36 protein-coding genes, 1 tRNA gene and 2 pseudogenes are annotated in these 43610 nt (G+C 42.3%); 22 read left to right on the top strand and 17 right to left on the bottom strand.

The window, feature by feature from the left end:
- On the bottom strand, nt 1-2272 hold a 2272-nt coding region (locus I8752_RS24100), incomplete at its 3' end, for a DUF4347 domain-containing protein (protein WP_214434774.1).
- A gap of 364 nt (nt 2273-2636) precedes the next feature.
- Nucleotides 2637-3521, bottom strand: a complete 885-nt coding sequence (locus I8752_RS24095; RefSeq protein ID WP_214434787.1) for a TetR/AcrR family transcriptional regulator — start codon at nt 3519-3521, stop codon at nt 2637-2639.
- Nucleotides 3522-3689: 168 nt separating this feature from the next.
- Here I8752_RS24095 and I8752_RS24090 point away from each other — a divergent pair, with 168 nt between their 5' ends.
- Genes I8752_RS24090 through I8752_RS24080 form a run of 3 tightly spaced genes read left to right on the top strand, consistent with a single transcriptional unit; the run spans nt 3690 to nt 6912 of the window.
- Nucleotides 3690-4988 carry an ABC exporter membrane fusion protein gene (locus tag I8752_RS24090; RefSeq protein WP_404827119.1) on the top strand — a complete coding sequence of 433 codons (1299 nt, stop codon included), beginning with the start codon at nt 3690-3692 and terminating at the stop codon, nt 4986-4988.
- A complete protein-coding gene (gene devC, locus I8752_RS24085) occupies nt 4988-6163 on the top strand; it encodes an ABC transporter permease DevC (RefSeq protein WP_214434773.1) in 1176 nt (391 codons plus the stop codon). Before I8752_RS24090 ends, devC begins: the two co-directional genes overlap by 1 nt.
- Nucleotides 6164-6192: 29 nt before the next feature.
- Nucleotides 6193-6912 carry a DevA family ABC transporter ATP-binding protein gene (locus I8752_RS24080; protein WP_214434772.1) on the top strand — a complete coding sequence of 240 codons (720 nt, stop codon included), beginning with the start codon at nt 6193-6195 and terminating at the stop codon, nt 6910-6912.
- 386 nt (nt 6913-7298) lie between these two features.
- Here the strand turns inward: I8752_RS24080 and I8752_RS24075 are convergent, their stop codons facing one another.
- Entirely contained in the window at nt 7299-7673 is a 375-nt protein-coding gene (locus tag I8752_RS24075) for a hypothetical protein (RefSeq protein ID WP_214434771.1), read from the bottom strand.
- Between the two features lie 717 nt (nt 7674-8390).
- On the opposite strand from I8752_RS24075, the gene I8752_RS24070 reads away from it, so the two are divergent.
- The 3 genes from I8752_RS24070 (at nt 8391) to I8752_RS24060 (ending at nt 11672) form a co-directional block, all read left to right on the top strand.
- A complete protein-coding gene (locus tag I8752_RS24070; RefSeq protein ID WP_214434770.1) occupies nt 8391-9674 on the top strand; it encodes a type IV pilus twitching motility protein PilT in 1284 nt (427 codons plus the stop codon).
- A 159-nt stretch (nt 9675-9833) separates the two neighbouring features.
- Complete coding sequence (locus I8752_RS24065; protein WP_214434769.1) at nt 9834-10592, top strand: circadian clock KaiB family protein; 759 nt, start codon at nt 9834-9836, stop codon at nt 10590-10592.
- A 102-nt stretch (nt 10593-10694) separates the two neighbouring features.
- Complete coding sequence (locus I8752_RS24060; RefSeq protein WP_214434768.1) at nt 10695-11672, top strand: aldo/keto reductase; 978 nt, start codon at nt 10695-10697, stop codon at nt 11670-11672.
- 46 nt (nt 11673-11718) lie between these two features.
- Here the strand turns inward: I8752_RS24060 and I8752_RS24055 are convergent, their stop codons facing one another.
- Both I8752_RS24055 and I8752_RS38155 read right to left on the bottom strand, forming a co-directional pair.
- Nucleotides 11719-12672 carry a hypothetical protein gene (locus I8752_RS24055; RefSeq protein WP_214434767.1) on the bottom strand — a complete coding sequence of 318 codons (954 nt, stop codon included), beginning with the start codon at nt 12670-12672 and terminating at the stop codon, nt 11719-11721.
- Nucleotides 12669-12800 carry a hypothetical protein gene (locus I8752_RS38155; RefSeq protein WP_263986012.1) on the bottom strand — a complete coding sequence of 44 codons (132 nt, stop codon included), beginning with the start codon at nt 12798-12800 and terminating at the stop codon, nt 12669-12671. Before I8752_RS38155 ends, I8752_RS24055 begins: the two co-directional genes overlap by 4 nt.
- 108 nt (nt 12801-12908) lie before the next feature.
- On the opposite strand from I8752_RS38155, the gene I8752_RS24050 reads away from it, so the two are divergent.
- Nucleotides 12909-12980, top strand: a tRNA-Cys gene (locus tag I8752_RS24050).
- 141 nt (nt 12981-13121) lie between these two features.
- Here the strand turns inward: I8752_RS24050 and I8752_RS39130 are convergent.
- From I8752_RS39130 to I8752_RS24010, 9 genes and pseudogenes are all read right to left on the bottom strand, one after another.
- On the bottom strand, nt 13122-13727 hold the full coding sequence (locus I8752_RS39130) for an HPP family protein (RefSeq protein WP_214434766.1): 606 nt from the start codon (nt 13725-13727) through the stop codon (nt 13122-13124).
- An 849-nt stretch (nt 13728-14576) separates the two neighbouring features.
- A pseudogene (locus I8752_RS37565) lies at nt 14577-14720 on the bottom strand (hybrid sensor histidine kinase/response regulator); the annotation flags it as partial.
- A pseudogene (locus tag I8752_RS24040) lies at nt 14720-16933 on the bottom strand (CHASE2 domain-containing protein); the annotation flags it as partial. The pseudogenes I8752_RS24040 and I8752_RS37565, both read right to left, overlap by 1 nt.
- A 103-nt stretch (nt 16934-17036) precedes the next feature.
- Nucleotides 17037-17924, bottom strand: coding sequence for a DUF928 domain-containing protein (locus I8752_RS24035; RefSeq protein ID WP_214434765.1), 888 nt, complete (start codon nt 17922-17924; stop codon nt 17037-17039).
- A 191-nt stretch (nt 17925-18115) separates the two neighbouring features.
- Nucleotides 18116-20671: a CHAT domain-containing protein gene (locus I8752_RS24030; RefSeq protein WP_214434764.1), complete on the bottom strand. Its 2556-nt coding sequence runs from the start codon at nt 20669-20671 to the stop codon at nt 18116-18118.
- A 345-nt stretch (nt 20672-21016) separates the two neighbouring features.
- Complete coding sequence (locus I8752_RS24025) at nt 21017-23713, bottom strand: beta strand repeat-containing protein (protein ID WP_214434763.1); 2697 nt, start codon at nt 23711-23713, stop codon at nt 21017-21019.
- A 270-nt stretch (nt 23714-23983) separates the two neighbouring features.
- Nucleotides 23984-24172, bottom strand: a complete 189-nt coding sequence (locus I8752_RS24020; RefSeq protein ID WP_214434762.1) for a hypothetical protein — start codon at nt 24170-24172, stop codon at nt 23984-23986.
- 102 nt (nt 24173-24274) lie between these two features.
- Complete coding sequence (locus I8752_RS24015; protein ID WP_225895867.1) at nt 24275-24631, bottom strand: DUF3593 domain-containing protein; 357 nt, start codon at nt 24629-24631, stop codon at nt 24275-24277.
- The gene (locus tag I8752_RS24010) at nt 24628-24975 is read right to left on the bottom strand and encodes a DUF2499 domain-containing protein (RefSeq protein ID WP_214434761.1); all 348 of its coding nucleotides are present in this window, start codon (nt 24973-24975) and stop codon (nt 24628-24630) included. The genes I8752_RS24015 and I8752_RS24010 overlap by 4 nt, the downstream gene beginning before the upstream one ends.
- A gap of 184 nt (nt 24976-25159) precedes the next feature.
- On the opposite strand from I8752_RS24010, the gene csaB reads away from it, so the two are divergent.
- Both csaB and I8752_RS24000 read left to right on the top strand, forming a co-directional pair.
- On the top strand, nt 25160-26197 hold the full coding sequence (gene csaB / locus I8752_RS24005) for a polysaccharide pyruvyl transferase CsaB (protein ID WP_214434784.1): 1038 nt from the start codon (nt 25160-25162) through the stop codon (nt 26195-26197).
- A 46-nt stretch (nt 26198-26243) separates the two neighbouring features.
- On the top strand, nt 26244-26696 hold the full coding sequence (locus tag I8752_RS24000; protein WP_214434760.1) for a retroviral-like aspartic protease family protein: 453 nt from the start codon (nt 26244-26246) through the stop codon (nt 26694-26696).
- Between the two features lie 23 nt (nt 26697-26719).
- On the opposite strand, the gene pgeF is transcribed toward I8752_RS24000, so the two are convergent.
- Nucleotides 26720-27526 carry a peptidoglycan editing factor PgeF gene (gene pgeF / locus I8752_RS23995; RefSeq protein WP_214434759.1) on the bottom strand — a complete coding sequence of 269 codons (807 nt, stop codon included), beginning with the start codon at nt 27524-27526 and terminating at the stop codon, nt 26720-26722.
- 70 nt (nt 27527-27596) lie between these two features.
- Between pgeF and I8752_RS23990 the strand changes: the two genes are divergently transcribed.
- From I8752_RS23990 to I8752_RS23980, 3 genes are all read left to right on the top strand, one after another.
- Nucleotides 27597-28409 carry a biotin--[acetyl-CoA-carboxylase] ligase gene (locus I8752_RS23990; protein ID WP_214434758.1) on the top strand — a complete coding sequence of 271 codons (813 nt, stop codon included), beginning with the start codon at nt 27597-27599 and terminating at the stop codon, nt 28407-28409.
- Between the two features lie 9 nt (nt 28410-28418).
- Entirely contained in the window at nt 28419-28574 is a 156-nt protein-coding gene (locus tag I8752_RS23985; RefSeq protein WP_214434757.1) for a hypothetical protein, read from the top strand.
- Between the two features lie 97 nt (nt 28575-28671).
- Nucleotides 28672-30336 carry a M23 family metallopeptidase gene (locus I8752_RS23980; protein ID WP_214434756.1) on the top strand — a complete coding sequence of 555 codons (1665 nt, stop codon included), beginning with the start codon at nt 28672-28674 and terminating at the stop codon, nt 30334-30336.
- Between the two features lie 98 nt (nt 30337-30434).
- Here I8752_RS23980 and I8752_RS23975 read toward each other — a convergent pair whose 3' ends face one another.
- Entirely contained in the window at nt 30435-31115 is a 681-nt protein-coding gene (locus I8752_RS23975) for a riboflavin synthase (RefSeq protein WP_214434755.1), read from the bottom strand.
- Nucleotides 31116-31452: 337 nt separating this feature from the next.
- Here I8752_RS23975 and I8752_RS23970 point away from each other — a divergent pair, with 337 nt between their 5' ends.
- From I8752_RS23970 to I8752_RS23950, 5 genes are all read left to right on the top strand, one after another.
- Entirely contained in the window at nt 31453-31950 is a 498-nt protein-coding gene (locus I8752_RS23970) for a bifunctional nuclease family protein (RefSeq protein WP_214434754.1), read from the top strand.
- Nucleotides 31951-32135: 185 nt separating this feature from the next.
- Nucleotides 32136-33266: an aldo/keto reductase gene (locus I8752_RS23965; protein WP_214434753.1), complete on the top strand. Its 1131-nt coding sequence runs from the start codon at nt 32136-32138 to the stop codon at nt 33264-33266.
- A 31-nt stretch (nt 33267-33297) separates the two neighbouring features.
- Nucleotides 33298-33906: a Uma2 family endonuclease gene (locus I8752_RS23960; protein ID WP_214434752.1), complete on the top strand. Its 609-nt coding sequence runs from the start codon at nt 33298-33300 to the stop codon at nt 33904-33906.
- A 149-nt stretch (nt 33907-34055) separates the two neighbouring features.
- Complete coding sequence (locus tag I8752_RS23955) at nt 34056-35168, top strand: AAA family ATPase (RefSeq protein ID WP_214434751.1); 1113 nt, start codon at nt 34056-34058, stop codon at nt 35166-35168.
- On the top strand, nt 35159-36001 hold the full coding sequence (locus tag I8752_RS23950; protein ID WP_214434750.1) for a hypothetical protein: 843 nt from the start codon (nt 35159-35161) through the stop codon (nt 35999-36001). The genes I8752_RS23955 and I8752_RS23950 overlap by 10 nt, the downstream gene beginning before the upstream one ends.
- 276 nt (nt 36002-36277) lie before the next feature.
- Here I8752_RS23950 and I8752_RS23945 read toward each other — a convergent pair whose 3' ends face one another.
- Complete coding sequence (locus I8752_RS23945) at nt 36278-37648, bottom strand: DUF2252 domain-containing protein (RefSeq protein WP_214434749.1); 1371 nt, start codon at nt 37646-37648, stop codon at nt 36278-36280.
- 321 nt (nt 37649-37969) lie between these two features.
- Between I8752_RS23945 and I8752_RS23940 the strand changes: the two genes are divergently transcribed.
- The 5 genes from I8752_RS23940 to I8752_RS23920 all read left to right on the top strand — a co-directional run.
- Nucleotides 37970-39094 (top strand): phosphotransferase enzyme family protein, encoded by a 1125-nt coding sequence (locus I8752_RS23940; protein ID WP_214434748.1) that lies wholly within the window; start codon nt 37970-37972, stop codon nt 39092-39094.
- A complete protein-coding gene (locus I8752_RS23935) occupies nt 39091-39624 on the top strand; it encodes a DOMON-like domain-containing protein (protein WP_214434747.1) in 534 nt (177 codons plus the stop codon). The genes I8752_RS23940 and I8752_RS23935 overlap by 4 nt, the downstream gene beginning before the upstream one ends.
- Before the next feature lie 735 nt (nt 39625-40359).
- Complete coding sequence (locus I8752_RS23930) at nt 40360-41814, top strand: AAA-like domain-containing protein (protein WP_214434746.1); 1455 nt, start codon at nt 40360-40362, stop codon at nt 41812-41814.
- A gap of 42 nt (nt 41815-41856) precedes the next feature.
- Nucleotides 41857-43413 (top strand): AAA-like domain-containing protein, encoded by a 1557-nt coding sequence (locus I8752_RS23925; protein WP_214434745.1) that lies wholly within the window; start codon nt 41857-41859, stop codon nt 43411-43413.
- 65 nt (nt 43414-43478) lie between these two features.
- The coding region (locus I8752_RS23920) for a DUF4277 domain-containing protein (RefSeq protein WP_214434783.1) at nt 43479-43610 on the top strand (132 nt) is incomplete at its 3' end.

Below are 43610 nucleotides of genomic sequence, written 5' to 3'. Positions count from 1 at the left end.
TCGCCTGGGCTAAAGAAGTATCCTTGACAGTGACTTTAAGATTTAAGCTACCCACGTTATCATTCGTGGGAGTACCGCTGAAAGTTTGAGTATTCGCATCAAAGCTTAACCAACTTGGTAGAGGGTCGCCATTTTCTAAGGTGGCTGTGTAGGTGAGAGTGTCTCCAGCATCGACATCTTTGAAACTGCCTGCTGGAATTGTGAAGCTGAAAACTGCGTCTTCTGTGGCGTTTTGGTCTGCAAGCGCTTGAACTAACTCTGGTGGGTCGTTGACGTTGTTAACGGTGAGGGTAAATACATCGCTAACTGTGGCAAGAAAAATATCTTTAACGGTAACTTTAATACTCAGGCTACCCACGTTATCATTCGTGGGAGTACCACTAAAGGTTTTAGTATTAGCATTAAAGGTCAACCAACTCGGCAAGGGGTCGCCATTGTCTAGGATGGCTGTGTAGGTGAGAGTATCGCCATCCGCATCTGTGAAACTGCCTGCTGGAATCGTAAAATTGAAAACTGCATCTTCTGTGGCGTTTTGGTCTGCGATCGCTTGAGCTAGCACCGGATTTGTGTTAAAAGTGTAGCGTGCCACAGCAAAGTTATTGGCGCTGACTCCCGCGACTATTATCTTACCGTCGGCTTGTTGAGTGAGAGCGTAGGCGATATCAGTACCCCCGATATCAGTAGTTATTTTGCCAGTGGTATTGAAATTAGTGTCGAGAGTGCCATCGCTGTTATAACGCACCACAGCAAAGTTATTGGCACTCGAACCTGCTAACAAAATCTTGCCATCAGGTTGCACGCTAACGCTGTAGGCGGTGTCACTAGTGCCCGAACCAATATCAGTAATCACCTGACCGCTACTACCAAAGCTGGTGTCGAGACTGCCATCGCTGTTGTAACGTACTAAAGCAAAGTCACTAGTGCGCTTTCCTGCTAGGATAAACTTGCCATCAGCTTGCATAACCATGCTATAGGCTACATCAGTACCGCCTAAATTAGTAGTTACCTTGCCGCTACTACCAAAGCTGTTGTCGAGAGTGCCATCGCTGTTATAACGCACCACTGCAAAGTTATTGGCACTCGAACCTGCTAGCAAAATCTTGCCATCAGTTTGTAGGGTAATACTGTAGGCAGTGTCCGAAGTGGCATTACCAATATCAGTAGTTACCTTGCCGCCACTACCAAAGCTGTTGTCGAGAGTTCCATCGCTGTTGTAACGCACCACAGCAAAGTTACCTGCACTCACTCCCGCTACCAGAATCTTACCATCAGTTTGTAGGGTGATACTGTAGGCAGTGTCCGAAGTGGCATTACCAATATCAGTAGTTACCTGCCCATCAGTATCAAAGCTGGTGTCGAGACTGCCATTGCTGTTGTAACGTACCAAAGCAAAGTCATTACCGCGCTTTCCCGCCACCAGAATTTTGCCATCAGCTTGCACGGCCATGCTATAGGCTATATCAGTACTGCCTAAGTTAGTAGTTACCTTGCCATCAGTATCAAAGCTGGTGTCGAGAGTGCCATCGCTGTTGTAACGCACTACAGCAAAGTTATTATTACTGACCCCCGCTACCAGAATTTTGCCATCATTTTGGATTACAACACTTCTACCAATATCAGTACTACCGAAATCAGTGATGACTTTGCCACCATTACCAAAAGTGTTATCGAGAACTACTAAAGATAGAACTGAAGCGTAGGCTGCTATTGCTTCTTGCCCAAACGCCAAACGAGGAATAATAGCCCCCGTACAAATCTCTAATTCCCAATTACCACCTAATGCAGCACTCCCGGTCAAGTCCTCAGATGCTGCTACTATTGCACCTGTCAATTCACTCAGACAGCGGATAAATTTGATCCCTTGTTCTGTTTTCGCTACTTTGCAACCATATAACAATAGTTGTGCATCTTCACTCAAAGCATCTGACCAACCCATAAGTTGTTCTGCATAGCGATTGAGCGTTTCATCACTCAGTTGACAGTTTCCCAGGTAGATGCACCCAGGTGTACCGTGAGAAACTATATGCAGACTGTTGATTCCCTGATGAGACTCCAGCACTTGGCTGATTTGCTCGATACCATCCCGGTTGGCATCTAAGACAACAACAAAGGTATTTGGTAAAACCCCTCTTACCAAACTTTGGTAGTCTTCAACCTGTGAGTCAATAAAAACTAGGCGAGTAGGATGTAAATCTGGAGTTGCGCGATCGCTAGTGCTGAATGATATTTTGTCTAGTGTAGAGTTTTTATTAATACCAATTTGCTGTCTCATACCTGTTCGGATAGTAGATACCTGATATTGAGCTAATACGACAATCTATGCGACTAATTTAGATGCATTCAAATTTAATCTATGCATAAAATAAATCACCATCATCAGTAAATTCACTAAATTAATAGTCAATTCAGAACCGATCGAGAAGGGTATGAGGTATAGGGTGTGCAGTGTAGTGGAAGAGATAAATTCTTGTCTGTGGCTAACCTTTTTATTCGAGTTCCCTAATTTCCCAAATCAACCATGTATATACATACATGATTCATCAGGACTATCTATCAAAATAGGGTGTAGAGTGAATTTCTCCCTTGTCCTTTTTTCGTACATAGCGGTGAAAATTGTTTATTCGGACTGCCTGCTGTTAACTCTCTGACTCCCGGTCGTCTAAAGAACCTTTACGAGCAAAAATTTCAATCATCTCACTTCGGGTGAGATTATTTTCATTTGCTAATTCTGCGAGTTTTTCCCAAGCTGTATCTGTTAATCTAATAGACCTGAGATGCTTAGGCTCAAAACCATAATCTGTTTGAAACTTACCTGAAGCAGTACGCTTGCGTCTGGATGATTTCTGTCTTGTCCCTGAATATTTATCTGCAATTACATTCTTGGGGATTTGATTACTAGTTATCAAGTTAATTAGGTTGTCAATCAGGCGATCGCGTTCCATTGGTAGAATTTCTTGACAATGCAACATTTCCTGAAGAATTACAAAATGCACTAAAGTACCAAGAAAAATCCGCGCAGCTACCTCCGGATCGGGCAGTTGCAGTTCTGGATGCACCGCAAAATATTGGCTGAGAAGTTCCAAAATCGGCTTGTCTACGTTGCGAACAAAGACTTGTGCTAGTAAAGGAAAACGTCCAGATTCTCCGATAATCAGTCTTACCAAGCTCAACAATTCTTGTTTGCGATCGATTCGCTCTATAATATTTGTGGCTAAACGGCGTAGAACTATATGAGGTTCCCCTTGCAATAATTGTGAATCTTGGGGGCTAAATGCTTCTCGATAATTTTCCTGTGCTAGTCGCTCAACTAGAGCAATAAATAATCCTTCTTTATCTTGAAAGTAATTGTAGACCGTTGTTTTAGACACACCTGCTGCTGCTGTTACCTTATCCATTGTTGTGGCAGCGTAGCCATGTACTAAAAACTCTTGCATTGCACCAGCAAAGATCGCATTGACTTTCTCTACTGATAGCAAACGATCTACGTTATTGTTTTGTGTCTCTCTCCTCTTGTTGCTCATGGGTACTGGGGATTGGGTACTGATTTTATCCTCGCTCATTTTCCTATCTCCAGTCTCCTTAAATTTTACCGAGGACTATTGACATTTTTGTAATGTACAGTTTAGTTTAATTGCAGTACAGTTAAACTAAGTAGTTTATCTAACGTACTACAAGAAAGGGGGCTGAAAGTGCCTGATGTAGGAGAAAGAGATTCCGCATCCTTCAAGCCTAGTGTTCGCCAGCTGATTATGCTGACATTAGCTACAGGATTTGCGATCGCAGGAATAATCAGATTGTGGCAAGTGCAATCGCAGTCTTCTCTTGCGGCTCAAACTGTGCCAACAAGTATACCTCAACTGAAAACGGTAACAGCGTTGGGCAGGCTAGAGCCAAAAGGAAAAGTAATTAAACTTTCGGCTCCTGCATCCAGTCAAGGAAGTCGGGTAGAAACACTTTTCGTCAGAGAGGGTTTTCAAGTAAAGACTGGGCAGGCGATCGCAATTTTGGATAACCGAACCCGCCTAGAAGCGGCTTACCAAGAAGCCCAAGAAGCGGTGAAAGTAGCACAGGTCAATCTCGCAAAAGTGCAAGCGGGTGCAAAAGTAGGTGAGATAGACGCGCAAAAAGCCGAGATTGCCCGCGTTGCAGCACAGATATTAGGGGACCAAACCGGGCAAAAGGAAACAGTCGATCGCTTAGAGGCGCAGTGGCAAAACGAGAAGGTAGCGCAACAGGCAACAATTAATCGACTAAAAGCAGAACTCAACAATGCCCAAGTAGAATTTCAACGCTATCAGCAGCTTTATGCTAACGGTGCAGTTTCTCAGTCTGCATTTGACAGCAAGCGTTTGAGTGTAGACACCATAACGCAGCAATTGAGCGAAGCCATAGCAAACCTGAATCGCATTGATAGCACTGGACGCAAGCAAATTAGCGAAGCCCAGACAGTTTTAGCCAGAATTAACGCTACTGGAAACAAGCAAATTAGTGCGGCCAAAGCTACCTTAAACCAAATCGCTGAAGTACGTCCGGTAGACGTAGAAGCAGCCAAAGTAGAAGTGAACCGTGCCATAGCAGCCGCAAAACAGGCAAAGGCAAACCTAGAGCAAGCATATGTGCGATCGCCCCAAGACGGTGTAATCTTGGACATTCATACACGTTCTGGGGAAATGGTGTCCGATGAGGGCATCGTTGAAATTGGTCAAACTAACCACATGTATGCAGTTGTAGAAGTTTACCAAAGCGATGTTCGCAAAGTACGTCCCGGACAGCTAGTGCGGATTTCTAGCAATTCTCTACCAAATGAATTGTATGGACAAGTAGATTGGATTGGTTGGAAAGTACAGCGGCAAAATATTATTAACGCTGACCCCAGTGAAAATATAGATTCCAGAGTTGTAGAAGTTTACGTGCGGTTAGGAGAAGCATCAAGCCAGAAAGCCGCCAGATTTACTAATTTACAAGTTAAGGCGGCGATCGGACTGTAATGAAATTGATTCAAGAACTACAACGGCGGACACCGCTAGGATGGCTGCAACTCAGTCATCACAAAAGTCGCCTATTGGTGGCTTTATCAGGCATTGCCTTTGCCGATTTGTTGATGTTTATGCAGTTGGGCTTTCAGAATGCACTGTATGACAGCAATACCCGCCTAAATAGCGTGTTGCTTGCAGACATAGTTTTAATGAGTACCCAAAGCCGTAACACCCAAAATTTATCTACCTTTTCGCGGCGGCGACTGCTTCAGGCTGCTGATATACCTGGTGTAAAATCAACATCAGCCATGTATATCGGTTTATTCACTTGGAAGAATCCCCAAACACATCGAAAGACTACACTGCAAGCAATTGGGTTTAATCCTGAAGAACCTGCCTTAAATTTACCAGAAGTAAACGCTCAATTAGATAAAATTAAGCTGCCTGACACTTTTATCTTTGACCGCGCTACCAGAGGTGAATACAAAGAAGCTATAAAGCAAATTGAAACAGGTAATCCTGTTACTACAGAAGTAGATAAACGTACCATCACTATTGATGGCTTATTTAAATTAGGAGCATCCTTTGCGGCAGACGGTACATTAATTTCCAGCGATGATAACTTTTTACGAATTTTTCCCAGACAATTAGCAGGAAGTATCAACCTGGGTTTGATTTATACTAAACCCGGCTATGACTCAAAACAAGTTGCACAGCTATTAAAATACTACCTCCCAAAAGAGGATGTGAGAGTGCTAACTCGTGAGGAATTTATCAATTTCGAGGTGGATTACTGGAAACAAGAAAGCCCCATCGGTTTTATTTTTACTTTAGGTGTATCAATGGGATTTCTTGTCGGCGTAATTATTGTCTATCAAGTTCTTTCTACTGATGTGAATGCCCATATTAAGGAATATGCCACCTTCAAGGCAATGGGATATCGCAATTTATACTTACTGGGTGTGGTTTTTGAAGAAGCAATTATCTTAGCTATGCTGGGCTTTATCCCAGGATTTGCAGTACCTTTAGGACTTTACCACTTGACTCGCAATGCCACAGATTTGCCGATATACATGACGGTAGCTAGAGCATTGACAGTTTTATTGTTAACAATCATTATGTGTAGTCTTTCTGGGGCGATCGCAACTCGTAAACTACAATCTGCTGACCCCGCTGATATGTTTTAACAATTAAAAATTCAAGCAAATGATTAGCTATGCAAACTATCAATTTTGCTGACCCTGTTATCTTTATTGAAAATCTTGACCATTACTTTGGTAAAGCTCAACTCCGCAAGCAAGTTTTATTTAATGTCAACCTGAAAATTAATGCAGGTGAAATTATTATTATGACAGGGCCTTCTGGTTCTGGTAAAACTACGCTGTTGACTTTAGTAGGAGGGTTGCGTTCTACCCAGTCTGGCAGTTTGCAAGTATTGGGTAGAGAACTTTGTGGTGCTAGTGCTAAACAACTCACCCAGGCTAGACGCAATAACGGTTATATCTTCCAAGCGCATAACTTGCACGGTAGCCTAACAGCAATCCAGAACGTGCGAATGGGTTTGGAACTGCAACCAAAAATTTCGCCACAAGAAATGCTGACGCGATCGCAACAAATGCTAGAAGCTGTAGGATTAGGAAATCGCCTCAATTACTACCCAGATAACTTGTCAGGAGGACAAAAACAACGAGTAGCGATCGCTCGTGCGTTGGTAAGCCAACCTAAAATTGTTTTAGCAGATGAACCCACAGCCGCACTCGATAAACAATCTGGGCGCGATGTCGTCGAATTAATGCAGAAATTAGCGAAAGAGCAAGGCTGTACAATTTTACTCGTCACCCACGACAACCGCATTTTAGATATTGCCGACCGGATTGTTTACATGGAAGATGGTCATCTTGTCAGGGATGGTGTAGGTGCTATGGCTGTTGAGTAGTAATACCAATTCGTAATTCGTAATTCGTAATTCGTAATTAAGAATGTCCTATTTAGTCTAGGTCTCTGGGTTTCGATCCACATGATTATTTTTGGTAAATAGTATTAAGTATTCAAAAGTAATTTGCCAATCTAATTGCTGCCAGTAAATTTTTACTCTAATAATTAAAGTATTAAAGATTTGTATTTAGCTTTTCGTTTCAGTTAAAGGAGAAAACTTTAAATTTATAGCGGTCGCCAGTAGTGTTAGGACATCAACAGACGATCAAACCTAGACCAAAAAGACTTTTCACCCAGTCACCAGTCCCCAGCTATACTTTCTCCAAGCATGAAAAAACCCGGCTTAACCGGGCAGATGCGCTGTTTGTCGTATTTAGCGATGATGAACTATAGTTTGATGTCACAAGTTAAAGGGCAAGCAGCATAAACTGTCGTCTGCGCTTGATCTTCTTCTCCATGCAGCCAGTTTAGCCATTTGACATCACTGGGATGTATGCCCTTAGCTGTCAAAACACCAGCCGCGATCGCAACTGCCATGACATTAAACATAATCAAAGCACCTGCCACAAGCAAAACCGCACTCACAGGCATTACAGATTGCAGCACAATCGACAACAAACATCCAACTGTAGCCATCAACACGACTAATGGAAAACCGACAACCAACAAGCATACTGCCAACGTGAAAGTCCAGATTAAAAAGCTTTTGACCATCATCAAGGAGTAGGTCTTTCCTAGATTAGAGCTCTGAGCCGAAACCATGACTTTTCCTCCTAAAATTACACAGCAAAATTTGACTTCAGTTATATTTCGCTTGTAGCGAGCAAACTGAATTGTTTCAGTGAAATTCAGTATATAAAAACCTATTAGGAAAATGAGCATTTAGTTACTAAAGTTTACAGTTAATTTTTTGTAATTATGAATGTTAAGTCGAATTCACAGTTCTGAAGAAAACTAGTTTCTCTTATCTACCTTAAGGAATAGAAGCCAAAGTGCATTAGCTGCTAGCAAGCGATTTACACTCTTGATTTAGAGTAGGCTTAACATTTCTTATAAAAATCAGCTTTAATTCTCATAATTCATAGATGAGGTTAAATAAACGATCTGCTATTGATTTGGCTGTTTATTTGCTAGCACATTGTCCCAATGCTCGGAAGAATTTTCTCATTTAACAAAATAAAGTATTAATAATAGAATTCATTGTTATAAAAATTACTTTTAAATCTAAACATAAATACTGAAGCTAACGAAGTGATGTAGTGTGCTAAACAAGTTTATGTGGGTAATTTTTTTTTCAGTCTAATTAAACTTAGGATTTTAAAAAAAAAAATATACAAGTAGGAATCATTAAACGCAACAAACCGTTACTTTGAATTTTTGAGCGGACGGACGGTCATAATTCTGCTTTATAGCACTCTAGAGGTTACTAATAGAGACTTCTTACCGATCGAATTTATGAAGGTCAAATTTTAAAGATATATGACAGAATCACAGCAGCCATCGAATTCTAATGTTGCTCCGCGGAATGTGCCTCCAATGCCACCACCGCCACCATCGTTAGCTACGCAGCGCCAGTCTACACAAACCTTAGATATGGCATCAGTAAATAGAAATATCAGCCAACCGCCACCTCCTGGTGCAGCTCATCGTCCAGGTACTCCACCACCAATGCCTAGTTCTGTTCTAGGCAAAAATAGTACTTCAAGACTATCTTTAGCGCAGCTAATCAAGGAAGCTTTCGATCAAGGATACTCTGATATTCACCTGGGTGTAGGTGAAGTACCTCGCTTCCGCAACCGAGGAGAAATTCAATCAACTGAGTATCCAGAAACCGATAAAGAGAGTTTCATGAGTTGGTTGCGGGAGGTAATGACAGAAGCAGAAATTCAGCGGTTTGAAGAACACCTGGAATTTGACGGAGCAACTCAATATGATTTTGCTCGCGTGCGGATTAATGTTTTTGGTTCCCTTAAAGGGCCAGCAATGGTGCTGCGGTTGATTCCGTTAAAAATCTTAACTATGGAGCAGTTGAGATTACCGCCTGTTTTTCGGGATATTTGTCATCACCACAAAGGTTTAATTTTGGTTACCGGGCCGACTGGTTCTGGTAAGTCCACAACAATGGCAGCGATGATTGACTACATCAATAAAGAGATGGCCAAGCATATCATCACCATTGAAGACCCAGTTGAATTTGTCCATCAAAGCCGTAAGTCCCTCGTCAAACAACGGGAAGTAGGAATGCACACCCGGAAATTCGACAATGCTTTGAAAGCAGCTTTACGGGAAGATCCAGATTTGATTCTAGTGGGGGAAATGCGGGATAAAGAAACAGTCAACACCGCCCTAAAAGCTGCCCAGACCGGTCACTTGGTAATGGGAACCCTGCATACCAATAGCGCTGTGAAAACCATTGAACGGATACTCAATCTCTACTCTGGTGAAGAACAGGATGCAATGCGGGTAGCCATTTCCGAATCTTTAGTAGCAGTCATTGCTCAAGGTTTATGTCGCACTACAGATGGCAAGAGAGCTGCGTTCCACGATGTCTTGATTAACACCGAAGCCATTAAAGAATGGATCAAAGACGGTAAATATGATGAAATTAGCGAACTGATGAAACAAGCCAGTTTTGATGGCATGATTACCATGAATCAGTCACTACTCAACCTCTACCAAGATGGACGTATTACAGAAGAAACAGCTTTAGAAATGTCACCAACTCCTAACGAAATGGCACAGTTTCTCCGAGGACGAGTTTAGGTACAGTAAAAGGTAAAAAGTGCTGAGTGCTGAGTGCTGAGTTAGGAGTTAGAAGTGAAGAGTTAGGAGTCATTCTCCTTGTCTTTTCTGCTCCCTTGCTCTCTCATACCTCTGCTTCCTGCTCTTTTTACCTTTAAGTTCCTTAGCCCTTTTACTGAGTTGACTACAGACAAACTATCTAGACCCCAGTTGTTTAAAGGCATTGCCTTATTTACACCAGGAGGGGATTTAATTTACTGCATCGACCCTAACAAACAAGGTCGATGGCATTTACATTTATGCACTGCTTTACAGGAAATTTTAGATTTACCAGAACCGCCTCACTTTTTAGTACCTTGTTACACGGCGACAATTGACCACTGGTTAGATCCGCACAGCCGACAAGTGCGAACTTTTGCAGAAGCTTATCCAGCAGTCATTCGACATCAAGCTGTACTTAACGCTATTTTTGGCACAGACTTGGTTTGGCAAACAGCTCCTTGGCAAGAGGGATTATGCGATCGCATGGTATTGTCAACTTATCGCTCTTCATTTCCCCAACTTTGGGAAGATCGCGATTTGATCGTCAATTTAGACGTTTCCCAATCAACACCAAAGTACCGTCCACCAGTCATTGCAGCACGAAAAGTACAGCTAAAAAATCAATGCTACGTGCTGCGGCTATTTGTAGCAGGACATAGTGCCAACACCGAACGCATCCTCCAGAATTTGCACGAATTGTTAGAGCGATCGCTAGGGTATCCTTACACTATGAAAGTTGTTGATGTTTTAACTAATCCAGAGCAAGCAGAAATTGACCAAGTAACTGCAACTCCCACTCTTGTCAAGGTTTGGCCTCACCCAATTCGCCGCATTGTAGGAAATTTGGATAATGCAGAAAAAATTTTACAGATGTTGGGTGCTACAGAAAAAATATGAAAAAGACTGCGAATTGTAGATTTTGTAAGGGTTTGCTCGTGGATTGTCTGATAATAAATTTTGAGAAAGCTTCTGTAATCAAGACATCTACACTGAGTAAAGATGCAAACTAGCCAAATCTACCTTTCAACTATGGGTTGCGGGACTTGGGCATGGGGAAACCAACTGCTCTGGGGATATAACGAAAGTATGAATGACCAGTTGCAAGAGGTTTTCAACCTTTGTGTGAGTAACGGCGTAACATTATTTGATACAGGCGATTCTTACGGTACTGGCAGATTGAATGGGCAAAGCGAGCTACTTTTGGGACGATTCTCTCAGGAATATCAGGGTTTAGGTAAAGAGAATATTTGCATTGCCACCAAGCTTGCTGCTTACCCTTGGAGATGGTCGCGCCAATCAATGATACGAGCCTGCAAGGCATCTGCTCAACGCTTGGGAAGAAACGTAGATTTGGCACAAATGCACTGGTCTACAGCAAACTATGCTCCTTGGCAAGAAGAAGGGCTTTTGGATGGTCTTGCCGACCTTTACGAGCAAGGGCTAGTTAAGGGAGTAGGACTATCTAATTACGGGCCGAAACGGCTGCAATACGTGCATCAAAAGTTTGCTGGGCGAGGAGTTCCAATTACTACGCTGCAAGTTCAGTATTCTTTATTGTCTACATATCCTGTCACTCAATTAGAGCTGAAAGACGTTTGCGATGCGATGGAAATCAAACTAATTGCTTATAGTCCTTTAGCATTGGGACTTTTGACCGGAAAATTCTCTGAGAAAGGCCCTTTTCCTAAAGGTATTAGAAGTTTATTGTTTAGGCAGTTATTGCCAGGAGTGCGATCGCTTTTAGCATGTTTAAAAGAGGTGGCAGAATCCAGAAACAAAACGATGTCACAAGTTGCAATTAACTGGTGCATCTGTAAAGGAACCATACCCATCCCCGGAGCAAAAAATCTAGAACAGGCACGGGAGAATATTGGTGCTTTGGGTTGGCAGTTGAACGCTAGCGAGATTGCAGAGTTAGATAAAGCAGCTGCGAATACAGATAAAAAAATGGTACAAAATATCTTTCAAACTAAGTGATATAGCAGTGCTATTTTTAGCAAGTTATTTCGTCTAGTTGAGATTATTAACTTAGAAATGTTTGAAGCACCTTGGCAATAGCAGCGCGATCGCTATTTTTCTGAGACTCAAATAACCTCTCTGCTTCTTGTAAATGGGCAATTGCTTCTTTTTTATCAGACATAGGCCAGGAATTATAATGCCGCAAAAAAATACCTAGATTTTGATGAGCTTCGCCATCATCAGGGCACTCGTTTAAATAGTTTTGTAAACGTTCTATCTCACTTTCTAGATATTGCTGAGTTTCTTGTTCGGGTTGTCGGCGCTCGTAAATTTTTTGAGCGTAAGTTGGAGGAGAATTTTTTGAATTTACTGCAAAATAGGGAACATCTAGAAAATGTGCGATCGTTTTGGCAATATTTACAGCACTCTGATATTGAGTATCTGTTTTCAGACGAATGCGCCAGTACACGAATGCCAAAATTAACTCAGGATAATAACCTATTCCTCCTTCATCACCACTAAAAGCTTCGATTTCAACACCTAAAATGAGATGGCTTGGAATTTCCACAGATTTTATTTTTGACCTTCTTAATCTATTATATTTATCTATAAAAAGAAAATTTTTTGATTTGTCGAGAGTGTAAGTAGTAACTTCTGAAAGGGCAATAGTGGCCCATAATCCCGGAACAACAAATAAACATCCCATTCCTATAGATACAATTTCCAAATATTTGCTGTCTTTAAGTGTTACCGCAATTGCACCAATCATCAAAAGACTAGACGGGATATAAAATATGACAAATACTAATGCCCACCAAAACGGATCTTGAGAACACAGAATGAGTTTATCCTGAGTTTGTTCTATAATATTCATGTTCGAGATATTATGCTTAAAAAGCCTAATTTCAGCCAATAAATAACTTTCTCCCATTGCCGGAAATTGTATCGATCCTGTTTGAGCAAATGTTCGGAAGCGATCGCAGGCTTTATGTAATTCATGAGAGATTTTACCACTCACAAGTGAATCATTTGTTTCGCTTGCTGTTCGGCATTAAGGAGAATTTGATTTGCCGAATTGGATGCAATCAGCACTAAGGTTTTTAGACGTTGCTCAATAAAGGTATGAATAAATTCTAGTCGATCCACTATACCTGGCTTATGAGTCCTGTGCTATTATTGTTAAGTTGCGATTTAATGGCAATTCAACCAGATGCAGATGACATTCTAAGGCGATCTGAGAGAAGCCAAAGGTAAGGCGACATAGCCAAGTGGTAAGGCAGAGGTCTGCAAAACCTTTATCCCCCGGTTCAAATCCGGGTGTCGCCTTTTAAGAATATCAAGATTATAGGGCTTGAAAGCCCTTTTTGTTTAGCGTTAAAGGTTTGATTTTCAAAGCCTTCAACAATTTTTGGGGTTATTTTGGGTAGTTTGGGGAAAGAACTGGGGTAAAGTGGAACGTTAAAAATCTTACAGCCAGTGCTTGGGATAAGTCCTCTCTTGTGCCAGATTGTTAAAGACCACAGCACAAAACACCAAAATAATAGAACCCTCTAGAGCAGGTGTTAACAGAAATTGCCAAGAAGCTTTTGTCATCATTACGACTAAGGCAACTGCTCCTGAAGGTGGGTGTACAGTTCTAGTAAGCTGCATCATCCCAATAGCTGTTGCTACTGCTATTCCCATCGTCCAAGGTGACGAACCGAAAAGATGTAAAACAATTAGGCTGACTAAGGCCGCTACGAGATTACCACCAATCACATTACGGGGTTGAGCCAAAGGACTGTCTGGTACACCAAATATCAATACACTGGTAGCACCAAACGGAGCCATAAGCAGAGGAGAATTTGTTTTCACAGATAGGTAAGCCGTTGCTGCTATTGCGAAGAAACTACCAAGCCAACTCCAAAAAATATGTCTGTGATGAGGTTTTTCTACAGGACATGTTAGAGGACATGACCGCCAGGTTCCACTTATCTTAAACCAGTAATTCTTCCATTTTAAGTGAAGGTTTTTGTAATTCAATAATTTTAAATAGGGATAATTAGTTGGCTTGTTTGAGAAATTTCCTTTCATAAACTTCACAATAAGAAATAAGCGGTCACTTAAAAAATTAGCTATAAAATTTTGTTGTAGCTACTTATCAACACAGTAATTAAGAAAGATAAGCTATCTCAAGTTCGTTAGCAAAAATGGTATTTCAAATCCAAATTTCTTCATCCCCTCAAGATAACAACGCGCATAATATTACTTTTTCAGATTGTAGCTAAGGCATTGACTCGATTATTTATTCAAAACTTTAAGAGCAAGATTTGCATAGACCTAATTAATGGAAGTTAACAAGTTTAATAGAATATTGCCTAATGTCATGAATCTTTAACATTTTAACATTAAAGTATCTTTGAAATTTTTTAATAAAGCGTATATTGCGTATAAAAAATTATCAGACATATAATATTTACTTATAACTTGCCTAAGTTAGTTCCATACAAAGATATCGTTACTGACTCAAAGATGCTGGCAGAGTTAATAGTCGATAGAGAAACTGAACATCAGCTAAAGCGGATTTAATTTTCAGAAATACTCATAGTGGTTGTTGAGCACTGACTGTTAACTGTCAACAGTCAGTGCTCAACAGTCAACTTTGGTCAATACTTCTTCTCCATCCGGTGTGGTTTCCAGCAACTAATTCCTGCTGTACCCAGGGCTAGCGGTTGCATTGCCTGGGCTTGAGCCTGCCAGTTGGGCGGATGGAGCGATCGCCGTCTGCTAACACATTGGTCTGTGCAACATTGGATATAGTCTCGATCGGTTGAATGTTCTTTGCCTAGGCTGCTTCATGAAATGTTGCGATCGCAAGAAGTTGAAATCCGAAAAACTGATGCTCAAACTCTAAATCGGTAGGATTAGTTGTAGTTGAGTTTATTGTAACTTCTGTAAAAATTGGCTTAATTCTGCGGTGCGTTATTGTACGCGCTGTTCCAATATTCGGGTGAGATGAAAGATTTTGAGGTATAGCTTTAATCGGGCAATCACCTCTTCTTGTTTGAAAGGTTTGGTGATATAGTCAGGAAATTGGTGAACATAGAACGATGGTTTTCATCATCATCAACTATGAGAACTTGCGGCCCGTTGCTCTGAATTCCAGTGATTTTCTGCTGATGAGGTGCGTAGGCGTAATCCGTCGCCAACATCGCTTCTACATTCCAGTCATCAGAAAGCGGTACTGTTAAATCTAACCAAAACAAACTTCCTTCCCCTAGGTGACTCTGCACCTGAATTTGGCTTTCCATCAACATCGCTATTCTTTGGCTAATAGCCAATCCCAAACCAGTACCTTCAGCTCGCTGCCCTGCGTGACATACTTGCTCAAAGGGCAAAAAGATTTTCTCTAGCTGTTCGGGCGACATGCCAATACCCGTATCTTCTATCTGGAAGCGAATCTTAGCGATCGGGGATTGGTTACGATCTCTGTTGTCCTCAGTCTCTAGTATCTCTACTTTAAAAGTTACACTACCACTATCTGTAAATTTAACAGCGTTGCCGAGCAAGTTAATCAGTACTTGCCGCAACCGTTTTTCATCTACTTGAATAGCAGATGGTAGGCGATCGCTAATTAAAACATTAAATGCAATTCCTTTTTGTTCGGCTCGGATACCACAAATCTCAGTCACCCCATGTAAAAAGGTGGACAGATGCACATCTGTTGTAATTAATTCCAATTTCCGAGCTTCAATCTTCGAGAGGTCAAGAATATCATCGATCAGCATCAACAGATGCGACCCACATTGATGAATAATACTAACTCCTTCCAAGTTTTTAGCCGTCATATTTGGCGATACTTCTAACACCTGAGCAAAACCAAGGATGCCATTGAGTGGTGTGCGGAGTTCGTGGCTCATATTTGCCAGAAACTCGCTTTTGGCTTGGTTGGCAGCATCGGCAGCTTCCTTTGCCTCTAGCAGTTCGTGAGTTCGTTCTTCAACTTTGATTTCCAGAGTTTTGGAATAATCCAATAGTTGAGCGTTGGCAATTTCCAGTTGGCGATTGGTTTCTTCCAGCTTCTGGTGTTGATAAGCATTCTTGGTGGCGATCGCGCTACCGATAAACGCGGCTAGGGCTGGTGTGAGCGGAATGAGAACGCCATTCAAAAATATCCCGTAAGTACTGCCTATACAAACCCCGCTGATAGCCACACTCGCCCAAAGAATGTGACCGCCAGGGATTTGTCGCCTAGTACTCACGCTGGCTAAACACCAAGTTCCCACAGAACCGATAACAGACCAAACAACAATCCACAACGAGGCAGAGATGCCAGAAATGCCATAGAGGCTTTTTCCTGTTTTTGCTTCTTGTACCAGTTGGTGGGCAATATTAGCATGAACAACAACGCCAGGTGTAGGTTTTTGGGCAGATATCCAAGAAGAACTAAAAGGAGTGCTGAAGAAATCATTGGTACTGGCGGCGACTGAGCCAATAAATACGATGCGATCGCGCAACAAGTTTTGGGAAATTCGTCCTGCTAAGACATCACGCATAGGAACTGTGCGAAATGCAGTTTCCGAACCATGCCAATTGAGTAGAATTTGATAGCCTCCTAAATCGGCATCGGTATAACCTGCTTCGTGATTTTTTAGTGGTACATAGATTTGCTTGCCCAATCGGAATTTTTGCTGCTTGGGGTCAATGCTTTCTAAAGCAATCCCTTCCGTTTCCAGGTACTTGAGCGCTACAAGGGTTGCCAGTCCAGCCTTGAGAGTGTTTTGCTCCTTGGCATCTTCCGCTGTGAGGAGAGCGCGACGGATACTGCGATCGCCATCCAACACCAAATCTGCTAATCCTACTTGACCATTTTTTTTCAATTCTGGTGGGGGATTGATGCGTTCGCCAGTGATTTTCTCAACTCCGAATAAATTGGGAGTACTGCGAAAGATTTTTACGAGTTGCTCGTGTCCGCTTCCTTCTGGTAAATCTCGATAGAGATCCAGTCCGATGGCGCGGGGTTGCTGCGCTCGGATTTTTTCGATTAATTGTGCTAGTGCCCAGTCTGGAACTGGCCATTTACGTACTGCTTGAATATCGCGCTCATCAATTGTCACGATCGCAATTTCGTCAGCAATTGTGTGTGGCGATCGCTGACGAACCCATTCATCACGAATTTTCCACTCAGGTAAATTGAAAAGTCCCAATGATTGCCCGACAATCACTGTCAGGGTCACACTGGGAGTAATAATCAAAATGCTACGAGTGTGTTGGATAAAACTCTGAAATCTGCGCCACATATTTGTGCCATACAGTTCATCGATCTCGGTCAATCTTGATAGAGTATTGGGGATTGGGTATTAGGAAGAAATTTCCCAGTTCCCAGTCCCTAGTCCCCAATCCCTAATTAGCAGATGCTACTAAGGGAACTTTAACAATCTCATTCAAGCTCACTGATGAGAGCAGTTCTTCCCATTGTTTAGCAATGGCATTGGTAGGTTGATCGGTATATACCGCTGCCAGTGTGGCTACACAGTCATACCAAACCCCGTTTTTACCCAAAGCAGTCGCCCTTTGAAGTGCATCTTTGTGTTGCATTGCTGTTGCCAGTTCTCCACTGGGTTGAATGCGCTGAATCCAACCATCGACGTAAGGCGTACTGGGGCTGAGTTGCCCATCTATTTTGAGTGCCAAAAACCATTGATAGTTTTTCCCGACAGCTAAAGCAGGTGCCTTGGCTGGCAACTTGACTGCAATCACCCCATGTTTGCCGATAACTGGAATTGTCATTTGGTATTGCATTTTGCCAGCTTCATCTTTAAGGCTGAACATGGCTTCTTCTGCATTGGAAGCAGGAAGATATACTAAAATTGTTGGGCGTTCGGATACTGTTGTGCCGTAAAAGCTTTGGGGTAAAAGTGCGATTAGCGCTGCTGGGCCTGCTGTTGCAGGTGATGCATTTAAGTAGTAAGTACCAACGCGAGGAGCTCCCCCACTTGCCTGTTGAAGAGCACCTTTACCTGCACTAAGGGTAAACAAGTTGCCGCGGGAACCTCCCCCACTTGCTTGACTGGGAGTAGGATTTTTGGGTGGTGGAGTAAATGTCACACCATAAGCACTGTTCCATGCATTACTAGCAAGCAATGCAATGACACTCAATAGACTTCTTGCAGAAGTCGGGAAAAGGGCAAGGGGAAAGGGGGAAAGGTTTGTTATTTTCCTTTTAACCACCTCTTGCAAAAGTTCTTTTTGCAAGAGGTCTAATGTACTAACCAAATGTTGACGTTTCATGATTCACCCGATCTACGATTATTAATATGTGATAGAAGATACGTTTACTGTGAGTGTGACAATAAGCTTCTGTAATAAATCCAAATACTGGTAAAGTCTGGGAATGTCTATTAAAAGTATAGACTAGTACTAATTTAATTTCTGTAAAAATACAATGTAAGTAATTTATTTAATACCGTAATATTACTGAATTAAAGCCAGTTTCCGACTAAGACGAAAGCAGACCAAAAGAACGGATCGCGGTAATCAGTTTGGCGAATCAAGTGAATTTGTGCTTGCCGCAGTGCTTCAGCTTTGGTGATTCTGGGTTGTCGCAGTTGGTCGTAGAAGCGAATCATAAGCATTGCAGCTGCCTTATCTTTAACGGGCCACAGAGTAGCGATAGTTGAGCGAGCACCAGATTTCACAGCTAAACCTGCTAGTCCCAAAACGGCGCGATCGTCGCCTGCTGCTGTATCGCAAGCACTCAGTACTAACAACTCGATCGCCCTTGAGGAATTACTACCCCGATTTTCCAAAAGTTCGGACAAATCTTTCACGCTGACTCGTTCATCCCAGGCGAGTAAAAAAGTATCTTCGAGGCGGGAACTAAACTGTCCGTGGGTGGCTAAGTGGATAACATCAGCGTTGCTAGATTTGACGCGCTCCGCGAGAGCAAGACTTGTAAATTTCTGGTTGAGCAATATCGAAGACGGTACTGTTTGAGAGATTTGCTTGACTTCTGATTCCACAGCAGGCAAAGCACTAAAGCCAGCACGAGATTGACTGATGCCAGCAACGATCGCTTCAATCTTATTTTGCTGGAGCGATCGCGCAGCCATTAACTGCAATCCTGGGGAAAGGGCCACGGCATACTTTTCGATCAGATATTGCTGACCGTCATCCAAAGCTGCAACGGGAATGTTCCGCAACCGACCATCCAACACAAACACCAGTGTCTTGGTATCTTTGAATGCTTTATCCGCTTCCGCCGGACGAATCAGCCAATCATAAATCTGTTGCGAAAATCGCTCCCTGTCTTGGGAATCTGCGACAGGGTTGAGGGCAACCAGCAGATTATCCAAAGTTTGCTCGATTTCTGCTTGAGATTTGTGAGTGACATAGTAACGCAGTGGTTGTCCGGTTTTGGAGAGAATCACTGCTAAACGATCTGGCAAGATAATAGGATAAACGATGGTTGCAGTCGGATCGACTCGATCGATTTGCTGAGTTTTATCTAAACAAGCTTCTCGAAAAAAGTTATCGAGTTCGGCGATTTGCAGTGATTCAATCAATTCGCGGGCTTGCACCAGTGCTGCTTGACTTGGTTGATTATCCAGTAGCAAACCTACCAATTCTCGGTAGACAGGCTCCACACTTTCGCGGAAAGAAAACTGCACATCGGTGTCAATCGCCACCAAATCCCCCCGCAATGCCTTTAAAGCTTTGACCGCTTCAGTATAGGCGCTAATCGCTTGTGAGCGATCGCCTTGTTGTTTATATAACTGTCCCACCTGCCAAGCAGATTGAGCGATAATATCGTCCGCTTGGAGTTGACGGGCAATATCGAGAGATTTCTGAGCTAATTCCTTCGCCTCAGACCATTGTTGCGTGCGACGATAGAGTTGTGCCCACTGATGCAATGCATAAGCTTCGGCTTGAGCATCCTGAATTTGTTGTGCAGATTCAACTGTAGCTGCTAAAAGTTGGGCTTGGTCTTTGAGCGGTAGAATTTGGTCGAGGTTTTTCAACTGATTTAGGGTGGCAACAAAATCGATCGCTGCGTAGAGAGAAGTGTGACTCGCAGGCAATTCTTGCAGTTGTTGTAGCAATTGCGGTGCAAGTGGGGCAGCGAGTTCGGGCTTGTCATAGTCAAGGAAAAGTTTGAACTGAGCTAAACGCGCTTGCAATATATCGCCTGGGTTGGTGGCTATTTTTTCTGCTCGTTGAAAGTCATTTAACGCCGCATTTGGATCTTGTAAATTAACGGCAGTTTTTCCCAAGGCCAACAGGACAGAACTTAACTGCGGTTTGGCTGCTATTTTGTTAGCGATCGCTAAACTTTGTTCTAACACCTCTTGACTCTTACTGAAGTCACCAATCATTTGCAGGGCCGAACCAAGCGATCGCAACCCACTGACTTTGATTTCCGAATCGGGCATTGCTGAGAGTTTTTGAGTCAGCACCTCTAATTGCTGTTTCGAGCGGCGGTAAAATCCCAAACTTTGTAAAGCTTGTGCTTGGTTGATTTGACTGCCCAGGCTGCCCATTGTGTCGCCTGCTTGCTCGTAAAATTTTTGCGCTTGTTGCCAACTTGAGAGCGCAGTTTCAGCTTTGCCGATATGCAATTGCAAATTTGCTTGAGTATTGAGTGCCTGTGCCCAGAGAATCGCATCCGCGTGGGATGTTTGCAACAGTTTTAGACTTTGCTCGATAGATTGGTGGGCTGCTTGCCATTGATTGAGTTCTTGTTGTGCCAGCGAAAGGTAACTTAAACTTAGAGCTTCATTGAGGCGATCGCTTTGGGTACGGTACTGCTGGGCTGCTGTTTGCCAAACTGTCACGGCTTCTGCAAAGCGTCCCGCTTGGTAGAGATTTCGTCCCCGTTCCAGCCAGTTGTTCGGTTGGGAAGCTGATAGTGCTGCATTTTGAGTAGTTGTTGATATTTGCACAGATGCTCTTACAGGTGTAATAGTCACTGCCAAACACAAGCTCAAAATACCAAAGCTGATATACAGCCAATGACATTGTTTGATTGGGAAAGTCAAGTCGCTTCGCTCCAATTAAAAATTAAAAATTAAAAATTAAAAATTTAAAACAATTAGTCTCCGATTGAACTCACCACTAAATTAAATACCGCCAAATCAAAGATTGTGGCGGAGGCTTGTACCCAGAATTGATTAATTCAAAATAATTTCCATTCTTCCTAAGTGAATTTTGCATTTTGAATTCAAAAAAGGTCATATTAAGTCCCGTTAGTTACTATTTCCACATCTGTGCAAAACTTTTTTTATCTGTTATAGCCGTAGTCAGATAGGTTAGGACAGTACAACAACTGGGTTTTTACTCAGCACTCAGCACTCAGCACTCAGCACTTTCCTATACCTCGTGAATTAACTCCTAGGAATAGCAGCACAAGTTAACGGTTGCTGCACGTGGGCGGGAGATTGAGCCGCAATTAATTCAACTTTGCCGTCAGCGTTGCGATGCCAACTTGTAGCTTCAACAATAACCTCTGGGGATGCAGGCGCTTGGGCTGTGACATTGCGAATTTTGCGATAAGCAGACAAGTCGCGTACATCATTCCAAGCGCGATCGCTCATTACTTGCTGATTAGGATTTGGTGGTACACCACCTCTTCCCGTTGCCACAAAGCGACTGCCTTCACTGCCCGCACAGCCTGTAGCAATTTGCTGAGATCGATTGGTCACATTTGCTGGCAGTTCCACTAAACCAGAATTTGGTTCGAGGTTGATAGTATTAATTTGAACCGTGCCACTGACACCAAACTGAGAATTGGCAGTGATGTCACTTTTAGAAGTAAGTTGGTTGCGGAACTCTAATCCTAAAAGACCTTGAGTCACAATCTGGATGTTACCACCACTTCCCAGTACGGCATTAGCGGCAATGTCGCTGTTTTCCTGAGGAACAGCGGCGATAAATTTAGCATTGATATTAATATTGCCCCCTGTGGAAGTCCCACGGGCATTGGTGGTGATGTTGCTGCCGTGCCGCAGCAGCAGGACATTACTCGCTTGTAACCGGATATTACCCCGACTGCCTCCATTTGCTTCTGCTTTCAAAGTCGCCCCATTGTCGAGGAAGATATTGCTAGCGATAATGTTGATGTTGCCTGCATTCCCTGTCCCAGAATTGCTGACGGTAATTTCTGCCCCATCGCGGACGCGCAAAGTGTTAGTTGTGATATTTACAGACCTAGCAGTAAAGGCATTCGCAGAGGATGCAGCGATGGTGCTGGGTAGCTGCCGACCATCGGGTAATGGTTGGGAAAAGCCCTGTACATTAATGTTATTGACCCGTAGGTTAACACTGCCAGCAGATCCTTGCCCTAGGCTGGATGAGGAAATTTGTCCGCCATTAAAAACACGCAAGCGATCGGCATTTACAGTTATATTCCCACCCTGGCCGATCGCATCCTGAGCTACAGCAACAGTAATGCCACTAAAGGTCTTGCTCAAACTATCAAGCACCGGATCGCCGACTGCTACCTTTGTCGCCCGAATATTGATATTTCCAGCCTTGCCACTGCCTGCCAGCGCGCTAGAGATACTCCCACCATTAGAAAGCAACAGCTGTCCGCTATCGATAGCAATGTTACCACCTTGACCTTCTGCCAAAGGTTGAATCGAACTGCTGATTCCACCAGATACGCCACTAGGTGTAACTCCAGCAATTTTGAGACTCTCACTAGCCCGAATCGAAATATCCCCGGATTTTCCAGTGACCATAGATTCAAAACCAGGAAAGTTGAAGCCAAGCAGATCGGAAGTGATGCGACCACCATCAAGCAGACGAACGCGTTGAGCGTCAATGCTTATATTTCCACTTTCATTCCTTTTTCCACCAGTAATTACAGTAGTAATAGAACTAGGCTGAAAAGAACTAACTGGAAATGGATTGTATCCGCTCACTTCCACATCCGAAGCTTGCACGGTAATATTTCCGCTTCTAGCGTCGTTGACAGGAATAGGCATAAAAGTTTTGAAGTCGAAGCCAAAGTTAATGATGGACTGAAGCCAACCTCCGTTTGCTATGCGTAAACGTTGGGTTTCGATAGTGATGTCTCCCGCTTTAGCCCCATTCCCAAATGCGCTAGTGAATATTCCGGGAGTAGAATAATTTTCTGGAGCAGATATTCCTAATAGATTTACAAATTCTGTTGTTTGGACGGTAATAGGTTGCCCCTGTCCGAACGGCCCAGTACCAATAGATATTCCGGAACCTTCCTGAAGTGTTAAACCTTGTCCCCGAATGTTAATTGCTCCGCCATTCACCCCAGCACCAGTAAAAATCCCAGTGGTATCGATGAGGGAAGATTGCCGCAGCGTAATCGTGCCCCATTCAGCAGTAGAAGTGGGGCTAGTCAGTTGCAATCCAGTTTGATTGTTTAACCCGACCTCAGCATTTCGTACCGCCCACAGTTCTACTCGCCCCTCTGGAATGCTTAGTGTTGCCCCCTGTATATCAATGTCGCTACCCACCAAAGCCAAAGTTTGCGTTTGAAACAATTGCGACGGTCGAAAAAAGAAGTTGAGTGCAGGCGTTCCCTGAGAGCGAATAGTTCCGGCATTAGCTCCCATTTGCAGCCCCACGGGTACACTCATAGTCAATAAAGGAGGTGGTGTAGCATCGGTAGCATTAAACTTAAATTCATCAGCAAATTTGATGCTCTGGGCTGTTGTACCAACAAAGAAGCCACCTATATTCAGGCTGGCATTCGGCCCAAAAAGGATACCATTGGGATTAAGCAGAAACAAACTTACGGGATTACTGCTACCCGTTGTCCGAATCATGCCATCTATATTGGAAACGCTACCGCCAGTAACTCGGCTGAAGATGGTAGAAATGTTAGGAGTGTTGACTAAATCGAAGGTAGCTGAACCGCCAGTAGGCACAGAAAATTTTTGAAAGCTATGAAACAGGTTGCTACCTGCGGTACTACCGTTAGTGATGGTGAAGTTATTGCCAGTTTGGGAGACGGTGGTGTTAAGAGTACCGTCGGGAGTAACTTGGGCATTAGCAAAGCTACTCAACAGCAATATCTCTCCAAAAATCCCACCTGTCAACATTAGACCTCTCGCAAAAAGAACTTTTGCAAGAGGCGGGAAAAGGGAAAAGGTTAAAGGGGAAAGGGAAAATAACAAACCTTTCCCCCTTTCCTCTTCCCCTTTTCCCGACTTCTGCAAGTCTATTACATTGACCAAATCCCACCAGACAGAGGTTGCTTTCATCACTCACTTTCCATTGAGATATCTGCTAGCTAGGATTCCCTAAATGGTTTTGCTGTTAACAATTAGTAGCTTTATTAGTAGAGGCGCGACAGCTTAGTACAGTTTTGCCTAAAAGCGTAGCGTTTTTAATGCATCGGGATGCATTAAGATTGCATCGGCAAACATTGGCATTGCATTGAGATGCATTGGCATTGCATCGGGATGCATTAAGATTGCATCAGCATACATTGGCATTGCATCGGGATGCATTAAGATTGCATCGGCATACATTGGCATTGCATTGAGATGCATTAACATTGCAGCGTACTGGCAAATTTAATTCGCGATAAATTAGTAAAGCGTTTGATATACCACTACTCCACCAATCCCCAATCCCTTTTACGCCAGGTCTATTCTTCTTTAATTTTTTTCAGACAAGTCTTGTTGAGGCAGACTAGGATTGTAGTTGTTTGGCGGCTGTGGGTGAGATATAGCTTTCCTCTGGATTACTGCTTGCCGAAAACCTAGCACAATCAAGATATTTGAAAGTGTCAAAAATAATTCTGCACTGCCATGCAACCAATCTACATTTGCCAAGGACTGTTGATAATGTAGTTGCGCGTAAATTCCTGCTGGTATGGTAATAGCAACAAACACCAGCGTGCCGTAAAATCCATACAACGCCAAACGCGGCATTTGTTGACTGCGACCAATAAACCACAAGAAACCCAGATAGGGAAACAGTGAAAGGGCAAATAGGGTTTCTTTAGATATCATTGCTCTGATTTAATCGATTTTGATTCAATAGTATTAGTTGCAACATTAACGAACTTGGTAGAACGCCAAATCCATACAGCCGCTGCCCAAAGCGTAAAATTACCAATTAAAGTCATGGCAGCTTGTAGCGTTACCAGCCATTCTAAAGATTGGGCATTGTCGAAATAATGCCAAGTACAAGCGCACATGGCACTGACTAAAGCTGGTAACATGGCAAGGGATAATCCCCACCAAGTGCGGTTTCCGGTGAGTTCGCCGTAAGTCCAGATTAACCAAATAGCGGCAATCCACTCAATAACGCTAGAAATATGAATAATCCAAGTGAGAATTGAAAGAGCGTGCATAAGGAAGTCAAAACTTAAAAGTTAAAAGTCAAAAGATAAGAGTAATTTAGTCCTCTTGTTTTTGTGTCACATCATCTTCCCATAGCAAATTCATATTTTATTGGCAAGATGGCTGATATCCGGTTAACTATTGAGAAAAGTTGATAATCTAAAATTCAAAATTCAAAATTTCAAAATGGTAAAGATGCGGGCGTTATTGTCTGGGTATTACGGCAAAGGTAATGGTGGTGACGAAGCTTTGTTGGCGACGCTTTTGCAAATGTTACCACCTCATGTAACACCTGTGGTTCTTTCTGGCAATCCAGAAGAAACCCGCGATCGCTACAATGTAGAAACCTACAACCGTATGGCTCCCTTAGCTGTACTCCAAGCTTTACGCTCTTGTGATGCCTTTATTTGGGGCGGTGGCAGTTTAATTCAAGATGTTACTAGTACCATCAGCCCATTTTATTACGGGGGACTAATGACATTGGCTCAGAAAATGGGCTTAAAAACTGTTGCTTGGGCGCAGGGTATCGGGCCGTTAGTGCGTCCGCAAACTCGGTGGTTGGCAAGGCAAAACTTTGCTGGCTGTACTAAAGTTAGCGTACGCGATCGCGCCAGTGCTGCTTTATTATCTGATTGGCAAATTCCTTGTATCATCGCTCCCGATCCGGTTTGGGCGTTGGAGTCTAAACCAGTACCGGGACTTTGGGATTTACCTGCACCGAGGGTTGCTGTAACATTGCGATCGCATCCTCAACTGACCGAAACACGTTTAGCAAATTTAACTCGCGCCCTAGTGGATTTTCAAAAAGCTACCCAAGCTTTTATTTTGCTATTACCGTTTCAAAAAAGTGAAGATTTAAGTATTGCCGAAGCTATTCAACCACACCTTCAAGATGTCAGCAAGATTTTATGTCTGGAAGATCCGCAACTTTTAAAAGGTGTGTTTCGCGGCGTGGAAATGGCAATTGGAATGCGCTTGCACAGTTTGATTATGGCAGCTGCTGAAGGTTGTCGCTGTTTTGCTCTGAGTTACGACCCCAAGGTAAATCGCCTGATGGAAGAATTGGCAATACCTGGGTGGGATTTGGCAACTTTACCAGATGACCCAAATGTAATTAGTAAAACTTGGATGGAACATTATGCTAATGGCGATCCACTTGCGCCAGAACAAATCCAGTCTTTAGTAGATCGAGCATTAATGCACCGCGAGTTGTTGATTGAGGCTTTGAGATGAACTTAATTACAGTATAAATACAATAATTTTCTCAAATACACAGATTATGGTAGATGTCAATAGTTACAATCCTGCCAGCAATCAACCTATGGGTGCAGTTCGAGTCAAAGTAAAACTCACCAATGCCATTGATGAAGCGCTTGTCAGCCGAGGAATGCTCAATCCTAATATGCTGCGGATGTATGAAACCGAAGCACTAGTGGATACTGGAGCAGTACGTACTGTACTACCTGTGTCCGTTGTGCAGCAACTTGGTTTGAGAATTCGAGGACAGCAGATTGCCCAATACGCCAATGGCAGTGAAGAATCTATGGGTGTGACTGAACCTGTAATTATTGAATTAGCCGGACGGGAAACTACTGAAGCAACATTGGTTACAGGTAATATAGTTTTGATTGGACAAACGGTACTAGAAACGCTGGATTTACTAGTTAACTGTAAAAATCAGCGCCTTATCCCAAATCCTGAGCATTCTAACTATCCTGTGTTGAGGATTTAGCTTGAATAGTCATCAGTCATCAGCTACACCTTTTTACCACTAACAATCCCCGACCATTGCACTTTTTTCTCTTGTTCGCGGCGGTAAGAAAAGAAATGCTCTGGAGTTTGGTAAGTACAGTAAGGAGCGATCGCTACTTGTTCCGCACTAATCCCCAAACTTTCAAGCTGTAAGGCATTCACCCGCCGGACATCCAACCTAACTTTTCCAGCTTCGGGGTCGTGTAGTAAAGGTGAATTTGGCAGATTGTATAATGCTTCAACAATCTTACGTTGGTCTTCATCTGGTATAATGCTAGCTCCAATTTCCGCAGCCACTTCGATTGAGACTTGGTAAACTTCTCCAGCGATCGCCGGCCCCATGGCAACTCTTAGATCGTCCAATTTGCTGCCTTGGGTTTTGAGTCGGGCGATCGCTTGCGGCACAATCTTCTTAGCTGTACCCCGCCAACCTGCGTGTAGTGCTGCAACTTGTCCGGTTTTCACATCGCCAATTAGCACTGGCGTGCAATCTGCACTAGCTACCCACAACGCTTGGAGAGGCTGTTCGCTGATTAAACCATCTGCTAACGCTAGGGCAGAATCACCTTCTCCTTCTACATCATTTCCCCCAGTACTTAACTTAGTATCAATTTCTTGGGGGGTGAGAACAGTATTGCCATGTACTTGCTTCAAGCGATAAGCTAATGCTTCTGGTTGCAGCACAGTTGTTAATTCTTGCGGCGATCGCGGCCAAAACTGGTGAGTCAAGAAACCGTGATGCCAATCTTCTAAGAGACTACAAGTCAGGTAGGGTAGTCCTTGCCAATTGTGCCAATGCCAAGTGTGCATCTTTAACCAAACCTAAACAGAAATCAGCCAATTCATGCTAACTTGAACAACGCAATTTGGGGAAACTGCTGTGAAATTCAATCGGCAAATATTAGAAGCTTCCTGGAAACAAAGCTATAAGTCTAATAATTTACCATTTTCTTTACATATTTTTGACAGTGTATCCTCAACTAACCAAACTCTCTGGGACTTACTGGGGCAAGGTGCTGAAGCTGGTTCTGTAGCGATCGCAACTCAGCAGACTGCCGGACGGGGGCAATGGGGGCGACAGTGGATTTCTCATACCGGAGGATTATATCTTTCGGTTGCGATCGCTCCTAAACTAGAAGCTAGTGCCAGCCACCAACTAACTTTAGCAAGTGCTTGGGGAATTGCCGCACAATTGCGCCAGTGCGGGGTAAGTGTTGGGATTAAATGGCCCAACGACTTAGTTTTAGATGGTCGCAAACTAGGCGGCATCTTGACTGAAACTAAAGTCAGCCACGGACAGATCGCGCAAGCAGTAATTGGTGTTGGCGTTAACTGGGCAAACCCAGTACCAGAAACCGGCATCAATTTAGAATTATGGCAAGCTACTCAAGCTACTAAACCAATTTCTTGTCTAGAAATGCTAACCTGCACAGTTTTACAGGGAATAGAATCCGGTATGCACTGCCTTTGTCAAGAAGGAATAAGCATACTCTTGTCTCGCTATTTAGATTTGCTAACCAACATGGGCGATAAGGTATACATTAACAACTGTGCAGGCGTTGTGGTTGGAGTCACTTCTCAAGGAAATCTCCAGTTAAGAATGGAAACTGCTAATACAAATGAATCAGTAAGACCTGACATTTCAGTTGAACCCGGTATAATCAGTTTGGGATATAGCAAGTCTTCTGTTTAACTGTTAGGTTTGTCTAAAATTTTGCTCAAGCAAAACAAACCACAGAAATCATCTCTTGAGGCTAATTATGGAGTAATCCGCAAAATGATTAATGCTGGAGTACCGAAAAGTAAACTTCCACATCATGACGAAAGTCATGGTTGGGCAGCAACTCATATCGGATAACTTTAAAAAATATGAACCCGAAGGCAACTTCATTGAATCAGCACAAATGTAAATACGTCTACCTTTAGGATTACTCTAGAAAAAACTGAGAGAACAAATGACGCAGCGCAATAACGCCCCTAACCGTTTGCACTACTTATGGCAGCGAGGTTTAAGCACAAAACGTTTGGCTTATAACCTACCAGCACAGAGCCTATGTTTGTTGAGTAGTGTTAGCCTCCTCAGCGGTGGCTTAGTGTACGCTCAAACGGAAACACAAATAGATAACATAGTTCCTACTATTGAAAATTCCCAGCCAACAGCTGCAAGTTTAGTAAAAAAAGATACTGCTGCGCCAGAATCCACTCGCACTCAGGCGAATTTCGCCGAACGACGAGCCACACTCACAAAGAAATTGCGTAGGTCAGAGGTTTCTCAATCAACAGCACCAGTCAACAGGAGTCAGTCGCGGTTACAGAAAACCACAATTGAGCGGGCTGAAGTTCAACTAACAGGGCGACAATCTCAACCTAAAATCGAGGCTTCCGAGCCTGTAGTTCGCGTGAGAAAGTCAACAACTCAGGCAAAAACTTCCTCAGTCACCCCCGCGAGTGTCAGTGAGGAAAAACCCAAAGTTGAAGTTTCCCAACCAAGAACGAGTTTCAGACAAGAAAAACCTATTACTCCTCGTTCTTTACCTGAGAAACTTCCGGAAGTTGCCCAACCAGCAAATAACTCGAACCAGCCTAATATTACAACGGCAGGGAAAACCAAGGATTACAATAATTCCTACATAGACCCCACCAATTACAACACCGATACTACAGCTACTTATCAAGCACCTAACTCGGTAGTACTTACAGAACGTTCTAGCGGTTGTCGAGCTGTTTTGCCGTCTGGGCAAAATTTATCAGCCGGTATTTGTGCGAAAACACCGTCACGCGATCGTTTAGCAGATACTAACACGAAACCAGCACCCAGTTGGATCAAAAAAAGTCAAAATGCTCAACTAGCAAACGTTCCACCAGTTAGGCAGCTAGCCACCAATAGCAGAAACACTGAATGGCGCGCTCCTCGCACCGTGGCTATTAGTGACAGTAAGACTACATATCGTCCCAATCGATTTATTCCTAACCCTAACGATTTTGCCACCACAAGAGTAAGTACATCTGCGATCGCACCGAGTGCTGGTACTTTGCCCCCACCAATGGCAGATGGTAACGTCGCACCCCGCCCTAGCAACGTGTCTTACGATTTTGCACTAGCATCAGTATTGCCACAAATCCCCTTCAGTCGGGCGATCGCTTATGCTGGCGGTACAGGAATGGTTTATCCTCTTTCTATACCCGCTCCTATTACTTCTTTATTCGGTTGGCGAGTTCATCCAATCACAGGCACTCAACGCTTCCACGCTGGTACAGATTTAGGCGTGCCTATGGGAACGCCAATTTTAGCAGCGACAAGAGGTCAAGTAGAATCTGCTGACTGGATGGGTGGTTATGGATTAGCCGTTGTCATTCAGCACAATTCTACCGAACAAACCCTTTACGGTCATATGTCAGAAATCTTAGTTAAACCCGGTCAATGGGTAGAACCAGGAGTTATGATTGGGCGAGTTGGCAGCACCGGGGCTTCCACAGGGCCTCACCTGCACTTTGAAGTCCGCCACCTCACACAAGATGGATGGGTTGCTGTTGACCCAAGCACTGAATTACAGGCAGGTCTAAGCCAGTTGGTGCAAACCCTACAGACAGCCCAGTTGACACAACGATCGGGCAGTTGAGGCTGGGGACTGGGGACTGGGGACTGGGGACTGGGAAAAAGATTATAGTCATAAATTCTTCTATCCTCAATCTTAAATACCCAATCCCCAATACCCAATCACAAATACCCGTGTTCTGTTAAGAATGCGGGTGTAATAGTATCTAAACTGATTTCATCTGCTACTTGATGATTTGTTTTAGCAGGGTAAAGAAATTTTTCTACGTATTTGCCTAGAATATCTCCTTCTAGATTAACGAAACTGCCAGGGACAAGATAGCGGAGATTTGTCTCGGCATAGGTAAGAGGAATTACCGCCACTGCGAACTGAGATAGTTCCGGTTCGTAGGCAGCCACTGTCAGGCTAATGCCATTTACAGCTATACTACCTTTGGGGACAATGTACCGCGCGATCGCCTCGGATGCATTAAAGGTCATTTCCCAAGAACTAGCCGTTTGTTCTGCCCTTAGCAATCTACCTATGCCGTCTACATGGCCCATCACAAAATGACCTCCAACTTTACTGCCCACCCGCAACGAAGCTTCTAAGTTGACGAATCTCTGTTGTGTTTGCTCGTTTCCTAGAGTCGTCCGACGTAGAGTTTCTGGTGAAGCAGTGGCAATAAACCCATCTTTTAAAACTTCTTCTACTGTCAGGCAAACCCCATCTACAGCAACGCTGTCACCGTAAGCCAAATCTTGCATAATAACAACAGATGATTCACTTACAAAAGTGATTTGCCAAGAATCGTCCCCTAAGGGTGTCATCGTTCCTAATGCTTGAATTAATCCTGTAAACACGGCTCTTTTGTAAAACTAACTCTATTTATTGCCTAATTTTGTCTAAAATCAACTGGTAATTCTCACAAGAATGCCTAAAATCTAAGTATAATTTCTGACCTAACTAATTATTAGAAATCTTAACACATTCGCATCCTTCACAAGGCATACTTGGTTAAGAAGGTTATTGTCTAAACAGACCAATTTAACTTACTCTGGTGTTCACAACAAGTTCGGAGTTTAATAGAAGCAATTATAGAGAACAATGCTTATGTTTATTCCCGTCAAATACTTACCCAAAAGAGTCTTAATTGTTACAAAGAGTCTAATCGCTCAAAGGATTGTAGAGGCTTAGTCAATGATTGAAATGAAAGTCGCTGGTATAGCATTAGATGCCATAACCCGCAGCCCGATCGTACTTTTGAAAGATGCCTCAGATCGGCGTGCTTTGCCAATTTATATTGGTCAAGAACAGGCTAGAGCAATTATGAGTGCCCTGGAGAATCAAAAGCCTCCCAGACCTTTAACCCACGACTTAATTGTGAATATTTTAGAGACATGGAATATGACTCTAGAACGCGTTATTATTCATTCCTTACAAAAGGATACATTTTATGCAGCTTTAATTGTTCAACAAGGCGAAGTCAAAAAAGAAATTGACGCGCGTCCTAGCGATGCGATCGCGATCGCCCTCCGTACTAATACCCCTATTTGGGTAATGGAAGAAGTTGTTGCTGATGCTTCAATCCCTGTTGACCGCGACGCTGATGAAGCAGAACAGCAAGCTTTTCGTGAATTTATTTCCAATCTTCGTCCTGAAGATTTAATCAAGCGCTTTGGTAATGGTGATAGCTAGAAAAGTGCTGAGTGCTGAGTACTGAGTGCTGAGTCAAGAATAAAGAATCAGGACTTAAGCCAAATTTGTCTCTCATCTCTGTTTCTTTATGTCTTTTGTCAGTCATTTTTCAATGATTTTGCGTAAATCTTAAAGAAGAGATGAAAATCTAATTATTTCTTCACTCTTCACTCAGCACTTAAGTAATGCAATACCGACGCTTTGGAAAAACAAATTTACGCCTCTCAGTTTTTTCTTTGGGAACAATGCGCTACCTAGCTGATGTCGAAAATGCTCGGCAGACCATTGCCAAAGCCTTAGCGCTGGGAATAAATCATCTAGAAACAGCCAGAGGTTACGGCAAAAGTGAGGAGTTTCTTGGTAGTGCCATCAAAGCTGGGTTGTTAGTGTCTCGTTCACAGCTTCATGTCACTACCAAAATCCCGCCCACAGCCGACGCTGATAGTATGCGCCGCTACATTGATGAATCCCTACAACGATTAAATCTGGATTATTTAGATTGCTTGGGAATTCATGGCTTAAATACTTGGGAACATTTAGAGTGGGTGCAAGCCAAAAATGGCTGTATGCAAGCCGTTCAGGAAGCCATTGCTGATGGTCGAGTGCGACACGTTGGTTTTTCCACCCACGGGCCATTAGAGGTGATTTTGGCAGCAATAAACACAGATTTTTTTGAATTTGTCAATCTGCATTATTACTATTTCTTTCAACGCAACGCATCAGCAATTCAGCTAGCTGCTCAAAAAGATATGGGCGTTTTTATAATCTCCCCTGCTGATAAGGGAGGACGCTTATACACGCCACCACAAACTTTAAAAGACTTGTGTCAACCGTTTTCACCTTTAGAATTAAACTATCGTTTTTTGCTGAGTGACAACCGCATTACTACTCTGAGTGTCGGGCCAGCAAAGCCAGATGAATTAATCGAACCCTTACGAGTTTCTGAGTGTGATAGTGAATTAACGCCAGCAGAAATTGCAGCATTTGAACGATTAGAAAATCATCAAAAAGCTGCTTTAGAAACTGATAAATGTAGCCAGTGTTACGCGTGTTTACCTTGTCCGGAAAATATCAATATTCCAGAGGTATTACGGTTACGAAATTTGGCAGTAGCATATGATATGACCGACTATGGAAAATATCGCTACGGCATGTTTGAAAATGCCGGTCATTGGTTCCCTGGAATGAAAGCCAACCGCTGTATAGAATGCGGTGATTGTTTGCCCCGCTGTCCGGAAAAGTTAGATATTCCTGCTTTGTTAGAAGATGCTCATGAAAGATTAAATGGCAAAGCGGGTAGGAGATTGTGGGGATAATTAAAAATTAAATTGATGGGATGATAAAACTATGCAAGTAACAAAACAGCGATACTATACCCCAGAAGAATATTTGAAACTAGAGGAAGTTGCTGATTACAACAGCGAATATATTGATGGAAAAATAATTCCAATGCTAGGTGGAACAGCCAATCACAATCGAATCTCACTCAATCTAGGTTCTGCTTTAAATTTTGCGTTCAGACAACAGAACTACGAAGTTTTTGCAGTTGATTTGCGTTTGTGGATTCCCCAGAAACGCATTTATACTTACCCTGATGTAATGATTGTGGCGGGTGAGCCAGCATATTTCAATAACCGTACAGATATGATTACAAATCCTCAAGTGATTGTTGAGGTTTTATCAAAATCGACCAAAGGTTACGATCGCGAAGATAAATTTGAGGCTTACCGAACAATTTCTACCTTCCAAGAATATCTATTAATTGACCAAAATAGAATTCATGTAGAGCAATTTTCTAAGATTGGTAAGAAGCAATGGACGCTTCGTGAATATGATGAAGCGATCGCACTTGCAACAGTACCCTTTGAAATTTCCTTGCAAGATTTATACAACAAAGTGAATTTTCAGCTTGTTGAATCAGAAGGGGAAAGTACTATAGCTGAAGAGTCAAGGTGAAGAGGCGATTCCCTAACTGGTATAAAAAGTTTTTACCCTAATACAACAAGATTTATACCACTGTTAAAGGTTTTCAGGTACAAGTAATTGATTATGGCGAAAGTTGGTGTAAAACTTGATCAATAGCCTTGCCTACAGGGAAGATTGTTATGAAAGTAGAGTCTATTTCTATTCAGAACTTTAAGTTGTTTGACAAACTTGATGTTTCATTTAAAAATCATACCCTTGAAGAGGTAAGTAACCAATTTCTCGTTCTTGGAGACAATGGGACAGGAAAAACAACTTTATTGCAAGCAATAGCACTGCCACTTGCACTTGCCACCGGAAAAATTCAAAAAATAGAATCATTTGACTGGATAGGCTTTCTTCCAGAACGCTATTGGAAAAGTGGAACACCACGCATTGAATTAGAAGTTTCCTTTGAAAATGATGAATTGGAGGCAACACGTCAGATAGCTCAGCAATGGTTTGAAGCACAACCAAGTGAATTCAAAAAAGACAATCGTTTTGTTGAACCTGGCAATAGTCGTTCTGTCCAATTGCTATTAACCGGGGATTATTGGACAACAGTTGGAAAGGATCAGCAAGAGCGCTTACAATTTCGAGGTCGTTCTTATGCTCAATGGTTTCTTAATAAGGGAGAACAATCTGTACGCTCCCAGTTTTCAAAACTTCCAGGTGTTTTTTGGTTCGATCAATTTCGTAACCTTGGGTCAAACGCTCATAACGAAACAAGTAGAGAATCAAGGGAGCGCAGTGGAGGAGTTTCTTTTGAATTAGGTGTAGGTCAACTTCGTCAATATCTAATTGCTTGGAGACGTAAACAAGAGCAAGGTGGAAATACTTATTCAAATGATTATCTAAAAAATCTGGAGCGTTATTACAAAAAAATTTTTCCAGAGCGCTCTTTTTGGGGACTAGAGCAACATATACCAAGTATTGATTCACCAACAGAGGAAAACACTTATTTTTTGCTCTCGGATGGACATAGACGATATGACATTGTAGAAATGTCAGCAGGTGAGCAAGCAGTTTTTCCTATTTTGTATGAGTTTGTCAGACAACAGATAGCATACTCAGTTGTATTGATTGATGAGATTGATTTGAACTTGCATCCCCCAGCGGCACAAATGTTAGTGAATCAGCTTCCTAAAATTGCTCCTACTAGCCAGTTTATCTTTACAACCCATTCGGAAGCAGTTAATGATGTTATTGGGGAAGATGAAACTTACCGTTTGTCTGGAGGTTCTTTGTGCCTGTAGATATTTTGTACTGTGAGGGAGGAAAGGATAGTCCAGATATTCGAGTTATTTTAAATTTACTTTTGGGAGTATGCACAACTAGATACGGTGGTAGTAAGTATGGTCTGGATCAAAAAATTCTATTCATTAGGCAGAACAGACTTCTTCCTAATTCTGTTATTGCTGGTATCAAGGATGGAGACTTTAATGAAGACGACTCTGTGCCTACAAATACCCCTCGTAGCTGGCTAATAAAAGATAATAACAATAACATACAAATAGGCTGGTCATGGGAACGGAAGGAAATTGAAAATTATCTAATTGACCCAGAAGTTGTATACCGTGCGTTGGGTGCAAAAGCACCACCAATTGACCAATATCGTCTAGCACTGGAAAATTCTGCCAGAGTAATTGCAGAATACACTGCTGCAAGAATAGCTTTGTCGCTTTCTCGGCCACAAAAGCTGTTGCCACTTAAAAATTGTTGGGGTACTGGAAGACATCCCTTTCCTATTCACTTAGCAGAAGCAGACTGTCGTCAAGAAATACAAAGCATTATGCAGGAGTATCTACAAAATCAAACAATCCAAGAAAATAATATTATGGCTAAGTTTGAGCAATTACTTCCAGATTGTCGCCCTGGTGGCCGCAGATTTGAGTATTTCTTGACCTTTTTTTCAGGGAAAGACTTACTCTGCGGTATGAGATCTGCTTTAAGTAGTTTTGGCTTAGGAGAACCATTTGTTTTCCGAGAACGTATTGTAAAGGAAATTCAAAGATCGCCAGATCAAGCATGGACATGGCTACCAGAGTGGAATCAACTGAGACAACTCGTAAATAGCTTCATTCCTTAGCTTTGGCAATATCTTTATTATGATTTTGCTAGGCATATTTTTTGAAATAATCATTTAAAATTGCATAACTGCAATCAAAATCATCTCTTTTATCTTTTTATTAATTGGGTAATTAAAGCACCTATGTGGAAATAGCGATCGCTCCCCCTTCCCCACCATCCCAACAACTTGGATAAAATCACTATGGTGCTTAATCTTTCCCAATTCTCATGAGGAGCGATCGCACTCAGCTAATTGCTGTTGCCCATATTCAATAATTGCAATAAACAGTTCAGTTTAGTAAAGTGTCACTCCACTGTTGTAAGCATTAACGAAACTGGTGTAGTCGTACTCAACTTGAGTTGCATAGTCTAGCGCAAAGTTGACTATCTCATCTTTGAATACAGTCTTATTACCGCTAGTGATATCAGTCACTTCTTTATCAACGCTGTAAGGAACAATTCCAGTATCGTAGTCTTTATCAGAGATGGCATGGTTCTTTGCCACAACCTTTCCTGCATAAGACATTGCATCCATGAACTTTGACTTAGTGGTTAGTAAAGTATAGTCAAAATCTACTTGGTAAGGTGATTTTTCATGCAGCATAAAGGGAATGCTACTGACCGTAGTATAGCCAAGTAATGGGTCAGTATTAGAAAGCATCGCTTTAGTGGCAATTGTCACCCTTGCACCTTCATGATTATTATAAACTGAACTTGGCAAAAGACCTGGAGCGGCGATCGCCACAGCGCTAGTACCTTGTTGCTTCATCTCTAAAATCCGGTCGTCGTCGGTTGCGGAACTTGGGCCTTCAATCAGCAAGTAATAGCGATACTTACCAAGACTACCAGTACCCGAACCTAATTTGAGACGAATATCTTTTAGAGTGTAGTAACTATTGCTATAGCGCTTACTGCTAGGAATTGAGGCGATATAGCTACTCATACCCCCAGCAATGTCTGAATAAGTACTGCTAGATACAGGTTGGAGTTGGGAAGTTGTCTGAAAAACTCGATTGCTACTATTTAGCATCGTGTACTTATTTAGCAAACTAGAGCGACTGTTACCTGCTGCCTCTTGAATCAAATCCTTGACCACGCCGTTTGTATTGCTTGATTCCAGACGGTATGACAGTTCATCGTTGGTTCCCTTAAAGTCACTCATTTTGTTGAGGTAAGCATCCAAGAAATTCCGCACAATATCTTGAGCATCGCTAGAGCTGATTCCGTTCTCTTTGGCTGCTAAAAGAATCGAGACTGCCATCCGTCGCAAATCCCAAACGTAGGGGCCAAGATAGCCTTCATCAAAGTCAGTGGTGTCAAAGACGTTGTTACTGTTGCTGTCTCTCATTCCCCCCAGATTTTGCATATGCATATCTCCCTCTAACCAGATGGCTGATGTCGAAGAATTGACAAATCCTGAATTTGGGAAGGTTTGCATATCACGATAAAAAATATGAGCCGTCCCCCGATAAAAGGCGAAGGGACTAGCTGCCATCTTTTGCATTTTCGTTGCCAGTTCTTGAGGTAATTGTGATGCAAACGGATGGTTGTATTGGTAAATTTCATTTTCCACCCAAGTTGAACGGGGAGTTGCAGCTTGAATTGTAGATGCAAACCCGATAATTAAGAGGAAGACAGCTACGATTGCAGATATGTATTTAGGCATGAAAGTCTCTTAAGCAGTAAAAAATTAACTCTCGTTGGACTCTTGTGTAGAGACAATCATCCAACAACAATTCTTTTACCACTTTGAGTTATGGCTGAGAAAGTGATTTAAAGCACAATGCAACAACTATTCATAGCCAGTAAAAAAGATTGTTGATGCCTTCGGCAATGTCTCCTAGTTCCCTCAGATGCAGATGATAATCGACAATACACCCTACTCTGTTAACGCTTTATATATACAGACCTGACCTACAGTGCAAGTTAGGTTACTATATCCCCTATTGCCTTAGTGCAATTACGTGAGGAGTAGTGCAGGTCAAATATGAACATAACAGAAAATCTCAAAACACAGGCTACAGACAATCTAGTTGCCATTGCCAACCAATTCATGCTTCAGGGAAAAGTTAAGAGCGTTCAAGCATTTGGAAGTGGTAATATCAATGACACTTTCCTAGTTTCTCTAGATTCTCCAAAAGAACAGCATTTTGTCCTGCAACGCATCAATACGCAGGTATTTCGTCAGCCTCAACTGATCATGCAGAATATGTGTACCTTTACCGAGCATGTTCGCAAACGTTTACAAATCACTCCTCTGACTCGCCGCTGGGAAGTGCCGCGCGTGTTGTTGACTCAAGATGCTCAAGACCATTGGCGGGATGCTCAAGGGTCATTCTGGCGCGCGATTAGCTTCATTGAAGGCTCGCAGTCTTTTGACAGAATGCACGATCGCTCCCACGCCCAAGAAATCGGTTATGCTCTGGGGATGTTCCACAATCTGATTAGCGATCTACCTCCAGAAAAACTTGCCGATACTTTGGAGGGGTTTCATATTACACCGTTTTATCTACAACACTACGAAGAAGTACTGCCAAAAACTAGTGTAGCTAAGTCACCAGAACTAAATTATGGTTTGCAATTTGTTCGCGATCGCCAAACCTTTGCACATATTTTAGAAAATGCTAAAGCTGAAGGTCGGCTACCGTTACGCCTAATGCACGGCGATCCTAAAATTAATAATGTCATGTTTGATACCGCTACTCAACAAGCTGTTAGCGTCATCGACCTCGACACCGTTAAGCCAGGTCTGGTACATTACGATATTGGCGATTGTCTGCGATCGGGCTGCAATCCTGCTGGCGAAGAAACCGAGAATTGGGAAAGTGTCTATTTTGATACCGATTTATGTCAGGCTATCTTAGAAGGGTATCTTTCCGTAGCTAAGGCATTTCTCACCGAGAATGACTATGCATACATGTACGATGCCATTCGTCTCATCGCCTTTGAGTTAGGATTGCGATTTTTTGCTGATTATTTAGCCGGAAATGTCTACTTTAAAATTAAGCATCCAGAACACAACCTTGAAAGGGCACTAGTCCAATTCAAGCTTACCGAAAGCATCGAATCCCAAGAAACAAAGATTCGTTCTATTATCCAGGATATGAAATGAGCCAGACATTTTCTCTGCAACCCTTCCCGGCAGAGTCTTTAGCTAATTTGAAAATTACAGGCAATATCGCCCGACATGCTAATACACTTGTCATTCATTACACATTGTCGGGCGACTTAAAACAAGTCGTTATTACCCCACCTGCAAACTCACCAGCACGAAAGCATCAACTTTGGGAAAATACATGCTTTGAGTTCTTCATTAGCATCAAGAATTCCCAACAATATTGGGAATTTAACCTTTCTCCTAGTGGACATTGGAATGTCTATCGCTTTGATGATTATCGTCAAGGAATGCAAGAAGAAACAGCTTTTATAACACTTCCATTTAGCGTCCAAAATCAATCTGAGAGTTTAACACTTGCTTTGGATGTCGATTTGAATAAAATTGTCTCAAAAGACCAAAACTTAGAAGTTGCCATCACTACTGTCATCAAACACAAAGACGATGAAGTGACTTACTGGGCATTAACTCACCAAGGTACAAAAGCTGATTTTCATCTACGAAATAGTTTTATTATTGATTTGTAAGATGATGTTTCATGTAGCTTGCTTGGTTGGGAATATTAACTGTAGAAGCTGAAATGAGTAACTACAGAAAGTAAATATGAGTGCAGAACAACATATCTTGCAATCACATTATGGAAGTATAAATTGTTAAATAATTTGGTATTAAATAAGAAATAAAAACTAGAAATTGGATGGATTGATTTTATCGTGATGGTAATATCATGCGATCGCAGCACTCTTCACCAAATATTTATCATGGCAAGCTATTTGCTGGATGCTTGATTAAATCTATATTCACTATGTCAATGCTTTTGGTATTGTTTTAAATAAGTTGTATCAATATTTATAAAAATGCAGCTATTAGATAGCTGCAAGTAGGGAAGGTTTTGGGTGAGGCAAGCGAGTTAAAGAAACAAAATTTGGATACTCCCCAGACACCATTTGACAGCTATTATCTAAAGTATACAATTTAACAAACTTAAGTAAATGTTTTTAAGTTATTATACTTAAAATAATGCCATACATGCATAGCTTTTTTGCAGATAATACATTGTTGAAGTTGAATAAGGAGAGATTAACCTTTTGTATCGTTATGTTGTTGGATAAACACCTTTAATTTCTTTACTTAGTTGCAAAATAGACAATTATTTCATCAGTGCAAAACATAAGACTATTAAATTTAAGTAAATAACGAAAAAAGTAGTAAAAAGTCCGTTAAAGTCATATCTAAAACAAAGTTTATTTCTCTTTTTAAAAATGAATCTTGAAGATGCATTAGTTATTTTAGATACGTTTCTTGAACAAAGCTTAAATGACGTTCAGGAGTTAGTCTTTCGCAAAGCTTGGGAAGGGCAAACTTATCCAGAGATAGCAGAAAGCTCAGGCTATGATGCCAATTACATCAAAGATGTTGGTTCTAAGTTATGGAAGTTACTGTCACATGCTTTGGAGGAAGAAGTCACAAAAAGTAATTTTAGGTCAGTTTTGCGGCGGCGATCGCAAATTAGTATCCGCCAAACAAAGCAGCAGCACGTACAAACAGCAGTCTTGCAGCAGCATCAGCCATCAACCAGTATCGGAGAGATTGGGCTTCTGTTTAAGGACAATGGCAATGACATATCAGAGTTACCTGTGGTGACGAAGATACAAGAAGAGAAAAAATCCGTCCTCCTCAACCCCGACTATTTAGAAATTCCCAGTGGCTCTGTTCCGCTCAACTCCAGCTTTTATATCGAACGTCCGCCAATTGAAGAACGCACCTTTGCTGAAATTAATAAACCTGGAAGCCTGATCCGCATCAAAGCACCCAGCCAAACGGGGAAAACTTCCCTGATGCAAAGAATTCTTACTCATGCTAGACAAAGTGGGTTACATACTGTACAAATCAGTTTACAGCGGGCAGATAGTCAAGTTTTCACGAGCTTAGAAAAATTTTTACGCTGGTTTTGTGCCAATGTCAGCCGACAGTTGAACCTAGAGCCAAAACTACACGAGTATTGGGATGAGGACATTGGTAGTAAAGTCAGCTGCACATTATATTTACAAAGCTATGTGTTGCAGGAAATCGACTGTCCGGTAGTTTTAGCTCTAGATGAAGTTAATCGGATTTTTGAATATCCAGAAATCTCTGGTGACTTTCTCCCACTACTACGCTCCTGGTACGAAGACGCTTCCGAACTAGAAATTTGGCAAAAACTCCGATTACTAGTAGTTCATGCCACTGAAGCTTATATCCCTTTAGATATCAATCAATCGCCTTTTAACGTCGGTCTACCGATTAAGTTACCAGAATTTAGTTTAGAGCAAGTGCAGGACTTGGCATTACGTCATGGACTGGCTTGGGCTGAAGGCGAAGCTGGAGCGAAAAAACTGGCTTTACTAGTAGCGATGATTGGCGGTCATCCTTATTTAGTACGTCTTGCTCTTTATCATTTGGTACGACAAGAATTAAGCCTAGAGCAGTTATTAGAAACTGCCCCTACGATAGCAGGAATTTATAGCAACTACCTGCGGCATCATTTAGCAAATCTGCAAACCCATCCCGAACTGAAAGCAGCACTCAAAAAAGTAGTAACATCTCCAACAAGCGTGCCACTAGAAGCGATCGCCGCCTATAAACTAGAAAGCATGGGATTGGTAAAACTTGAAGGAAATCAAGCAGTGCCCAGTTGTGAGTTGTATCGACTGTATTTCCGCGAACAATTGGGTTAAAGAATTCAGCACTCAACACTTTGCTATAAATGGGCGAAGCAGATGAATCAATATGAATATCAAATCGGCGGTAGCCTGAAAGTAGAAGCACCTAGCTATGTAGAACGGCAAGCTGACCAAGAACTTTATAATGCTTTGATGCGGGGCGAGTTTTGTTATGTGTTTAGCTCTAGGCAAATGGGCAAGTCTAGCTTGCGGTTACGAACGAGGCATAGATTAGAACAAGCAGGTTACAGTTGCGCCTCTATCGATATGACCAGAATTGGTAACGGCAATATTACGCCTTCGCAGTGGTACAAGGGTATAGTTGTTGATTTATTAAGGAGCTTCAATCTTTTTGGTAAAGTTAATTTAAAAGCTTGGTGGTCAGAGCGAGAAGATTTATCGGCACTACAGCGATTAAGCCAGTTTGTAGAAGACATTTTGTTAGTTCAACTGCAAACTGAAAAAATCTTTATTTTTGTTGATGAAATTGATAGCGTTCTCGGTCTGAATTTTCCAGTTGTTGATTTTTTTACTTTGATTCGGTCTTGCTACAATCAGCGAGCAGAAAACCCCGAATATAACCGCCTCACCTGGGCGCTGTTTGGTGTGGCAACGCCTTCAGATTTGATTGCCGATCGCAACTGTACCCCTTTTAATATCGGTACATCTATTGTTCTGGAGGGCTTTAGTTTGTCAGAAGTGCAGCCATTAGCAGCGGGTTTAGAAGGTAAAGTAGCTAATCCGATGGCAGTTCTGAAAGAAATTTTGGCTTGGACGAGTGGACAGCCGTTTCTCACCCAAAAGCTATGTCAAATAGTCGTGCAGGAAAGAAATAGTGGCAACAAGGATATTGAGGAACATAGAACTCTAGAAGCAGATGAGCGTTACAAGTTGGACGACCATTTACCAATCGTTAATTACCATCTCATCAGTTTTTATTATCAATTTCCCTCGTTGATTCTCGAAAAGCTAGTACAAACGCACATCCTAGAGAATTGGGAAGCTAATGATGAACCAGAGCATTTGAAGACAATCCGCGATCGCCTCTTAAGAAACGAGCAACGTGCTGGTGGTTTACTAGGACTATACCAGCAAATTTTACAGGGAACTCAGGTATCTGTTGATGATGGAGAAGAACAAATCGAGCTGTTGTTGTCAGGGTTGGTGACTAAGCACCACGGGCAATTGATTGTCAAAAATCGCATTTATCAAGAGGTTTTCAACCAAGCTTGGGTAGAAAAACAATTGGCGAAACTGCGTCCTTACTCTCAAGCCTTAAATGCTTGGGTAGCTTCCAAGCACTGTGACTATTCACGACTTTTGCGCGGAACTGCCTTATTGGAGGCTTTAGCTTGGTCGCAGGGCAAAAGTTTGAGCGATGTGGATTATCAGTTTTTAGCTGCTAGCCAAGAATGCGATCGCCGAGAAGTTGAGACATGGTTAGAAGCCGAACGCGCTAAGGAAGTGAAAGCCAGACTGGTTCAAGAGCAAAAAGCCGCCAGACTGCAAAGATTATTTTTTGTCGGGGTATTCAGTTGGGTATTGATAGCCGCTTTCGGCTTCGGGATGGTGATTTTCTTCGGTTATGGACAGCAGTGTTCAGTAAGATCCTAGATTCCGCAGGTGCGCTCGTAAATGCTGTATTTTTGAAAATGAGCTAAATGCTGCATTTTAGAAGCATGACAGCATCACCATTAGATATTAGGGTACAGGATATTGACCACTGCGGCATAGTCGCAGGCATCTGTGATGAGATGAATCTAGTAGAACAAATTAATCGGCTATTGGGAACTCACGCTCAAGAAATTATC

This window comes from Dendronalium phyllosphericum CENA369 (assembly GCF_016056275.1).
Taxonomy (GTDB): Bacteria; Cyanobacteriota; Cyanobacteriia; order Cyanobacteriales; family Nostocaceae; genus Dendronalium; species Dendronalium phyllosphericum.
Note: the sequence above shows the minus strand (reverse complement) of the source record. Positions and strands in the feature narration are given on the sequence as shown.

Coding starts and splice junctions, on each gene's coding strand:
- I8752_RS24095 (WP_214434787.1), bottom strand. CDS start 3,521: ATGAGCAACAAGAGGAGAGAGACACAAAACAATAACGTAGATCGTTTG.
- devC (WP_214434773.1), top strand. CDS start 4,988: ATGAAATTGATTCAAGAACTACAACGGCGGACACCGCTAGGATGGCTG.
- I8752_RS24080 (WP_214434772.1), top strand. CDS start 6,193: ATGCAAACTATCAATTTTGCTGACCCTGTTATCTTTATTGAAAATCTT.
- I8752_RS24075 (WP_214434771.1), bottom strand. CDS start 7,673: ATGGTTTCGGCTCAGAGCTCTAATCTAGGAAAGACCTACTCCTTGATG.
- I8752_RS24070 (WP_214434770.1), top strand. CDS start 8,391: ATGACAGAATCACAGCAGCCATCGAATTCTAATGTTGCTCCGCGGAAT.
- I8752_RS24060 (WP_214434768.1), top strand. CDS start 10,695: ATGCAAACTAGCCAAATCTACCTTTCAACTATGGGTTGCGGGACTTGG.
- I8752_RS39130 (WP_214434766.1), bottom strand. CDS start 13,727: ATGAAAGGAAATTTCTCAAACAAGCCAACTAATTATCCCTATTTAAAA.
- I8752_RS24035 (WP_214434765.1), bottom strand. CDS start 17,924: ATGAAACGTCAACATTTGGTTAGTACATTAGACCTCTTGCAAAAAGAA.
- I8752_RS24025 (WP_214434763.1), bottom strand. CDS start 23,713: ATGTTGACAGGTGGGATTTTTGGAGAGATATTGCTGTTGAGTAGCTTT.
- I8752_RS24020 (WP_214434762.1), bottom strand. CDS start 24,172: ATGTTAATGCATCTCAATGCAATGCCAATGTATGCCGATGCAATCTTA.
- I8752_RS24015 (WP_225895867.1), bottom strand. CDS start 24,631: ATGATATCTAAAGAAACCCTATTTGCCCTTTCACTGTTTCCCTATCTG.
- I8752_RS24010 (WP_214434761.1), bottom strand. CDS start 24,975: ATGCACGCTCTTTCAATTCTCACTTGGATTATTCATATTTCTAGCGTT.
- csaB (WP_214434784.1), top strand. CDS start 25,160: ATGCGGGCGTTATTGTCTGGGTATTACGGCAAAGGTAATGGTGGTGAC.
- I8752_RS24000 (WP_214434760.1), top strand. CDS start 26,244: ATGGTAGATGTCAATAGTTACAATCCTGCCAGCAATCAACCTATGGGT.
- pgeF (WP_214434759.1), bottom strand. CDS start 27,526: ATGCACACTTGGCATTGGCACAATTGGCAAGGACTACCCTACCTGACT.
- I8752_RS23980 (WP_214434756.1), top strand. CDS start 28,672: ATGACGCAGCGCAATAACGCCCCTAACCGTTTGCACTACTTATGGCAG.
- I8752_RS23970 (WP_214434754.1), top strand. CDS start 31,453: ATGATTGAAATGAAAGTCGCTGGTATAGCATTAGATGCCATAACCCGC.
- I8752_RS23965 (WP_214434753.1), top strand. CDS start 32,136: ATGCAATACCGACGCTTTGGAAAAACAAATTTACGCCTCTCAGTTTTT.
- I8752_RS23960 (WP_214434752.1), top strand. CDS start 33,298: ATGCAAGTAACAAAACAGCGATACTATACCCCAGAAGAATATTTGAAA.
- I8752_RS23955 (WP_214434751.1), top strand. CDS start 34,056: ATGAAAGTAGAGTCTATTTCTATTCAGAACTTTAAGTTGTTTGACAAA.
- I8752_RS23945 (WP_214434749.1), bottom strand. CDS start 37,648: ATGCCTAAATACATATCTGCAATCGTAGCTGTCTTCCTCTTAATTATC.
- I8752_RS23940 (WP_214434748.1), top strand. CDS start 37,970: ATGAACATAACAGAAAATCTCAAAACACAGGCTACAGACAATCTAGTT.
- I8752_RS23935 (WP_214434747.1), top strand. CDS start 39,091: ATGAGCCAGACATTTTCTCTGCAACCCTTCCCGGCAGAGTCTTTAGCT.
- I8752_RS23930 (WP_214434746.1), top strand. CDS start 40,360: ATGAATCTTGAAGATGCATTAGTTATTTTAGATACGTTTCTTGAACAA.
- I8752_RS23925 (WP_214434745.1), top strand. CDS start 41,857: ATGAATCAATATGAATATCAAATCGGCGGTAGCCTGAAAGTAGAAGCA.